We start from the raw sequence: 57,671 nt of genomic DNA, 5'->3' as shown, positions 1-57,671 counted from the left end.
GCTAACAAAGATGCATTCACGCTAGACGAAGTCATCACCATGACAGGGTCGGTCGATACGGATGGCTCTGAAGAACTGTTTGTTCGTATCAGCAATATTACAGAAGGCGCAGTGCTTTACTTTGTGGGTACAACCACGGTAGTTCCTATTGTCAGTGGTACCAATTACCACGAAATAGCGTATTCCGATTTGGCTAACGTTGAGGTGGTTCCAACTAAACACAGCAATGTGGATTTCACTTTTGATGTTACAGGTGTAGTGAAGGACACTGCAAACCTGTCAACCAACCCACAACAAGTCGATGTAGAAATACTCGGTACTAAAACGGTTAACGTTGAAGTGAAAGGAGTTGCTGACACACCTTATGGTGGGACGAATGGTACCGATTGGACCGCAATTACAGATGGTAGTGCAAGCGGTGTTCAAACGACGATTCAAGAGAGTCAAAACGGCGACAGCTTTGCTCTGCTTGACTTCACGGTATTGTCGGGTGAGAGAAAGCCTGACACTGGCACTACACCATTACCGGATGATGGTTCCGAATCAATAACGGTCATCTTATCGGGTATTCCTGATGGCGTTATAATTGAGGATGGTGACGGTACGGTTATTGATCTTAACTTTGTGGGTTACGAAACCGGACCGGGTGGTAGCCCTGATTTATCAAAACCTATCTACGAAGCTAATATTACGGAGGCGGGTACAACGTCAGGTATTCGTATTCGACCTGTCGACTCTTCGACCGAGAATATCCACATTCAAGGCAAAGTGATCGTAACGGAAAACGACGGTCACACACTTTCTTTTGATCAAGAAATTCGAGTGTTGGTTGAGCCTATCATCGATACCTCAACAACCTACAACAACGTCACAAACGGGAACGAAGATACGGCTATCAACATCGATTGGCATCCTGAAGGCGTTGACTATATCGACTCAGATGAGCATTTCACTTCAATTAAGATTTTCGGTATTCCACCGGGTGTCACACCCACCGTAAATGGTGATGTGACTGTTGTGAATGATGGTGCGGGTACGTTAACGATTACCCCTAAAGACGCGAATCAGACGCCGGAACAATTTACCCAAATTGCACTAGCGAATAACTTTATTCAAATGACTCCGCCAACGGACTCTAGCGTTGATTTCACATTGACGACAGAGGTAGACGTTGAGGAGCGTGATCACGAATATGTGGACTCTTCTAACCCAGGTGAGGGTATTGCGACTGCGACGGTTAAAGGTACGATCAATGTTATCGTAAGACCCGTTGTTGAGACTCATGATGGCATCGATAATCAGCTTATCGTCGACGACGTGGCTGGAACTGGTTCTTTGGGTACGGTGAGCGCCGATCCTTTGACTGGTGTACTCAAGTTTACAACCAACAGCGACAATCCGTCCGCCACGGATGAATTTGTTATTCGATATCAAGAAACCGATGCATCATCTGCTATTGAGGAAGTCGACCAACTGGTTATTCAATTAACGAATAATGACCCGAATAAGACTCCATTATCAGATGACGTATTGAATCAATTACTCGTTATTGGCGCGGCTTATGAAGGCGATGGTCGTTGGGTTGTGACGAATGAGGACTTGTTTAGTATCAGTGCTCCTAATGGTCTTGGTTTCCCTCCTATTTCTAATCTTCCAGACGTATTCAATGACATCAAGATGACTATCTTTAGTACGGTGGTTGATCGCGGTGATGGTGTTGAGGTTGAGTCATCTCCTGCCGTTATTCGGGAAGGCGAAGTGACATTATCATTTCCAGAAGTACTTGTTGGGGGAGGCGAGGTTGCAGCTAACATTACAATGGATGCTAATAGTGTTGTCGACGCTATCGAAGACACGCAACTTGATTTAGGTGCAGCACTAAATGGTGTGATCACTTTCTCTGGAGAAGATGCTTCGGTAGACCAAGTGACCATTATCATTGATGACTCCGTGACCATTAACCCAGGAGGCACTTTCCCAATTAGTTTAGCGGGAAGCAGTGAAGTCGATTTTGTTAATGGAAAATATGTATTCGAAACAACCGTTGAACAGGGCGTTCCAACTGATTTCTCAGGGCTGTTACTTAACTTGCCGGCAGACTACTCTGGTGACTTTAGATTACCACTAACCATAGTGACCAAAGATACGCTCTCTGGTGATGAGAAAACGTTAGTTACCGACGTCGTCATCAAAGTCGCGCCAGATGCAGAGACGGACCCTACGATTGAGGTGAATGTCGTCGGTTCGCTTGATGATGCCTTTAATCCTGTTGATAACGACGGTCAGGCTGGACAAGATCCGGTGGGTTACGAAGACACCTACATTCAACTCGACTTCAATTCGACTATTTCGGATCAGGTATCAGGCGTCGAAGGGGGGCAAGAGGCGTTTGCATCCATTACTTTGACGTTGGATGACCCTTCAATAGGGGCATTCTATGACAATACGGGTACCTCACTTGGTACCTCAGTCACGTTTAATCAAGCTGAAATCGCGGCGGGGGCGCTCGATAATGTCCTCTTTAGGGCGATAGAAAACTACCCAACTGGAAATGATATTAACCAAGTGCAGATTAATGTAAGTGGTACAGTTACAGATACCGCAACCTACAATGATTCTGCTTTTCCGGTAGGCACTGCAACCGACTCCGATACCTTCAATACAAGTGTTCGTTTTGATGTTGTTCCGGTTGTTGATGATGTACATGTCTCTGGACCGGGTAGTGATCCTGATGTAATCGAGATTACCGGCAACGAAGACCAGCTTATTTCCTTGTCAGGTACAGGACCTGTATCGATTGCACTGACTGACCTTGATGGATCAGAACAGTTTGTATCGATTAAGTTCACCGATGTCCCTGATGGCTTCCAGATGCGTGTAGATGCTGGTTCTGCTTACACTGTGAAAAACAACGGTGGCGGTGAGTGGAGTGTTCAATTGCCTCAAGCTTCTGGACTTTCATTCGACTTAAGTGAAATTTCGATTTTACCGCCTAAAAACTTCAGTGGTACTGCTGAGTTTGGTGTTGAAGTGTTCACTCAAGAGTCGCTACTTGGCGTACCGACTGCGGCTGCAAACTTACCAAGCTTCAAACTGCATGTGGTGCCTGTTGGTGACGATGTTGATACCAATCCTACGGACTCTGTAACAGGCAACGAAGGGCAGAATATTGATATCGAAATCAATGCGACTATTTTAGATAAAGAGTTGTCGGCCACAGGAAGCGGAACGTATACCGAAAATGCACCCGAAACCCTTCGAGTCGAAGTGGCAGGTGTTCCTCAAGATGCTTCTATCTACTACCCTGACGGAACCACTATAGGTAGCTATGATCCAGCGACGCAACTCTGGACACTAAACGTTCCAGCTCAGTCGTTAGATAAGATCGTATTTAACTCTGGCGAACATAATAGTGATACAGGTAATGCTTTGGGTATTAATGGTCCACTGCAGATTACCGTTCGTTCTGTGGATACAGATGCTGATAACACGGAGCATTTAGGCACACCAACGAGTTTCAATGTTGATTTAGTGATTGATCCTATCAACAATCAACCGACCTTTGTCAATGTGACTAACCTTGAAACGACAGAAGACTCTACTGGTGTGGCAATCAACAACTTTAGTATCTACGATATCGACGCAAACTTTGATAATCCAGATGCACCGTATGTACTGACGCTAAAAGTTGACCAAACACTGCCGGGTGCACAGGGCGAGTTTGTACTCCCAAGCACTCAATCCAATGGTGTGACATTTGTATTGCAGGCTGATGGCTCACTTGTCATGACAGGTAAAGAAGCTGACATCAATGCAGCGCTAACTAATGGCGAGGTTACGTTCAAACCGGACCCGGATCAGAACTATCTCAATCAGGGTGGGTTAGTGACCATTAATGCTACGATCGATGACGGTGGTAATAACGGTTTGATTGATGCGGGTGATCCGAATACCGCTCAAACGAATCAAACTACCTTCACTATTAAAGTGACGGAATATAATGATGCTCCGATAGCGGCCAATGTTGATTTGGGCTCGATTCCGGAAGATGGCCAAATCGTGATTGTTGAGGGTGACTTGATTACGGCAAGCTCTGATATCGAAAATCATAACCTTACCGTAACAGATATCAGCCTTACTCAAAATCAAGGTCAAGGTCAGCTTCAGAGGTTTGAGAACATTGCTGGGGCGGATGACAATTCGATTAATGGTCCATACTGGGTGTTCACGGCAGCTGATGATTATAATGGAGACGTCAAATTCAATTACTCCATTATCGATGATGGTACAACCGACGGTTCGCCGGACTTCAAAGTGGGCAGTGCGGAAATCAGCCTTGTAGTTACAGAAGTTAATGACCAACCAGTGGCAACCGATATTGATTTGGGCACCATGCTTGAAGAAGGTCAGCTAATCATCAAAGCTGAAGACCTGGTTACAGCGACGACAGACCCTGAGGGGCATGCCATTACGGTAACTAAGGTCGAAATCGATCAAGGTCAGGGGCAAATTCAGAAGTTTGAGAACGTTGGTGGGGCGGATGACAATTCGATTAATGGCCCATACTGGGTATTCACGGCAGCTGATGATTACAATGGCGATGTTACATTCACCTATACCGTAGAAGATAACGGTACAACCAATGGCTCAAATGATTTCTTAACGGATACCGCGGAAATCAGCGTTGTGGTACAAGGTGTTAACGATACACCTGTTGTTAATGGTGACAATGTCACTGATTTTGTTGATGAAGAATCGGGTCAGCTGCTGAGTGGCATCAATGTCAGTGATCCTGATTATATTGATTCATTTTCTAATGACTTGATGACGGTCACTTTGACGGTGGATTACGGAACGTTAAATGTGTCGCTGCCTGCCGTGACAACTGTGATGGTGAATGGCAACAACACAGGTTCGGTCATCTTAGTAGGTACCTTGAGCGACCTAAATGCATTGATTGACACACCGACTAGCCCTGCGGGTGTTTATCTGGATGCGAGCTTGTCTCCAACCAATAGCATTGGCTTGGAAGTCATCGCGAAAGATAGCGGAAACCCTTCTGGTATCGTCATTGAAACCACGCCTGTTATCTATGATATCGCAGTAACTCCTGTGGCGAATGCGCCGACCTTGTCGATTGATACTGCGTCTAACTACGTCAGAAATATCACCGCCAACCAGTCTGTAAGCGCTAGTGGCGTTCCTTTGGTTGGTATTATTGCAGCCTTGACCGATATTACGGAAGAGCTAACGCTACGTATCAGTGATGTGCCTGCTGGTGCTCAAATTACGAGTGATGTGGGTTCAGTGACTGATGTCGGTGGTGGTATTTGGATTGCTACGGCGGATGCGATTGACACTGTGAAAGTGGTCGGGCTTTCTGATACGCCGGGAAGCTACACACTCAAAGTGGAGGCGGTTTCAGAAGAGCTAGATAACAGCGATACCGCAACATCGGCTTCGATAGACCTCAATTTGAACATTGTGTCTAACGGTGTTGATATCGATTTAGCGACAGAAACCGACGATGTTCAGTTATTGGCAGGGGCTGGCAATATCGACCTGACAGCAGGTTCTGGAAATGATCGTCTGGAAGGAGGTTCGGGTGACGATACGTTAGTTGGCGGTGATGGTAACGACACTCTCATCGGTGGAGACGGTTCCGATATTCTGACTGGTGGCGACGGTATGGATTCGTTTGTATGGTTCAACATCGAAGATGGTGTCGAAGATACGATTACCGACTTTAGCCTATCTGAAGGAGACCAACTCGATCTAAGAGAAGTGTTACCTGAGCTGAAAAGTGCCTCACCAGATATAACAACACTGCTGCAACACATTGATGCGAAGGTCGACGGGGATGATATTGAGCTTACGATTAACCCTGATGGCTTAGGCACGACAGAACAAGTGATTGTGGTTGAAGATCTTGCGCCTCAGCTGACGTTAAATGGCACCATGCCTTCTGATATTCTGGATGCGCTAGTACAGCAGAATGTTATGACTCACGGTTAACGCTCAATTGATAAGCGCTAGTGATTAGAAGTGAATAACTAAACCATAACGAAATAGGCCAGCAATGCTGGCCTATTTGTTATTAAATCTTGCTAAATGAGCCCCGATAAACCAATAGCCTCGATAAAACAACAAAAAGCCCATGCTGTCGGGGGAAAGCATGGGCATTATTTTATGTGTTATATCAGCTAAGCGAATAGTGTTCTTTCTCTATACTATTTGAGAATCGCTCCATCATTTAGCTTTTTTGCAGGGTTTTTGGCCGCATTAACCAGTAGGATACCAACGGTTAGTACCATCGAACCACATAGTAGGAACAACAAGCGTCCTGTTGGTTCGTTTGGAATCAGAGCCATTGCTAGGATACCGAAACCTGCTGTGCTGATAAGCTTACCAAGCATTGAACGCTGTTTAGTATCTAGGTTTTGTTGCTCTTCACCTTCCGCTACTAATGGTGTGTTCCAGTTAGTGAATAGTTGGTCAACTTCTTTCTCACGTTCAGGCGATAGGCCTTTGTAGAAGCGAGAAGTTAGCATGAAGTAACCACCAGTAAACACTACGTGAGCAGCTAAGCTAAGACCTACTTTCAAGTCGCTCCATTCACGGCCAGTAAGCGCTGTTTCCATACCGAATAGGTGCTCGATGTCTTCTGCTTGAAGCGAGATACCGAAGATGTAAGAAACGAAACCACCAACCACGAGAGTAGACCAACCAGCCCAGTCAGGCGTCTTACGAATCCACATACCAAGTAGTACAGGGATAAGCATTGGGAAGCCAATTAACGCACCTACGTTCATTACGATATCGAACAAGCTCAAGTGACGTAGAGAGTTAATGAACAAGCCAATCGCGATGATGATAACACCCATCATAATAGTCGTTAGCTTACTTACAATAACCAGCTCTTTCTGAGTCGCATTTTGACGAAGAATCGGGCTGTAGAAGTTCATTACAAAGATACCAGCGTTACGGTTCAAACCTGAATCCATAGAAGACATCGTTGCAGCGAACATTGCTGACATAAGAAGACCAACCATACCTGCTGGCATTACGTTCTGTACGAATGCTAGGTAAGCAGCATCACCCGCTTTATCACCCATTGAAGCGTACTCTAATGCGAACTCAGGCATGAATGCACTTACGTACCATGGTGGTAGGAACCAAATTAGTGGACCAACAACCATAAGGATACATGCTAGGCCTGCCGCTTTACGTGCGTTTTCACTGTCTTTTGCACATAGGTAACGGTAAGCGTTGATGCTGTTGTTCATTACACCGAATTGCTTCACGAAGATGAACACAACCCAAAGGATGAAGATGCTCATGTAGTTTAGGTTGTTACCTAACATGAAGTCGCCGTCGAAGTTAGCAACGATGTTAGTTAAGCCACCACCGTGGAAGTAAGCCGCAACCGCACAAGTGATTGTCACGGCCATGATTACAAGCATTTGCATGAAGTCAGAAGCAACAACCGCCCAAGAGCCGCCTGTTACTGCCATCAATACTAGAACCATACCCGTTACCACAATGGTTGCTTCCATTGGGATGTTGAATACAGCAGCTACGAAGATAGCGAGACCGTTTAGCCAGATACCTGCAGAGATAAGACTGTCAGGCATACCTGCCCATGTGAAGAACTGTTCAGACGTTTTACCAAAGCGTTGACGAATGGCTTCGATCGCCGTTACCACACGAAGTTGGCGGAACTTTGGAGCGAAGTACATATAGTTCATGAAGTAGCCAAAAGCATTGGCTAAGAATAGGATTACAATAACGAAACCGTCATTGAACGCGCGTCCTGCGGCACCTGTAAACGTCCATGCTGAAAACTGTGTCATGAAGGCGGTTGCACCAACCATCCACCACAACATTTTGCCGCCCCCTCTGAAGTAATCACTTGTAGAGGTGGTGAACTTACGGAACATCCAACCAATCGCGATTAAAAAGAAGAAGTAGGCGAGAACAACAAAAGTATCAATAGTCATCTTTTCAGCCTTTTAAGTTTCATAATTAACTGACACCTAGATTACTCCTTTCGTATGTTTATTTGTACTACAATATGTCTTTAGCGTGATCTGGGGCGCATGTTTATTTCATCATAGATGGCACTTAAAGCCGTTTAAGAGCTTAATTTTTTGCAATTATTTCAAACTTCATCGTTGTCGTCGGATAAATGCTTGAAAGTAAGCATTTAAAATAATAATACAAATGTCCATGTGGTTATAGGGGTTAGTTGAGCGAGCGTGTTGATTTAGAAGTGACAAAACTCTAATAAGTATGGTTAAAAATAAAATAGGTGTGTCCACTTTATATCACGTAATAAAAAAGCGAGCACAGAGCTCGCTTTCGTCGTTGAACAAGTGTCAGCCGGTTAACGCGAACCTATCTATTGACTAGCTCGACAGCGTCACGAACAAGCTTGCCTAGTTCGTCCCACTTACCTTCGTCGATAAGGTTAGTTGGAACCATCCAAGTACCGCCACACGCAAGAACAGAAGGGATCGATAGGTATTCATCTACATTCTTCAAGCTTACGCCACCAGTAGGCATAAATTTAACAGGGTAAACTGCTGTTAGTGCTTTAAGCATACCTGTACCGCCAGAAGGCTCAGCAGGAAAGAACTTCAACGTGCGAAGGCCCATTTCCATTGCTTGTTCAACTAGGCTTGGGTTGTTAACACCCGGTACAATTGCGACACCTTTATCGATACAGTATTGAACTGTACGAGGGTTAAAACCTGGGCTTACGATGAAATCAACGCCAGCTTCGATAGATGCGTCAACTTGCTCGTTAGTCAGTACAGTACCTGAACCGATTAGCATGTCTGGGAATTCTTTACGCATGATGCGAATCGCTTCGATTGCACATTCTGTACGCAGTGTGATTTCTGCACATGGCATGCCGTTTTCAACCAGTGCCTTGCCTAGGGGGATGGCATCTTCAGCACGGTTGATAGCGATTACAGGGATTACTTTTAGGTTTGCTAGTTGTTCATTTAATGTAGTCATGAATTCTTTCTCACGTTAATAATGGGTCTGCTTTCAACTAAGCAAACCCTTGATTAATAGTTAAAGTGCGCAATTATAGAGACAAATCAGGGGTCGCTTCTAGAGGAATGATAGCACCTGGATGCTGAATCACAGTCCCTGCCACAATGTGACCTGCTAATGCTGCATCACGCGCATTGCCACCGCTCAAGCGTTTAGCCAAGAAGCCTGCACTGAACGAATCGCCAGCCGCTGTTGTATCAACGATGCTGTCTACTGGGTTTGGTGCAACGTACTGAGCACTTTGGCTTTCAACCACTAGGCAGTCTTTCGCGCCACGCTTAATGATGATCTCTTTCACACCAGACTCAGACGTACGTGCAATACACTGTTCAATGCTTTCGTCACCGTACAGCTCTTGCTCGTCATCGAACGTCAGTAGCGCTGTGTCGGTGTACTTAAGCATCTTCAAGTACCAAGAAATCGCTTCTTGTTGGCTTTCCCAAAGTTTTGGACGAAAGTTATTGTCGAAGAATACTTGGCCGCCTTGAGCTTTGAATTTGTCTAAGAAGCTGAATAGCTGTGCGCGTCCGTTCTCTGTCAAGATAGCAAGCGTAATACCACTTAGGTAAACCGCGTCAAAAGAAAATAGCTTATCAAGTAGAGCAGGCGTGTCTTGCTGGTCAAACATGAATTTTGCTGCAGCATCATTACGCCAGTAGTGGAAACTGCGTTCACCAGTTTCATCGGTCTCGATGTAGTAAAGCCCTGGTTGTTTGTGATCAAGCTGAGCAATTAAGCTAGTGTCGATACCTTCCGCTTGCCACTTTTCTAACATGTCGGTACTGAATGGGTCAGTGCCTAGTGCTGTTACGTAGCTCGTGTTGATATCTTGCTCTTTTGTTAAGCGAGACAAGTAAAGTGCTGTATTCAGTGTATCGCCACCAAAACTCTGCTGAAGCCCGTCTTGTTTCTGTTGTAGCTCAACCATGCACTCGCCAATGACCGCGATGTTTAATGATTTCATATGCTTACCTTAGCAACTGAGGTTGCGCTAGTTATTATTTTAGGAAATCTTCACGCGCAGGATTGAAGATATCAAGAAGGATGCTGTCTTGCTCTAGAGCAACGGCGCCGTGCATCATGTGTTTACGCGCGAAGTAAGCATCGCCTTCTTTAAGCACTTTCTTTTCACCTTCGATTTCAGCTTCGAAGCTACCACGAACAACATAACCGATTTGGTCGTGAATTTCGTGAGTATGAGGATGGCCAATTGCGCCCTTATCAAAACATAGGTGTACAGCCATAAGATCGTCAGTGTACGCGACGATTTTACGCTTGATACCACCGCCCAATTCTTCCCATGGGTTTTCATCTAGAATAAAGAAAGAGTTCATTGTGTATCTCCTAATCTGTTTAAATCTTTTAAGTGTTACTTAACTGTGTTCATCATAAGGGAATGAGGTTAATTGTAATACAATATATCTAGCGTTGTGTGATATTGATCAAGCGATACTTTATATAGCGCAAATAAATCAACAACTTAACAAATGCCTGATGTTTAGTGTTATCTATTCATATCAATAGCTTATGCGGGTTTATGTGATTCTGCTCATCATTTTGCGACGAATAGGTACAATTAAAGCTAATATTGTATTACTTTATATGGAGTTTGAAAATTTAATCAAAGTTTAAACCGATAAACTCTTTATTGAGGGTGACAAAGAATATGACGACTAAACCAGTATTGTTGACTGAAGCAGAAATAGAGCAACTTCACCTTGAAGTGGGCCGTTCTAGCTTAATGGGCAAAACCATTGCAGCGAACGCGAAAGACCTAGAAGCGTTCATGTGCTTACCTATTGATGTTCCTGGTCACGGAGAAGCGGGTGGTTACGAGCATAACCGCCATAAGCAAAACTACACGTACATGAACTTAGCTGGTCGCATGTTCTTGATCACTAAAGAGCAAAAGTACGCTGACTTTGTTACAGAACTACTAGAAGAGTACGCGGACAAATATCTAACGTTTGATTACCACGTACAGAAAAACACTAACCCTACAGGTCGTTTGTTCCACCAAATCTTGAACGAACACTGCTGGTTAATGTTCTCAAGCTTGGCTTACTCTTGTGTTGCTTCAACACTGACACAAGAGCAGCGTGACAACATTGAATCGCGCATTTTCGAACCAATGCTAGAAATGTTTACGGTTAAATACGCACACGACTTCGACCGCATTCACAACCACGGTATTTGGGCAGTAGCCGCTGTGGGTATCTGTGGTCTTGCTCTAGGCAAGCGCGAGTACCTTGAAATGTCAGTGTACGGCATCGACCGTAACGATACTGGCGGCTTTCTAGCTCAAATCTCTCAACTGTTTGCACCTTCTGGTTATTACATGGAAGGTCCTTACTACCACCGTTACGCGATTCGCCCAACGTGTGTGTTCGCTGAAGTGATTCACCGTCATATGCCTGAAGTTGATATCTACAACTACAAAGGCGGCGTGATTGGTAACACAGTACAAGCAATGCTGGCGACAGCGTACCCGAACGGTGAATTCCCGGCTCTGAACGATGCATCTCGCACAATGGGCATCACAGACATGGGTGTTCAAGTTGCCGTCAGTGTTTACAGCAAACATTACTCTTCAGAAAACGGCGTAGATCAAAACATTCTTGGTATGGCGAAGATTCAAGACGCAGTATGGATGCACCCATGTGGTCTTGAGTTATCTAAAGCATACGAAGCGGCTTCTGTTGAAAAAGAAATCGGCATGCCTTTCTGGCCAAGTGTTGAATTGAACGAAGGCCCTGAAGGTCACAACGGCGCGCAAGGTTTTATCCGCATGCAGGATAAGAAAGGCGACGTTTCTCAGTTAGTGATGAACTACGGCCAACACGGCATGGGTCACGGCAACTTCGATACGCTGGGTATTTCTTTCTTCAACCGAGGTCAAGAAGTGCTACGTGAATACGGCTTCTGCCGTTGGGTGAACGTTGAGCCAAAATTCGGCGGTCGTTACCTAGATGAAAACAAATCTTACGCACGTCAAACGATTGCTCATAATGCAGTAACCATTGATGAAAAATGTCAGAATAACTTTGACGTTGAGCGTGCAGACTCAGTACACGGCTTGCCTCACTTCTTTAAAGTAGAAGACGAGAAAATCAACGGCATGAGTGCATTTGCTAACGATCACTACCAAGGTTTTGACATGCAACGCAGCGTGTTCATGTTAAACCTTGAAGAGCTTGAATCTCCGCTATTGTTAGACCTTTACCGCTTAGACTCTACAAAAGGCGGCGAAGGCGAGCACCAATACGACTACTCACACCAATATGCAGGTCAGATTGTTCGCACTAACTTTGAATACCAAGCAAACAAAGAGTTAAACACGCTAGGCAGCGATTTCGGTTATCAACACTTATGGAACGTCGCAAGTGGTGAAGTCAAGGGCACAGCACTTGTGAGCTGGCTACAAAACAACACGTACTACACTTGGCTAGGCGCAACGTCTAACGACAATGCTGAAGTTGTCTTTACTCGCACTGGTGCTAACGATCCAAGCTTCAACCTACGTTCAGAGCCTGCATTCATTTTACGTAGCAAAGGCGAAACAACACTGTTCGCTTCTGTTCTAGAAACGCACGGTTACTTTAACGAAGAGTTCGAACAATCAGTAAATGCTCGCGGCGTTGTGAAAGACATCAAGGTTGTAGCGCATACAAACGTCGGTTCAGTCGTCGAAATCACCACAGAGAAGTCAAATGTGACAGTGATGATCAGCAACCAACTTGGTGCGACTGAGAGCACTGAACACAAAGTAGAACTGAACGGTAAAGTATACAGCTGGACAGGCTTCTACTCAGTAGAAACAATTTTAAACCCAGAATTAGCAAGCACAGCAGAGCAGGGGAAATAATAATGAGCTATCAACCACTTTTACTTAACTTTGAGGAAGCAGCAGAGCTTCGTAAAGAACTTGGCAAGGATAGCCTTTTAGGTAACGCACTGACTCGCGATATTAAACAAACTGACGCTTACATGGCGGAAGTTGGCATTGAAGTTCCAGGTCACGGTGAAGGCGGCGGCTACGAACATAACCGTCATAAACAAAACTACATCCACATGGATCTAGCGGGTCGTTTGTTCCTTATCACTGAGGAAACAAAGTACCGTGATTACATCGTTGATATGTTAACTGCGTACGCGACGGTGTACCCAACACTTGAAAGTAACGTAAGCCGTGACTCTAACCCTCCGGGTAAGCTGTTCCACCAAACGTTGAACGAAAACATGTGGATGCTTTACGCTTCTTGTGCGTACAGCTGCATCTACCACACCATTTCTGAAGAACAAAAGCGTCTGATTGAAGACGATCTTCTTAAGCAAATGATCGAAATGTTTGTTGTTACTTACGCACACGACTTCGATATCGTACACAACCACGGTTTATGGGCAGTGGCTGCAGTCGGTATCTGTGGTTACGCAATCAACGATCAAGAGTCAGTAGACAAAGCGCTTTACGGCCTGAAACTCGACAAAGTAAGCGGCGGTTTCTTAGCGCAACTTGACCAACTGTTTTCGCCAGACGGCTACTACATGGAAGGTCCTTACTACCACCGTTTCTCACTACGTCCAATCTACTTGTTCGCAGAAGCGATTGAACGTCGTCAGCCAGATCTTGGTATTTACGAATTCAACGACTCAGTGATCAAGACAACGTCTTACGCGGTATTCAAAACGGCATTCCCAGACGGTACATTGCCAGCTCTGAACGATTCATCGAAGACGATTTCTATTAACGATGAAGGCGTTATTATGGCAACGTCTGTGTGTTACCACCGCTATGAGCAGACTGAAACTTTACTTGGTATGGCTAATCACCAACAAGATGTTTGGGTCCATGCTTCAGGTAAAACGCTATCTGACGCTGTCAATGCAGCAGACGACATCAAAGCATTCAACTGGGGTAGCCTGTTTGTAACGGACGGCCCTGAAGGCGAAAAAGGCGGCGTAAGCATTCTTCGTCACCGTGACGAACAAGACGACGACACAATGGCGTTGATCTGGTTTGGTCAGCACGGCAGCGACCACCAGTACCACTCTGCGCTAGACCACGGTCACTACGATGGCTTGCACCTAAGCGTATTCAACCGTGGCCACGAAGTGCTGCACGATTACGGCTTCGGTCGTTGGGTAAACGTTGAGCCTAAGTTTGGTGGTCGTTACATCCCAGAGAACAAGTCTTACTGTAAGCAGACGGTTGCTCACAACACAGTAACGGTTGATCAGAAAACGCAGAACAATTTCAACACAGCACTGGCTGAGTCTAAGTTTGGTCAGAAGCATTTCTTCGTAGCAGACGACCAGTCTCTACAAGGCATGAGCGGCACTATTTCTGAGTACTACACTGGCGTAGACATGCAACGCAGCGTGATTCTTGCTGAACTTCCTGAGTTCGAAAAACCGCTAGTGATTGATGTATACCGCATCGAAGCTGACGCTGAACACCAGTACGACCTACCCGTTCACCACTCGGGTCAAATCATCCGTACTGACTTCGACTACAACATCGAAAGCACGCTGAAGCCGCTAGGTGAAGACAACGGTTACCAGCACTTATGGAACGTTGCTTCAGGCAAAGTGAACCAAGAGGGCTCTCTGGTGAGCTGGCTACATGACAGCAGCTACTACAGCCTAGTAACCAGCGCGAATGCGGGCAGTGAAGTAATCTTTGCTCGCACTGGTGCTAACGATCCAGACTTTAACCTTAAGAGTGAGCCTGCGCTTATCTTACGTCAGTCTGGTCAAAACCACGTGTTTGCTTCTGTACTAGAAACGCATGGTTACTTTAACGAGTCTATCGAAGCCTCTGTAGGCGCTCGTGGTCTAGTTAAATCAGTATCTGTTGTGGGCCATAACAGTGTCGGGACTGTTGTTCGCATTCAGACTACTTCTGGTAACACTTACCACTACGGTATCTCAAACCAAGCTGAAGACACGCAGCAAGCAACTCACACTGTTGAGTTCGCGGGTGAGACATACTCGTGGGAAGGATCATTTGCTCAACTGTAAATGATTGACACGCAAGTTATTTAACGATGGCTTGTGTTGATGTGGTGCTTTGCGGGAACGAAGCATCACATTGAATTCAGTCGTGATTGCAAAATCGTTCGTTGATACCAACAACGACTGAATACATCGGGAATAAGTCAAACCGAGTAACTCACACGAGTTGCTCGGTTTTTTTATTCGTGTGGTTTGAGGGTGAGATCGTTTGAATTAATTGGATTCAATTTACATCTGATGTTTAGGGTTGATGACTAGGGGCTGTTGACCGTTCGTGGTTAAGTTTTGTTCGAGATAAAATCGTTTTAGGCGCGGCGAAGAGTATGTAGCCTAGTCATTCTAAGCAAATATTCTTCAACAAAGCATAAAACGATTTTAGCCGAACCCTTCGGGCAGCTCTTGTGGTTCATTTCTACAGCGTTATCGGCTTTTCATGTAGGCCAGCTACACGTCAAAGCCTCTTCCTTGTATAAATTTTCCACAAGATGCTGCAAAACCCAGCTCGAAAGATCAACAGCCCCTAAATTTAGAGAAACGTTTAATGCTGCAGCGGCGCATTGACAACGAAACGATTTAACAAAATGAACGTTGTTATCTGGTTCTGCGAGTATTGTTACGATAACTTCCAATAACTTTTAGTGCTTATAAGTAATACAATTGGTGGTGTTATATTGTTCGAAATTTATTACTTACTGGATAAGGTTGTTGAAAAATGACAGTGTTTTTTCCGCATTATTCTTGACTCGGCAAGTTCTTGTTGTGAGCTACTCTAGTACCTTTAGGGGGCAGGGAAAGGTGTCAGACGCTTTGATTTATTGGGGGGAACTTTAAGAGTGTGCCTGACTCATTTTTCTTTGGTCAGAACGATAGGAATGTACACTAATTAAACCTATCAAGCTTTATCTGTAAGTGATTTACTGATTCGTATCCGGTTAGATATTGTCGGATATGAAGGACGAAAGACTGAGTTGCTATCTGATTTGTCACTTATTAATCACAAGACCTATTCTTTGGGTTTATATGAGGCCAATTCGATAAGTGATGTCAGTATCCGCATTCGAAATTCATGCGCTGGATCACGCACGAAAGTCCTAAAACGGTTGCCTTAGCGGATTCGGCTAGTTATTATAATGAGCATATAATCATACAATAACATATTTGGAGTTGAACATGACTAAACCTGTAATCGGTTTCATTGGCCTAGGTCTTATGGGCGGCAACATGGTTGAAAACCTGCAAACACGCGGTTACCACGTAAACGTAATGGATCTAAGCGAAGAAGCGATGGCTCGTGTTACTGCTCGTGGCAATGCTACAGCTTTCACTTCCGCTAAAGAGCTTGCAGCTGCAAGTGATATTGTTCAGTTTTGCCTTACCACCTCTGCTGTTGTTGAAAAAATCGTTTACGGCGAAGACGGTGTTCTAGCGGGCATCAAAGAAGGTGCAGTACTCGTAGACTTCGGCACGTCTATCCCTGCTTCTACTAAGCAAATCGGCGCAGCTCTTGCTGAAAAAGGCGCGGGTATGATCGACGCACCTCTAGGTCGTACTCCAGCCCATGCTAAAGATGGTCTTCTGAACATCATGGCTGCTGGCGACATGGAAACTTTCAACAAAGTTAAACCTGTTCTTGAAGAGCAAGGCGAAAACGTATTCCACCTTGGCGCTCTAGGTGCTGGTCACGTGACTAAGCTTGTAAACAACTTCATGGGTATGACAACGGTTGCGACTATGTCTCAAGCTTTCGCTGTCGCTCAACGCGCTGGTGTTGATGGTCAGCAATTGTTTGACATTATGTCTGCAGGTCCATCTAACTCTCCGTTCATGCAATTCTGTAAATTCTACGCGGTAGACGGCGAAGAGAAGCTAGGTTTCTCTGTTGCTAACGCAAACAAAGATCTTGGTTACTTCCTTGCTCTTTGCGAAGAGCTAGGTACTGAGTCTCTAATCGCTCAAGGTACCGCAACAAGCCTACAAGCTGCTGTAGATGCTGGCCTTGGTCAAAACGACGTACCAGTAATCTTCGACTACTTCGCTAAACTAGAGAAGTAATCACGTCGTTTAGACACGGTTGGATAAAGAACCTGCTCATTTGAGTGGGTTTTTTTATGCTTGTTTTTAGACATTCTTGGAACGATATCTTTTAAGGAAGTGTACTTAATGAAGAGTGGGAAGAATGAAAACGGGTTTGTAGAGTTGGGTATCTGATTCGCTAATGTGTTGAACATGAACATAAGGATCAACTGGTGATATGAGATTATGAAATTACAAGGCGATTTTTGCCCAATAACTAGTATATAGACACACGTATTGTCAGGTATTGCTCAAAGAGGGCAATAACCCGAACGATAACCCACTCAACGCCATTTGATAATGAGGAATATACGGTGACTAGCAAGGTTACCATTATTGTTTACTAGGACTTAATGCAGCCTTATTCTTTATGGCGTAGCGAAATGTCTAGGCTCTTCGTTTGAGCTATATCGATCTAAATGAGATAAGCCTGAGACTACACAAGCAGTTCAGACATTTTCTCGGGACAGTAACTTTGTTACTTTTTGGTGGCGATCAGTCATACATCAATTCGTTGGCTTTGTTTGAGTCGAACTCTATCAATGACTTGCGAGCAAGATGTCTGAAGGGCAGCGCTTTTACTAACTCTTCAAAGGGCTGAATGGCAAATGCCCAAAAGATAGAGCCGTCTAATCCAAAGATGATCAATGCACACAATGGAATTGAAATTACCCATTGACCAGTAAAGTTGATTTTGAAGACTGCGGTTGTTTTTCCTAGTGCTCTCAATACATTTCCATGGACTGTGTTGTAGCCACGAACAATCGGTAAAAAGATGTAGAGTGGGGCGATAACGGCCAACGCTTGATATGTAGACTCGTCCAAGTTCGGGTAAATGTCACCAATCACCATACTTAAGCCTGCGAACAAGATTGCACACACAAAAGAAATGACTACCGCAATATCAATGCTGGTATCGACGTTTTTGACTAGGTCATCCATCTTTTTAGAGCCAATCGCTTGGCTGATAGTAATTGCGGAAGAGTGAGCCCAAGCGGTAATAAATTGAGAGACTGCCCTGATCCAAGGCATCACCAAAGTAATCGCTACGTAAGCGTTGATGTTAAGTTGCGAATACAGTAATTGATAAATCGTTGCGCCAATCAATAGCATGGTTACATTTGCTGCGACAGGGAATATCTCGATAAAGTGACGGCGGACGTTTGTCATGAACTCTGATTGTTGGGCGTCTAATTTGAGTGAAATTGCTGAGCTCAAATACACGCAAAGAACCAGATACACAAGGCGAAGAGTGATAGCAATAACACTGCCTAGCGCGGCGCCTTGAACACCAATACCTTCGAAATTTGAAAAGCCGTGAATGAGCCCATAAGAAAGTACAGCGTTGACCGGCAATTCAATCAAATACCCTTTAAACGGTATCTTGGTTCTTCCTAATGCATTAAATAGGGCGATAATTACTTGCGTTAATGCTGTGAAAATGACGAGATACTTTGAGATATCAAGGTAGTGGCTGATTTCTAAGTAAAGGGCTTTATCGTCGGTTAAGGCTTGAATTAAAGGCTGTTCCAAAAAGGTAAGTAGAAACCAAAATATTGTCGCGATACCTAAGTTAATGAACAGACCTGCCCAAAACGCTTTGGATAATGAAGCGGTGATGCCAGAACCTACGGCGCGGCTTAATACTAGTTGAGTGCCGTTTGCCAGCGCCATTTGAATACCGAGTACAAAGGCAACCATAGTCGTCGCAATTCCCATGGCAGCCAAAGGTATTTCACCAAGAGGAGAGACCAGCAGCGTATCGATCATCAACATCGACTGCATCAATATACCGTTTAGGGCTAGGGGCCAGGCGAGAGAGAAATTTTTCCTTACATACGATTGTGTAGACACAAACAATACCTTATGTGTGTAACCGTAAGTTTTCTCTGAGAGGACCCGAGTTCAACATTTAAAGATGAAACACTACGGTAATGGATGGTTAAAAATGGGCGCTAAAACTGACTGACTCGTATATTGGGATACACGAGTCAGTCTGGTCAATCTTGGTTATGCGATGGCTAATTCAACCCTAGACAGCTTTTGATTTTCATCATCAAGTAAAGCTTGAGAGGCTATTCGAGCCTGATTCGCATTGCCTGACATAATCGCATCATATATCGCTTTATGCTCTTCTAAACAGAAGCGACCGCCTTCGGCAGAGTGGTCGATAAACTGTTTGAAAATCGTCGACAGAATGTTCGCGAACGGAATGTAAAACTGGTTACCCGTCGACAAGAAAATCGTTTGGTGAAACAGATGATCGTTGGTTGTCCACTCTTCATAATCAAAGCCATTTGCTGCGATGGTCATCTTTTGGAAAAGAATCGAAAGCTCTTTACGTTGCTCTACCGTAGCGTTGGATGCCGCAAGCGCACACGCTTCTGGGTCAATCGCTTTTCTTAAGCCTAAAAATTGAGATAAGAAGGGTTTGGTGTCTTCCAGATCTTGAATCCAATCTAGGAGTTGAGGGTCTAAAAAGTGCCATTGAGTACGTGGCCTGATATGAGTCCCCACTTTAGGTTTTGATTCGATAAGCCCTTTGGCTGAAAGTAGCTTTGTCGATTCGCGAAGTGCAGTTCGACTGACGCCAAAGACTTCACACAACTCCATTTCACTGGGTAATTTCTCTTTTTCTTTGAGCTCTCCCGACAGAATTTTACGCGCAATCTGTCGAGCCACTTGAACATGAATTCGGCGGCTTGAATCTGCCACCAATGAAAATATAGCCATATAAACCACCTCAGGCTGACGTATTAAGTATAAAAACAGCGGATAGATTTAAGTTAGCGCGACTTTAAGCTTGAGGGATAATGCTTGTAGCGGCTATCGAGTCAAACATCTACAGTCACCTACTATTTTTAATAAATCATACAATAACACCTAGTTCAATCAAGTGTACAACGATAGAAATGCGTCGCAGTGAAGGGGAACTCACAAGTTAAGGTGATTTTTGTGATGTTACGCATGCCAAAATTGCGTAAATAGGAACTATTTGTATGTATAAATAAGAAGGTACGACTGGTAGTGATAAGCTTCGAAAAGTTTGTGGGATTTTGATAGAACCATAGAGTATAAGGGAGCTCACGTTATTATCCCCCTCATTTGGTGCATTATACTTTCAGTGCTATAGTACGAGTTAAATAATACATATCTAATAAGTAAGTAGACTCATGGCAGAAACTTTCAAATCTATTTCAGGCTCTAAGCGAAGCCTTCATGTGCAGGTGGCACGTGAAATCGCTCGTGGTATTTTGTCGGGTAATTTACCTCAGGGTTCGATTATCCCTGGTGAGATGGCTCTGTGTGAGCAGTTTGGTATTAGCCGCACGGCGTTGCGAGAGGCGGTGAAACTTCTAACTTCAAAAGGCCTTTTAGAGTCACGCCCTAAAATCGGCACTCGCGTTGTTGATCGTGCATACTGGAACTTTTTAGATCCTCAGCTTATCGAATGGATGGATGGACTAGCTGATACCGATCAGTTTTGTCATCAGTTTTTAGGTTTACGTCGTGCGATTGAACCTGAAGCGTGTGCATTGGCAGCTAAGTTTGCAACTGCAGAGCAACGTATTGAATTATCAGAAATTTTCCAAAAAATGGTAGAAATTTCTAGCGAAGAAACGCTTGATCAAGCTCGCTGGTTAGATATTGATATGAAGTTTCATAGCCTTATCTTCAATGCAACGGGTAATGATTTCTACTTACCGTTTGGCAACATATTGACGACGATGTTTGTTAACTTTATTGTGCACTCTTCAGAAGAAGGCAGCACATGCATTAACGAACATCGCGCAATATACGAAGCCATTATGGCAGGCAATAGTGATAAAGCACGCCAAGTTTCGGCAAGTCATTTGCAAGAATCAAACCACCGATTGCCTGTAACAAGCTAACTGAAAGCACTTGATGTGCCCTTACAAATTTTAAAGCACGCATTTAGCGTGCTTTTTTGTATCTGTATTTTTATGTTTCTGACATTGCACTTCTTATTCTAATCTCTAAAACTTGATCAATTCTGCTATTCAACCTAAAAATCAACTCGCAACTCGATATATTAATTATATAATAATACTAATCAAACAAATGCGAGTATGGTTATGCCCCAGTCTCTACTGCCAAATATTCTTCAATTCATAGGTCAAATCGACCCATTCGATAAGATCCCTAAACAAGCACTTCGCGAACTTGCCTCTAATGTTCAGATCACTTATCTCGGCAAAGGGGATGTGGTTGATCTGTGTGAGTCGGGTAAAGAAAAGTCGCTCTACATCATCCGAACCGGCTCTATGGAACAAAGAAAGTCAGACGGTGTACTTCGTGCTCGTTTAGGCAGTGAAGACTTGTTCGGCTTTACGTTCTTAGATTCTGAAGTTAATGACGAGAAAGGCTACAGAGCGATCGCAATCGAAAATAGCTTACTTTATGTGATTCCACATTCGGCGCTTCAAGCGTTGTTCAAGGCATTCCCAAGCTGCGCAGAACACTTTGCATCACAGGCGCAGGTTCGGTTGAAGTCGGCACTTGATGTTGTGTGGTCAAATAAAGAAAAAGGCTTGTTCATTCGTAAGGTTGAAGAAGTGGCAAGCGGGCAGGTGGCTATCGTTAAGTCTGAACAAACTATTCAGTCGGTCGCGGTTGAAATGCTTCATCAACGCTCGCCATGTGCCGTGATCTATGAGGGTGAAACCATTGTTGGTTTGATTACCGACCGTGACATGACTAAGCGAGTCATCGCTCATGGTGTAAGTACTGATAACCTGATCTCTGAGGTGATGACGCATTCTCCACTGACGGTTAAACCGGATGATTTAGTGCTGCATGCGGCGTCTATCATGATGCAATTCAATATCCGTAACTTGCCCGTTGTGAAAGAGAATAAGGTCGTTGGTCTCCTCACCACGTCTCACTTAGTTCAAAACCACCGTGTCCAAGCGATCTTCTTAATCGAGAAAATCAAATACGCGGGCAGTGTGAAAACCATGTCTTCGTTTACCCCAGAGCGACAAGCTATTTTTGAAGCGCTGGTGGAAGGCAAGGTTGCACCGGAAACCGTCGGTAAGGTAATGACCATGATCATGGATGCCTACACCCGCCGATTGATTCAGATCGCGATTGATAAGTTAGGCCCACCACCTTGTGATTTTTCTTGGATTGTTGCGGGCTCGCACGCTCGTAATGAAGTTCATATGCTGTCGGATCAAGATAGTGCGATTGTACTCTCTGACGATGCGACAGACAGTGACCGTATTTACTTCAAACATTTAGCGATGATGGTGACTAACGGATTAGCGAGTTGTGATTATCCATTGTGTCCGGGTAAATTCATGGCTGCGACACCAAAATGGTGTAAGCCACTCAGCGTTTGGAAGCACTACTACAAGAAGTGGGTGGCTAACCCTGAGTACGAACGCTTACTCAACATCAGTGTGTTCCTAGAAATTCGAACCATCTATGGCAACAGTGAGTTCGAAGGCATTCTTCGTGATGAGTTGCATTCTAACATTCGCAGTAACCGTGAGTTTTTAAGCACACTAGTGAAAGATGCGGTAAACACCAACCCGCCATTGGGTATTTTCAATAGTTTGGTTCTAGAGAAATCGGGTGAGAACAAGAAAACACTCAATGTGAAGAAGTACGCCATTAACTTGATTATTGATCTTGCGCGTATTTACGGATTAGCGGTGGAATGTGATTTGTCAGCAACCGATGAACGTTTCGCAGCTGCCAATGAAAAAGGCATGCTGAGCGACGACGCATTCAAGAACATTCTGGGCTCTTACCAGTTCATTCTCTCTTTCCGATTTGGTCATCAACTTGAAGCGCTGAAGAACGGGGATGTGCCTGACAACAACATCAACCCAGATAGCTTTGGTAGCTTTGAGCGTAAACACTTGAAAGATGCCTTTAGGATCATTGCTGACCTTCAAGAAGCCGCGAAAATCCGTTTCGGAGCACGCTAATGAAATCGTTTTTAAATTACTTTCATCCTCTTGAGAAAATTAAGCGCACACGAAAGCAATATTTGAATACGGTTAAGCTGCCAGAGGCGTTACATGCTCTTGTGGATCAACCTTGCCCAGAGATGACGGACTTGGCCAAAGATAGCGAATATATCGTTTTAGATCTTGAAACTACAGGCTTAGACAGCGAGCAAGACCTTATTCTATCTATGGGTTGGGTCGATGTGGTCAAGGGGCGAATAGACTTAGCGTCCGCCAAGCATATTTATCTGGATAACGATTCGCAGATCAATGCTGAAACTGCAGTTATCAACCACATCACACCACAAATGCTGGAAGAGGGCGCTTCAATTCATGATGCTATGCTGACGTTTTTCGAAGCCGCAAAAGGTAAGATCATCGTCGCGCACGCTTGTGTTGTCGAAGAGAAGTTCATTGGCCAATACCTTCTTCGATGCTACGGTTTAAGAGCGATTCCTCTGCTTTGGCTTGATACCTTGTGTATTGAGAAAAGCATGGAGAAAGCGATCAGCAATCATGAAGAAGTCGATTTAACCTTGGCAGGGACTCGCGAAAGGTACGGGCTTCCTGAGTACAACAGCCACAATGCATTAGCCGATGCCGTTTCGACAGCGGAATTGTTTTTGGCTCAGCAGAAGCGAGTCGTGCCTAATGATGAAGTGACACTTTCCTTTTTATATCGGATCAGCCGTTAGGGTTGTACCTTCCTGTAAGTGAATCATTGTTGAATAACCTGATTTGAAAGAAGAAAAGCCAGCGATTAAGCTGGCTTTTGTTTAGGTCTTAGAAAATTAGGACAGTAATTATCTTAGATTATTTATATAGCTATCGATTAGAAGCTGTAAGTTAGACCAACACGGCTACGCAGTTCACGAGTCGCTTTAGTCGATGAAGTACTCACATCACCAAACTCTACATATGGTGCCCATTGACCCATAATGTGGCGAATACTTGCATTTAACTCGTAGTTTGTATCATCGTTGTCGTAGATGTTGTAATCATCTGCTTTGTAGTAGTTACCTTCAAAACCGAAACGCCAGTTCTCCATTGAGTAGTTGATGTTTGCTGTTAAGCGATGGCGACGTTGGTTTTCATCGTTTTGATAAGTTAAGTAGCCGTTATCTAAGATTGGCTTGCCGTCTGAGTCAGTTGCAATTGATTTTGTGTTCTGTCTCATATCGTAACGGTAACGTGCACTTAGGCTTAAACCGTCAATGCTGTCGACACTGTATGTCGCGCGAACTTGAGGTTTGTATGTGACACCAGACTCGCGACCTTCTATTGGCATACCGTAAGTCATCGTCCAGTTATCGTTAAGCACATGGCGATAATTAAGACCAAGTTCCCAACCATTATTCTTCAAATCTTCCATAAACTCGCCGTCTTCTCCCTTGAATTTCGCTTCGATATCTACAAGGAAGTTGCCAATGCTATCGCCCAGTTTTACACGAGTAGCGTGTTGATCTGTATGACTCTTGTATTCGTGTCTCATATCGAAAGACGCCGCAGATACAGAGCCAGCAGCGAGTACAGATGCCACAGCAATCACGATTTTAGTTTTATTCATGGTATTAATTCCATATTTATAGGTTGAGTATTGGCCTCAAGTTAGAGCCAAATAGGGTAATTCGTTTGATTAATGCAACAGTCTTTTTGAATCTGTTGAATTCGCTGAGTTCTGCTTGCATTAAAATAATACAAATATGCTATAGATAATGTGAAGGTCGATCTGTGAATTAGATCTTGTTGTTATCATAAATCTCATTTACACAGATCGTTACAAATTGATAGGATTAAGTAATCCATTGTTTTAAAAGAATAAATATTAATTTATTTGTTAGAGCTTCTTTCTGTAATGTGCGCTATAGCAAAAATAGTAATGTTTCACTGTAGATTTTATTTGTAATACATTATTATTCTTTGGCGTTCGGGTGGTGGGTGAATAAGATCACTATGATGGCTGAGCGACAAAGCTGATCTTGAATTTGAGATTGGTATGAGGGCAGGTTGTCTAATGCTGTCGGATGAACCATCGACGATGTGAATTTTTGAATGAATTGAAACATGTGGGCTTTATCTGTTTTGGGGACAGTAAGCTAGAGGTGGAGAAGGCTGTCAGTCTTCAGTCTATGTTAAAAAAAATAATTAAGGTGTTTTAGGTAATACCTTAATTATTGCTCCCAACTATTCTAATTATAACTTCTGCTTTCGTTTAGAAAGGTAGGACATGGTAGTGAAGATCTGCCCTTGCGCTCATGTTGATACAGGCAACATGAGCGTTTTTTTGTCTGAAATTTGAGTTGAGGGTTATCTGGGGCATCTATCAAGACGATTAACGATTAAGCTTTTCGGTTGCTCACCGCACGTTCAAGTGAATCCGTTTGACCCACTACTGCAGTTGCACTTTTCAATGTATCAGGTACGAAGAGGTGGGGTTGATAGGTCGGTGAGGTTGATAGATAAGATCAACGTTATTCACGCTGAGATTACCTCTGAAAAGTAGCCTCATGACAATGCAGTCCGTTCTAGTAATATGCGCTCAGGAAGAGCAGTGCTATGGGCCAATTATTCAGGATTTAGGACAGTCTCAGTAAACTAGCCCTTAGCACAAACTTAAACAGGACTAGCTTTCTGTCAGCATCCAAACTTGTTTAGACGTGATTTTGTGGTCTTTAAAGGTCAGTTCTTCAACCTTGTCACCGTTAGTATTCCAGCGAGTGAGTTTCCCGTTTGCTACTTCGCCTTCATCAAATTTCGCTTGGCTAGCCTTATTGCCATTAGGGTAGTAGTTCGTTACTAATCCATTTGTTTTCCCGTGACTGAATTCGGCTGTTAGGCTTTGTTCGCCATTCGGATACCAACGAGAGCCAGCACCCGACAGCTCATTGTCTTTATAGCTGAGCTCAGCTTTTTTCTGACCGTTGGGATACCAGGTTTCAGCCTTGCCTTGCAGTTTACCTTTAACGTAATTCACTTTAGAAGCGACTTGGCCATTCTGATACCAATTTGTTTCTAACCCAAGTTCTAGACCATCGGAAAATTGGGCTTTGGTCGCGATTTGGCCGTTATCGAACTTCTCTTCAAATTGGCCAGTAAATGGCTTTGAATGGTTGACTTGGTAAGCCACGCCTTTTCGCATCTGCAAATAGTCAACAACAACATCATCATTGCTGGTGGCTGCATAGCTCATAGAAGACATCGTACTAAGAGCAATTAAGATTGGGACATATTTCTTCATAATGACACCTTTTTAATGGACGGGGAAAGTGTAATCGGTGTGTTAAAAGCATTTCACTTCCGTGAAAGACTGTCAGCTTATATTAGTGGTTTTCAAGTTTTCATTATTGAGGTGCCAAGTTGCGGAACTTCGGAACGGTTCGGTTTTTTATTTAGTTGTAGCTTATAGTAATCATACAAAATAAACATTTTCACTTTGTTGGTAAGTGGAGTTTCTCTATCCATTTACCTTGTAGATGGCTCGTATATGACGTTAGCTTCTATGTTAGTTATTTGTCCTTTGTATTTATTTTCTTACCTATCAGTATCTTAGTGTTTTATGGTTCTTGTCTTTGATGTTTGAACTGAAAATTAACGTTTGGGATGTGTAAGTTTGATGCATCGTGTTGACTGTTGTTGCAAATTTGAACTCGATCACTTGTATGATTATTTGAGTGCTGGACTGTAAGATCACTGTCACGCATTTAAATTATTGTAGTACAAATATAGTTGCCATCTATCTATAGTGACCTTAACAAAAAAACATAAATAAAAAGGTCTCAAGATGGAACTCAATACCCTGATAGTTGGCATCTACTTCCTATTCTTAATTGCGATAGGGTGGATGTTCCGAACGTTTACAAGTACGACAAGTGATTACTTCCGTGGGGGAGGTAATATGCTGTGGTGGATGGTAGGTGCAACCGCATTTATGACCCAGTTCAGTGCTTGGACATTTACTGGTGCAGCAGGTAAAGCTTTTACCGATGGTTTTGCCGTAGCGATTATCTTCATCGCGAACGCATTCGGTTACCTAATGAACTACCTTTACTTCGCTCCGAAGTTCCGCCAACTGCGCGTTGTGACGGTAATTGAAGCGATTCGTATGCGTTTTGGTAAGGTGAATGAGCAAGTATTTACTTGGTCTGGCATGCCAAACAGCGTTATCTCTGCTGGTATCTGGTTGAACGGCCTTGCGATCATCGCATCGGGTATCTTCGGCTTTGACATGACAACGACGATTGTCCTAACGGGTCTGGTTGTATTGGTGATGTCAGTAACGGGCGGCTCTTGGGCGGTAATCGCATCTGACTTTATGCAGATGGTTATCATTATGGCAGTGACCGTAACGTGTGCTGTAGTAGCGGTCTACCACGGTGGCGGTGTCACGCAAATCATCAATGATTTCCCAACCGATTCATTTATCACGGGTGATAACCTTAACTACCTAAGCATTTTCAGCATTTGGGCGGTGTTCATCTTCTTGAAGCAGTTCAGTATCACCAATAACATGCTGAACTCTTACCGTTACCTTGCAGCGAAAGACTCAAACAACGCACGTAAAGCAGCACTGCTTGCTTGTGTACTAATGACGCTTGGTCCAATCATTTGGTTCATGCCTTCATGGTTCATGGCAGGTCAAGGTGTTGATTTAGCCGCTGCTTACCCAGAAGCTGGCAGCAAAGCCGCTGACTTCGCTTACCTTTACTTTGTTCAAGAGTACATGCCGGTTGGTATGGTTGGCCTTCTGATTGCCGCGATGTTTGCTGCGACTATGTCTTCAATGGACTCTGGTCTAAACCGTAACTCAGGTATTTTTGTTAAGAACTTCTACGAGCCGATTCTTCGTCCTAAAGCGACAGAGAAAGAGCTAATGGTTGTTTCTAAGCTAACGTCTACTTTCTTCGGTATCGCGATCATCTTGGTTGCTCTGTTCATCAACTCTCTTAAAGGTCTGAGCCTTTTCGACACCATGATGTACGTGGGCGCATTGATCGGCTTCCCTATGACAATTCCAGCATTCTGTGGCTTCTTCATCCGTAAAACACCGGATTGGGCAGGTTGGGGTACGCTAGTAGTCGGTGGTGTGGTTTCTTACTTCGTTGGTTTCGTTATCACAGCGGACATGATTCAAAACTGGTTCGGTCTAAACGAACTAACTGGCCGTGAGTGGGCTGACCTGAAAGTGGCTATCGGCCTTATCGGTCACATCGTATTTACTGCTGGCTTCTTCGTTCTTTCAACACTGTTCTACAAGCCATTACCGGAACACCGTGAGAAAGACGTCGACAAGTTCTTCAATAACCTAGCGACACCGTTAGTTGCTGAGAGCAATGAACAGAAGAAACTGGATAACAAGCAACGTCGTATGTTGGGTTCACTTATCGCGGTAGCGGGTGTGGGCGTAATGACTATGTTTGTACTGCCAAACCCAATGTGGGGACGCATGGTATTCGTTCTGTGTGGTTTGATTGTGTTCTCTGTCGGCCTGTTACTTGTTAAAGCGGTCGATGACAAAGTCGAGCAACAAGACGAAGTGACGCCAGCCGAAGGCTAATTCCTTTTAAATCAAAAACTATAACTTTTTACAGCGGCTACCGATTGCGGTAGCCGTTCGTTTGAACTGCCAAAGCTTAATGTGATATGTACGGAGAGCTTTTGAAAATCACTCAATAAGCTTTCTGGCTTTAGCTCATACTGAAATAATTTAAAAAGCCCCAATAGGTAAATGCTTATTGGGGCTTTTTAGTGTTCTGTTTCTAGGCTCTAGGCTCAAGGCTCAAGGCTCAAGGCTCAAGGCGTAACGTTTAAGTCTAGGATTTGTACTTATGCAGCAGATCCCAAGGGATATGGCACAAGTGGTGATCTTCAGGGAAGTGACTTAAGTGATGCTGGTGGATGTCATCACTCGCGACATAGTGAGTTAACGGTAATATCTCGAGTGCGATACGGTCGGCGTCGTCACGAGAGGCAATATAGTGCTTAGCTTCGGTTAAGTGTTCTGCGTTAGTACTGTAAACGCCTGTGCGGTATTTTTCTCCGACATCGACACCTTGTTTATTCACGCTGTAAGGGTCGATAATCTCAAACAAGTGTTTCATCAAAATCATTACAGACGTAACGCTTGGATCAAATTCAATTTGTACGCACTCTGCATAGCCATCGTAATCGCTTTGCTGCGTCGACCCGTTTTCTGTTAGCTGGTGGGTGCTTCCATTGGCACGGCCTGCTTCTGTGCTGATAACACCAGGAACGTACTTAATAAATTCCTGTACGCCCCATAAGCAACCGCCAGCTAAATAAATTTGTTCCATACTTACCTTTTACTTCTCTGTGTTTGTTGATGTTTGTTCGATGTGTGAATCAATACGATGATACCCGCACGTATAAAAAAGCGTCTATAAAAATGAGCGCGCAAATAAAAACAAGCGTTTAGGTATTGTAAACCTGTGCGACTGAACAAACATAAGTTTAATATGATTTGTGATTATATAAGTCAGTATTGCTTTGTCATCAACTCGAATCTCAACATCAAGTGAGCGTTACTCTGAACATGTTTGATCAAATAAAAGACTTCATTAATCCGAGCAAGAACCCAGATCTTACTCAGGCCCATGAATACCAGCGTCAGCATCTGCCAACATTGTGGCTGTTGGGAAAAACGGGGGCGGGCAAGTCATCGTTTATTCAGGCGGTGACTGGCGACTCTTCTGTTGAAGTGGGCAATGGTTTTGCACCTTGTACCATGACGGCGATGTCTTACGAATTCCCACAAGACAAACCCGTGATGCGCTTTCTCGATACCAGAGGACTAAGCGAAGCGAATTATGATGCGAAAGAGGATCTGGAAGAGATTGGTCAGGCAGGTAATGCATTAGTCGTTGTAATGAAAGCCGACGAACCTGAACAATCCTCAGTGCTTGCGGCTCTAAAGCAGATTAAGAAACAGAAGAAAATTAAACACTTGCTGCTTGTTCATACTGCAGTGTTGTCTTCCGGTGAAACAGATCGAGCAAGGCAGGTTCAGTTCAACACCAACCAAGTAGAGAAGGCTTGGGGTAAAGAGTTTGAATCCGTCGCGGTCGATTTCGAAACGGATGACTCGAGCAATAACAGTGGTTCAATTTACAACTATGACATCTTGTTAGAAAAGCTGACCAGTATTCTTCCTGTTATTGGAATGATGGTGCAAGACAAAGAGCACTCCACACAGGAAGAAGCCAACTTTGATCAAGTAGAAAACGAAGTGCTTTGGTATGCGGGAAGTGCGGCAGCGAGCGACCTGATTCCGGGTGTTGGTTTGGTGTCGGTACCTGCGATTCAAGCGAAAATGCTACATAGCTTGGCGAATCAATATGGGGTCGAGTGGAACAAGAGAGTCTTCAGTGAATTGATAGGCACTCTGGGAAGCAGCTTTGCTTTGCAATACGGAATGAAGCTGGGCACTCGACAGTTGATAAAGCTGATTCCAGTTTATGGTCAAACGGTAGGGGCGGTGGCTGCAGCGGCAATGAGTTTCGGCACCTCTTATGGCTTAGGTCGCGCGGCTTGTTTTTACTTCTATCATAAGAACAAAGGTGAAGAAGTGTCTGAACAAGAGATGCAGAAGATCTACAAAGAATCCCTGAAAAAAGGAAAGGCGGCGTCGGGCTATGAAGAAAATTAGAAACCTATTTCGATTACTGGCGGTGCTATCGAGCGGCCGTTGGGGCATTGCCCTGATTTCGGCGATCTTCCCAAGCATTATCATGATGGGCTTTGGTGTGTTCTTGGCGATCAAATACGGTTACCTACTCGAAATGTCGATTGCCATTGCCGTGAGTACCTTGGTATTCACCATTCCCTTGTTCATTTCTAGTCGTTCTTCACGCGATTCTTCAAGCCGCTCTTCAAGTACGGAGCCCTTCTCAAATAAAGAGAGCGACGGCCTTGACGAGGATACTGCTGAAGCTGAATCACAGCATAGCAAAGCTGATATCAAGGATGCATTGGTTAGGGCTTCGACTGATTGGTCTCAAAAAGAACTGTCGATCTGGAATGATTCAAAACACCATGTACGCCAACAATTACTGGTCGACATAGAGTGGGGCAACCTAGACCAAATCGGTTTAGAAGTACTTGAGTTTGTGGCGAAAAAGTTTGATAAGAAATCGCTCGATTTCTCGATTCCTGAAGGACTAAAGCTGTTCGAAGAGGTCAGCCGACGCTACAAACTGGTAGTGCGAGAGCATATACCGGGCATTGAGTATCTCAAGGTTTCTTACATTAAGGCGGGCTACGAAGCCTATGATAAATATGGCGAGCTAGGGCAGAAGATCGTTAAGGCCGCTATTTGGGGGAATCACCTCAAAAACCTCTATTTGAACCCGTTAAAAGTTGTTTCTGATTTAGGGAGAGAGCAAGCGACATCTTCAATGACAAGAGGTGTGGTTGATGACATGCAATACGCCGCTAAACAAGCCTTATTAGATGAAGTTGCGGCGGTGGCGATTGACCTCTATAGCGGACGTTTCAGCATTGAAGATGAAGCATTGAAAGCGTCCGATGTGTCTGAGCTCGACGAACAACGCTTTGCTCCAGAGTTAGAGCCCGTGCGAATCGTGCTGGTGGGGCAAACGAGCTCTGGTAAATCTTCACTGATTAATGCCCTTAAGCAAGAGCTGGTTGCCGAGGTCGATGTTCTACCATCAACCGACACTTCAACCGTATACAACGCGTTTGTCGACGACAATGATGTTCGCGTGGTTGATCTTCAGGGGCTTGATGGCAATCCTAAAAGCGAAGCCTTAATGTTGAAAGAGATGACCCAAGCCGATGTGGTGCTATGGGTGCTTAAAGCCAATCAATCTGCACGTGATTTGGATAAGCAATTGAAAGATAGATTTGATGCTTTCTATGACGATCCTAAGAACATCTCACGCAAGAAGCCGATTGTGGTGTCGGTTGTGAATCAGGTAGACAGATTAAAGCCTGTAGACGATTGGCAACCACCGTATGACTTAGAGAATCCAACATCGACCAAAGCAAAGATCATTGCTCAAGCGCTCGAATACAATCATATATTGCTGCAAACCGATATCGTGTTACCGCTGGCGATTGCGCCAGAAAAGGCGGAATTTGGTTTAGATACTTTAAGGCAGACGTTGATCGAGCGTATCGCTGACGCAAATAACGTTCAGAGAAATCGCCAACGTTTAGAAGCCATGAAAAGAGGGACGTCGGTTAAAGGCCAACTGAATAAAGCGGTCAAGGCGGGTAAGAAGGTTGCCCCCAGTGCATTGAAAGCAGCGACGCCAAAACTGGCTGAAATGGCCATCAAGCAAGTCGTGAAGAAGAAGTAAGTTATTCACTGCGAATACGGTTCTGGTGAGGTTTGAGCCTCATCAGAGCTTATCTTTTTAGCTCACTAGATTCCTAGAAGATAGCTTTTTAGAAAACAGCCACCTTCATCCTATATCGGATAAGCATTGAATTTAAAAATGTCCGTTATTATTAAGTAACTCGCTGAACTAGTTTAATAGTATATAAACGGCTGTGATTCACAGTTTATATAACATGCTATCGTATTTAATCATCATTCTAAATGTTGATCACATTTATACTTTTCTAAGCTGTATTTATAAAACAATTACACTATATTTAAATTTCGGATCATCTTGATTTCAACGTAGGGATATATTGTGAACATGTATCTGAAATGGCAATCAACAACATGGCTAACCTTGTTAGCTTGGTATACCTTAGATCACCAGCTCTCGTTCCGCCTTTCTTCAGAGTAGTACCCTCTAGGCGTCACGCGCCAGCAAAGCAGCGTGCTTTGTTTACCTATCAGCAGCTTTGATAACCTTTGAACGCATGAATGTCGCACTTATTATTTCGTGAAGAATATTCGTTGTTTTGTCGTTCTCGCTAATTATCTCAGCCTCTGTTTAGGTTCGATTAATAACTCATTATTTAACTTGTTTATTTTCATTGTTAATTTCCGTCTATCTTTATTCGGATCTATTAAATTAATGGTGAGGATTCGTGACATCTAAAGAAAATAGATTTCGACCTGATCGGAATGTATAGAAAGGTACTATTATGGAAAACTTCAAACATCTACCAGAACCGTTTCGTATTCGTGTTGTAGAACCAGTAAAAAGAACAACCTCTGCATATCGTGAGCAAGCCATTGTTGAAGCGGGCATGAACCCATTCTTACTGGATAGTGATGATGTGTTTATCGACTTACTGACAGACAGTGGTACCGGTTCTATTACTCAGCGTATGCAAGCCGCGATGTTAATGGGGGATGAAGCTTACAGTGGTAGCCGCAGTTACTATGCATTGTCGAATGCGGTGAAAGATATCTTTGGCTATGAGCTGACTATTCCAACACACCAAGGACGCGGTGCAGAGCAGATCTACATTCCTGTTCTTATCAAGAAGCGTGAAATGGAGAAAGGTCTCGATCGAAGCAAAATGGTCGCCCTGTCTAACTACTTCTTCGATACAACACAAGGTCACACCCAAGTGAATTGCTGTGTGGCAAAGAACGTTTATACCAAAGAAGCGTTCGATACCTCTGTGAATGCGGACTTCAAAGGCAACTTCGATGTGGTGAAGCTGGAAGAAGCGATTTTAGAAGCGGGCGCAGCCAATGTTCCTTATATTGTGAGCACCATTACTTGTAACTCTGCTGGTGGGCAGCCAGTGTCTATCGCCAATCTAAAAGCCGTTTATGAAATCGCACAGAAATACGATATTCCCGTGATCATGGACTCGGCACGTTACGCTGAAAATGCCTATTTCATTCAACAACGTGAATCGGGTTATCAGGATTGGACAATAGAACAGATCACGCGTGAATCCTACAAATACGCGGATGGCTTAGCCATGTCTGCTAAGAAAGATGCCATGGTACAAATGGGCGGCTTGTTGTGCTTTAAAGACGACTCTTTCATGGATGTGTACACAGAGTGTCGAACTTTGTGTGTGGTGCAAGAGGGCTTTCCAACCTATGGCGGCTTAGAAGGTGGCGCAATGGAGCGTCTTGCGGTTGGCCTTTATGACGGCATGCGCCAAGATTGGTTAGAGTACCGCATTGGCCAGGTTCAATACTTAGTTGATGGCTTAGAAGCGATGGGCATCGTGTGCCAGCAAGCAGGCGGTCATGCTGCGTTTGTGGATGCGGGTAAACTGCTTCCTCATATTCCTGCAGGTCAGTTCCCAGCACATGCTTTGGCGTGTGAACTCTATAAAGTCGCGGGTATCAGAGCGGTTGAGATTGGCTCATTGCTGCAAGGTCGCGACCCAGCAACTGGTGAACAACACCCATGTCCTGCTGAGTTATTGCGCCTTACCATTCCTCGCGCGACCTACACACAAACGCACATGGACTTCATCATCGAAGCATTCGAAAAAGTGAAAGAGAATGCTGGGAAAGTGAAAGGGCTCGACTTTACCTACGAGCCTCCGGTGTTAAGACACTTCACTGCGCGCTTGAAAGAGGTAGAGACCAGCGAGAAACAAACAGAAAAAAAGAACGAACAAACGCTCGAAGAAGCATTTTAAAATAAAAACATAAGCGAATAGTCACTAAAACCCTAATCAAAGGCTCCCTCGGGAGCTTTTTCTTTTTTGGATGATAGGGGAGTTATGTCGTTAAGCAGCTAAGCCTTTAAGCTTTTACGCTTTTAAGTACTTAACCCGTTAATCATTTAGGCCTTTAGATGTTGAACTACGCTTGTTTGTTTTTCAGCGTAGACTTTAGCATTTGGAATAGCCATTGATTCAAAGGCGCATCTTTCTGTGAACGACGGCAGCTCATCACATAACCCACATCGATCGTCAGTTTTTCGGGCAAATCAATACTACGACAGCCTTCTGGTACGCTGCCATTGAGGGTGATACCAAAATAGTCGGATTTGAGCACAACATCGTGAATCATCGCAGGGTGGTCGACTTCCACTCTTGGGTTGACGTGAAATCCGATATTTCTAAGACGATCAAGGATCGGGTATTTATTGTCATTCCATCCCGGGGTTTTAAATAGAATGATTGGGTAGTTAGCGAGCGACTCAAAGTCTTTCGCTGGATGATCCTCTCTCACGAAGAACACCACTTTTCCTTTACCGAATTCCATTTGAGAAATTGACTGTGGCAAGGTTTCATCAAAGTAATGAACCGCTATGGATTCTTCGCCGTCGATGAGCCTGTTCCTCACATTGCTTCCCCACCGAACGAATGAGTAGTGAGCATGCGGGGCTTCTTTACTCAGAGCAAAGTAGAGCTTCGAGCCAAAGCGCTCCCAGAACAGGGTATTTGCGTAGATTTTGATATTGCCTTGGTAAGTTTCTGGCGAAAATACTTGGTGCTTTATCGCTTCGATACTGCTGAGTATCTGCTCAAAATTTTCGATGTTGGTTTCAACAAAAGTCGTGGGTTCAAACCCGTTTTTGGTTTGAATGAACAGTGGATCGTCGAGCTGCAACTTTAACTTCGAAAGGTTCTTGCTGATCGCCCCAGAGGTTTTTCCTAGCGACTCCGCCACCAGTCCAACATTGCGAAGTTCATACATACGCTTGATGACGAGGATATTTTGAATATCTAGATTGATGTCCACATTTTCTCCAAATGATTCCTTTTATAGGCAGCAATCTCTGTGCGGTTGGCGTACAGAAATTATGTGACTCTAATATCATAGTGGCAGTGCAAAGCGGATAAGACAGCACAGCGTCAGAACTTCGCTAATCCCTTGATTTTCCATTTGGTAAATCTTGCTTTTCCTCGAATGGTTCGTGTTCGATTGCTAAAGTTACTCCAACAAAAACACAGATACCAAACGAACAAAGAATTAGAAATACAACGAGGTGATGTATGAACAAGTTAATCGCACTTGGATTGATGGCTTTATCTATGAACACGGCTTTCGCGGCTGACGGTACTTATGCGAGTACTCTCGATATGACGAGAAGCGAAGGTAATCAAGTAAAGGCTGAGCGTGTTGAATCTGAGCCAGTGCTTGAAGGAAGAAATGACGCCGCTAATGGCGGAATAAAATTCCACAAGAGCGTTGATCAAGACCAAACGATCCAGCTTACAGGTCGTCGTGATTAACGTTAAAACGTGCTTACCATTGTCATGAGAAATGCTGCGCCCTTGGGTGCAGCATTTTTTGTTTGAGGATTTGGGGTATTTTATAAACTCTAGTGTTCTAGCCTTGGCATGTTGTGTAACGTGTGGCATTTTGTTCTCCTCTAACTTAAGAACGCGACTCGGTGCTGGTTGAGCATGACAAACGAGCAAGCGAACAATTCGAAAAGGACAAGGAATGACTCAAAAAGAAACGGGAATGATTCGTCATATTCTACTGATTAAGTTTAAAGAAAACGCTGAAGCTTCAGAGGTTCAAAAACTAAAGATGCTGTTTGAAGCGATGCCAAACAAGGTTGAAGGGGTCACTTCAGTAGAATGGGGATTAAATGACAGCCCTGAAAACAAGAATCAAGGTTATACCCACTCGGTGTTAATGACGTTCGCCGATGAAGAAGGCCGCCAGAATTACCTTCCGCACCCTGAGCATGAGGCGCTGAAAGATGTGTTTCGTCCGCTTTTAGAAGACATCATTGTGTTTGATTACTCCCTGTAATTAGGTTCTGAGTAGGTCTCTTGTGTTTGACTTACCTTCGATAATGAAGAGTTAGGGCCTAGCGATTAAGCCCTAACTAAATAAGAAACGACTTACTCTGTTGGTGAAATGGTGACTGGTGCAAACGATGCGACAGCATTTCCGCCTGCGCCCGGACGGTCTACATAAGGTGTGTTCTGCATTAAGGTGTAGTACACGTCCACGAAGTCGTCATCATTGACTAATACGCCATCAGGAATCACATCGATAATCTTGCCTGTGATCTGAGGGATGATCGCATAACCTTGAACTTCTGGATCAGGAACCATCTTCAGTATCTCTTCTGCGGCTTGAACTAAGAGTTTTGCTAGCGCTTTGTAGTCTGTGCCATCATCGTGCTCCATTAAGATCATATCAGCAGCGCCCCAGCGGTAGCGAGGCCAGAAGATAACGGTCTGGTTCGGGTAGTACGTCTGTTTGTCGTAGTCCAGATAAGGCATCTCAACGAGGTCGATTTGGGGCTCTAAACGACTTGAATCGACACCCGTCACGATAGCGTAGATTTCCGCTTTACCAGAGATCCAAGGTTCTTGGTCGACGGCTAATCGGATTTTGGTTAATTGTGTGGTATTCAACGGCTCAGGTTCCGACAAGGCCATCGAGCGACGAGCCCTGTTCATCAAAGACGATTTTTGAGGTTTACTCTCGTCGGCATTGGTATCGCTAATGGCATTGATTTGCGTTGTAGTACCCAGCTTTTGCATCTCTGCCTGCATCGCCATTAGGCCTGCTTTGAGCTCTTCAGCACCGTTACTATCAACCACAAACACTGGGACGTCTGGCATTTGGTACACATCTAATTGATGAACCTGTCCGTACACGTCATACGCTTCAATGTATTGCCAATTCGAATCGTCGCCTGATGGTTCAAATGCAAACAGCGGGTTTTCACCATTCTTCCAAGCTTCGATCATCGCTTCATCAGCCATGCGAACCTCTAACACAGAGTCGCTGAAGTCGTTGATCCCTTTCATCTTGCGATAACCAAGATCCGCTTTCTGCATCCGGCTTGAAAATGCAGAGTAGGGCTGAGTAGAGCTCAATTTATCTACAGGCGCGGATAAGTTCTTTTCTGAGATCTGAGCCTTCAATGAAAGCTCAAGATCGGAATAACGCTCGCTGATTTGTAACGCCAGAGATTGCTTTTGCGCAGCGCTACTTTCTGCAATACCTAATGAATCAGTTGTCTCAATATTTTGCGCAAAAGACTGGAAGCCAACCACTGTCGTTGCAAGCACCATACTGATAGGAAAAGATGGTCTCATAAATAATCCTTATTTTAATTTTTATCATTAATAGAGCATTTGCCCTATAAGGATTAACCTATCAGTAACGTGAATGTGTTCAAAAGTTAGTCAGTTATTTTTGTTTCGTTGTGCAGCACAGGATCTCAATTTAAACTGTTTTTATAAAATAATACCTAAGCAACCTTGCTATTTATAAATTAATAAACGTATCAGTAAATAACTTTCAATATTATTAGCTACTACGGTGTGTCATAAAAAAACCTACTCAAAGTGAGTAGGTTTTTATTTCGCGGTTAACCGCTAGTTCTCGATTTACAACTTGTTTGAGAGGCTCGCTCTAACTCAATCTAAACGTAACGTTAGGCCAGAGTAGTTCGAGTATCCGCGCAGTAACACATGGTAGGTTACGCCCGGTTGCGCGCTCACACTGCACTGCTCATTGTTTCCAGCGCGATAAGGGCGACAATCGTAACTCGATGTCGTTGGCTTGCTTCCCGATTTCACATAAAGATCGGCATCACCTGAACCACCAGACATTGAAACCGTCACGCTGGATGCAGAATCAACAGTGAACGTGTAGAAGCTCTCTGAAGATTGGTTCCCGCTTAGGTTCGTAATTGGTGTGCCTTTCGTCAGCACATTGCCAGTTGGTGGCGTTGAACCACAACTCGCATTCACGCCTACGGTATTAAAAGCATCTTCAACATCGGCAACCACATAGCCCATGTCTGCTGCGGCTTTCGCTACGCCACAAGCTCCTGCGTCAAAGGTACTGTTTGCCGTCCAATACAACTGGTTGGCAACCGTGAATATTTCAAAGCCCTTACGTACATTCCAACCCGACTTGTTCGCTAAAAGATAAAAGGCACGGTTATAAACACCGCTAGATAAGTGAACGTTCAAGCCATCGTAGTATTGCGAGGCGTGATCAATCGAGCGGCCATCTTTCGATGGTTGGTCAAAGTAGCGCAAACCACCTTCCGATTTGAATATATCGCTTCCGACCACCCAATCCACACTGCCACGTAAGTAGTATTCAGCCGCTTCGCCCGCAATATCGGAGAAGGCTTCATTGATACCGCCCGACATGTTTTTGTACACAAGGCCGGAGTTTTGCTCGGTGAATCCGTGGCTAACCTCGTGAGCACTCACGTTGATATCGACCAATGGGTAAAAGGTGTTTTTGCCATCCCCAAATGTCATGGATGAGCCATTCCAAAAGGCGTTTTCATAATCGGTACCGTAATGAACGCGCATCGTCAGCTGGAAAGTTAAAGGCGACGTGTTCATCCACTCTTTGTACATATCGAATACGACATTACCAAAATAGTGCGCATCGTTAAGAGGCGAGTAAGCCCCGTTGATGTATTTATGATCGGTGTAGTTAGTTCCGTCGGCACAGTTGTAGCTGTAGGCTGCGCTGCCAGACGTTCCGTTCCTCAAATCGACTGTCTTAACTGAATCATTTTCTAACGTACAAGTCGTGCCTGTTTTGTCGATGGGAAAGCTAGGGAAGTCACTGCCATATTCATATCGAGTGGTTTTGAGGTTGCCACCTGGGCCAGTACCTAGTGCTTTAGCGTGGTTTAGTCCATTCCATTTTTGGAGCACATCGCCAGTCGTAGCATCAATAAAGTAGAAAGGGCGCTCTGGCATTGAGGCCGCGATAAAGAAATCGACCAGATACACCACTTGGGCGACTTGGTTCTCATCCAATCTCACCATCAGTTTCGCGTTTTTATTTTCAATCGACTTTTTGCCGACAGTAAACGTGCGGTGAGAGGAAATAGCGGCTTCAATCGCTTGTTCCTCATTCAGCTTTGGTGCGATGCTGGATAAGTCACCACTGATCCCTTGTGCCATCGAGCCAAACACCTGAGTGGGTTGGTTCTTGGAAAGGGTGGCGACAACGGAGGTATCAAAGACGGGTAAACCTAAGTGAGTTTGTTGGTAGCGGACTTTCGTTGTTCCATTGGGCAGTACCACCCGTTTTACTTCAGAAAAACCTAATTCTAGTGGGGCAACACTCTTCGACTGAGCGACGAGGCTTTGTTGTAGTAATGCATCATTATCGACTCTGACCATTTCTGCAGCGTGTGCATTAAAGCCAAAAGATGTACCTAGAATAGCTGCTATTTTCCAGCTTAGTTGACGTTGTTGGTTCATTATTCGTTCCTGATTTTAATATAAACTCCTTCTTCCCAACGGCTTTATAGGAAGTCTATATGCAACACGTTAATGCCATGTGTTGCGAATCAAGATTGGAAGAGCATTTGGAATTGTGACAAGTTTGTCAGGGAGATTTATTTTTAGAGTATGTAATTCAAGGTTTACAAAAAAGCTTATTGATCAAATTGTTTTTATAAAATCTAATTTTATTATTTATCGTAAACGTATGAAGGGGCGAGAGTTATTAAAACCCGCTTTGTTTTAATTTATAGGATGAATTTCTCTAAGTTAATTTCGATATTTTTCAGTTTTTATCTTAATTATAAATGAGTAAATAAGTAGTTTTTTGGAAGTGGAAATATTGTCTTTATTATCAATAGTAAACTTGTTTTAACAATACTACTAAGCACAGTTCTCAACTTTTCTACATTTGATCTTGTTAGACAGAAAAAGATCTACATTTTCTTGTTCAATCACAAAATTATGAACGATAAGTCATTGTTATGAGTAAGGTGAATCGATTATGATAACTGTATAATGACCAGAAAGGAAAATTCTTGATATAAAAACGGATTTTTTCTTTTTTATATTAAATCAAGCGGATAACTGATGACAAAAGAATTTAGTAAAAGAGGGATATACCCCTCGCCAGAAAAAGCATTTGGTTTTTTTCTGAAACCTATAATTGAAATTAAAGATGAATGCATTTTCGTTCTTGATGCAAATGTATTACTATTACCTTTCACTACTGACGTTAAAAACTTAGAGGCAATTAAATCGGTTTATAAAAATCTAGCTGATAATGATAAATTATTCTTGCCGGCACAAGCTGTACGTGAGTACTTAGATAATAGAGCTAAGAAACTTTCTGATATTAATGAAGCACTATCTAAAAAATCTAATCAAAGTTTTAATTACGTCGGTGCGCATCCTCTACTTAGTGGTCTTGAAAAGTATAAAGAAGTTATAGAGCAAGAAAATGTTTTAAAAAATGCAATTAAAGACTATCAGGTTAAAATTAGAGAAACATTAGAAGCGGTTCAAGCATGGGGGTGGAATGACCCTGTTAGTAAAATGTATCATGAAGTCTTGATTGATAGAGTTTTAAAAGACGATACTTTAAACTTGGAAAAAATATTAGTTGATCTAAAACGTCGAAATGAATTAAATATTCCACCTGGCTATAAAGATAAATCAAAACAAGAAAATGCTGCTGGAGATTTATTAATTTGGCATGAGTTGTTAAATTTAGCTGAAGAAAAAGCAAAGCATGTAATATTTGTCTCAGGTGATGAAAAAGCTGATTGGTGGCATCAAAGTGGTAAAAAACCTCTTTACCCAAGATTTGAACTTGTTGATGAGTTCAGAGAGCGGACAGATGGAAAATCATTCCATATAATAAGTCTCTCGAAGTTGTTAGAATTATTTGAGACCGATGAGGAGGTTGTTAACTCGGTTAAGAAGTCTGAAGAGGAAAGTGACACTACTAAATCGTCGACGAAAATAGTACAACGCTTGCTTAATCATAAGTTACGTAAAGATAAAATATATGAAAGCAATAACACTTGTGATATTTGTGGATTTGCTTGTACAAGTGAAAGAAGTATTCTAGAAATTCACCATATAATACCTTTATCTGAGGGTGGGCAAGACACTATGGAAAATTTACTTTTACTTTGTCCCAACTGTCATCGACTTGAACACAGAAAATAGTCGGATTTTTCTCGTTTATCGCTAATTTAATCCAACTGTTTATTGCCGTTTAGCGAAGCGTTAACTTTTCAGTCAGGGTAGGTAAATATGGATAAAAAGTATCAAGTTTTTGTAAGTTCGACATATGAAGACTTAAAGGAAGAGCGTGAACAAGTTATAAAGGCTGTTCTCGAAATGGGACATATTCCTGTTGGAATGGAAATGTTTAGTGCTGCTGATGAAGATCAATGGAAACTTATTGCTCGGCAAATTGAACAATCAGATTATTATGTAATTCTTGTTGCTCACCGATATGGTTCTGAAACAAAAATGGGTATCAGTTATACCGAAAAAGAGTACGATTTTGCATGTTCGTTAGGTGTGCCAACTCTCGGGTTTATTATATCTGATGACGCATCATGGCCTAATAATCGAGTCGATAAATCGGCCAAAAAGATAAAGAAACTTGAGGCATTTAAAACGAAAGTTAAGTCTAAGTTAGTTCAATTTTGGTCTTCTAAGGAAGACCTACATGGAAAGGTCTCTATCTCGCTTGTAAAAAACATGAATATCAACCCTAGAGTTGGGTGGATAAGAGCGAGTGAAGCACCGTCAATTGAGGCCACCCAAGAGTTACTTCGTTTAAGTGCAGAAAATGCAGAGTTACGTAAAAAGGTTGAAGTTGCAACTACTACTGATCAGCCTGACGAAGAGAAAAAAATCGTACATATTCTCGATGATAATGTTAGAACGTTTAGGGTTAGACGTAAAAATAACTCAAAGTGGAATGAAGCGGATAGTTTTTCAAACACTCTCCTTGAAATCTTCATGATCATAGGCCCGACTATGGTGAACGAGAGCTCAAGTGCAAACATAGCTAAAGAGCTTTCCTTTGAGCATGTCGGCAATAATTGGTTCCGCGGCGGTTGGTCTGTTGGTGACAACAGGGTTAAAGGTTTTGTGACAGACTTAATTGCTCTTGACTTAGTTGAAGCATCGAAAAAGAAGCATTCGGTTAATGACAAAGAAGAATATTGGAGCCTTACAAAAACAGGAAAGGCAATCTTGAAGAAAGCTAGAAGAATACAGTTAGAGGACGGTATTAAGACTGTAGAGGAAAAGTCAGAAGAAGATTGACTTTTTAATTCAAGAGTGGTGAACAATGCTTGACACTCTTACTTAAAGCTAGTTTAGTAATTATGGAACAATGGTCTAGTTAAGGTGTCAGCGTTGTTCACATCTTATTTGGTTGTATGTGCTTTAGAAAAACCAAGAAACAAAAGGTAACTTATGAGTCTTCTAATCAGTATACCGTATAAGTTGAATCTTCTCCTTACATTCGCTACTTGGGTTGCTCATTGGTTGGGGAAGTTCTTAGTTATTGCCATATTTTTGATTGCTAGTTCAGCCTTAATCAATGAAATATGTCTTTCGTTTGGTTTAAAGGTTCTTTCAGAAAACCATTGGTTGTTTGTTCTATCTAATCTTGTATACAACGAGAAAGCGTGGGCTCCTGCTACGGCAGTTGTCGCTACGACCGTTGCAATGGGACACTTTCGTACACTGGAAGTAAATATCGATAAAGAAAACCGGGAGCGAGATTCCGCAAGACCCGAATAACACACATAACAAAAGACTATGGTAACAATAGTTCATCTTAATAGTCATTACCCCCTATATTTAGCGTTTACTTGGCAAATGCTTTAGTTTCACGGAGGAAACATGACAAGCGAGCAACTACTAGAAAAGGCACTTTATAGCAGTGCCAGCATCCATCAACCTCATTCTTTAAAAGCTTATTTGGCTGCGAATTATCTGAATGCTTATTTCGCTAAATCAGACAATGTCTGGCTTAAAACGAGTGAGTTGATAGACCAAACTGAGATTGAAGTTTTAGGTGAGTACTCTGCAACGCTAAAGGCGCCCAAATTTACGGATTTTCGTATTCAAAGGATATTGGATAACGGGGTATACCCAGCGGCGTATGCCGCTTTAATGCAATGGCATGAGAATAAGGGCTTTCAAGATATCTTCTCGTATTACGTTTCGCAGGCTTCTCAAACCAGCGAATACCTTTCCCACAATGTGACTATCTTATTGGCGCTGAATCGTGTTTACCGTGGTTTAGAGCCGTCTCAAATTCCAGCATTCCTTAACCGCTTCACTGAATTTGTCACATCGACCCGTTCTGATGGCGATCAAAGCTCTGACATAAGCGAAGTCGTAGAGCTTAATCGCGTATTACAAGCATGCTTAAAACAGTTTGGTTTCTTTGGGCACAACCTAATTACGCTTACATGGATAATGCGTTGCAAGGAAGAGCTGTCGAAAGAGCAATATGACGCAATGCTTTTTAATCTCTATCGACAGGCCAATAGCCCCTTGGAAGATCCTGACGATGAGATTGATCAAGCTATCTTGGCGCAGTGTCAAAGCTCAGGTAATTCAGATGAGCTCTATGACAATGTCCACCGATTGGTTTTTGGGTATACGTCGAATCTACACCAGATAACGCTAGCGGATGCATTGTGCTTTCTTCACGAACGATTCCCTGCACATACATCGGAGCTAAAGCACATTGCCGAGTATCAGTGTCGTCTGTTAGAAAAGTGAGTTTAATTAGGACGTTGCATTTAACTTATGCAACGTTATCAGTCTAGTTAGCGCAGAAGTACAACTTACACGCGAATCAGATCTCAAATTGAAAAAAAGAGCTACTCGATAATGCAGCTACGCTCTTTACTTCTGAAAGCCAGTCAGGTGTCAAATATGGCTCACATATTACGGATCTCCCACGCAAAGGCGAACGTTTGCCTTTTGTTTCTCGGAATTTAATTACAACAGTAAATGACATACAAACGTAGAGGTAGCGCACAGAATCGAAAAAGGGGATATCGCGATTACGGAATCATTGATCTAGCCGATAGTGAGATAGGGATAAGAGGTCGATAATTCGTTGTCGGACTAAATTAGAACTCTAAATCTAATTTCTAAGTAGTTGTTATCTCAGGAAGAGTTTTGTGCTATGCGCCCCTATATTAAATACATTATCCCTATTTTAATTCCTTTCATTATCCTCGTAATGCCGCTATCAGCGTTTCCATTTGAAGGCCTTACGATTATTCAACAACGCGTTATTGCGATCTTTTTATTAGCGGCATTGTGCTGGGTGTTCGAGCCTATCCCGATTTACGCGACGTCTGTTGTTATTATCGTTCTGCAATTATTGATGTTGTCGGATAAAGGGCTGATCTTTTTAAGGTTTGAGCATGGGCAGGAACATTTTGGTGAGCTGTTAAAATACAGCGACATCATGGCGACATTCGCCAGCCCAATCATCATGCTGTTTTTGGGCGGTTTTTTCTTAGCGATGGCCGCCACTAAGTATCGATTAGACGTAAACTTAGCCCGTGTATTATTGAAGCCATTTGGACAAGACCCAAAGTTTGTGATGCTCGGCTTAATGTTGATCACTGGTATCTTTTCGATGTTTATGTCTAACACGGCAACAACAGCAATGATGCTCTCTATTTTAACGCCGGTACTGGCTGTGTTTGGCCCGAAAGACCCCGGTCGTATAGCGTTTGCGCTTTGTATCCCTGTTGCCGCTAACATCGGTGGCATTGGTACCCCGATCGGTACCCCCCCGAACGCTATCGCACTTAAATATTTAGTTGGTGATAACCTCATTACGTTCGGTGAATGGATGGCATTTGGTGTGCCGTTTGTCGTTATTATGATGGCGTTAGCGTGGTTTTTAATAGGCTTTATGTACAAAGCTGACCAAAAGAAAATCGAGCTAAGCATCAAAGGCAAATTCCTTAAAACGCCCAAAGCCATTGCGGTATACGTCACTTTTGCGCTGACCATCATTCTTTGGTTAATGGGCTCAAGCCATGGCATGAACTCTTATACCGTCGCTCTGATTCCTGTCGCTGTGTTCTCACTCACAGGGATCATCAATAAAGAAGACCTGAAAAAGATTTCTTGGGACGTACTGTGGCTTGTATCAGGTGGTATTGCGCTTGGTTTAGCTCTCGATAAAACTGGCTTAGCAAGGCTTGTGGTACACAGCATTCCGTTTGATGCTTACTCACCATATGTGGTGTTGTTCGGAGCGGCGTTCTTGTGTTTGGTAATGGCAAACTTTATGTCTCATACCGCAACGGCTAACTTGTTAATGCCAATTATGGCTGCATTAGGTTCGTCTATGGCTTCGCTCACGCCACTAGGCGGTGAGTTAACGTTAATTCTGGTTGTGACTTTTGCTGCTTCATTAGGTATGTCGCTGCCAATCAGTACGCCACCGAATGCGTTGGCTCATGCCACGGGTCATGTGCAAAGTAATCAAATGGCCAGAATCGGTATTATTTTGGGTGTGGTTGGTGTGCTACTGAGTTTTGTTATGGTATGGGTGCTACATTCAATTGGTCACATAGGATAACGATACGTGTATCAACAAAAGCTAGAAGCACTTATCGATCGTTATTTTAATCAGACAGAACGTCGGGTGACGTGCCGTGCCGGTAACCCCATTATTGAACAATCAGCGTTAAACACTCGTTTATATTATGTGTTTAGTGGAGAACTGGAAGGGTTTTATTCTGAAGCGAATACACCGCAAGTGCGAGTATTTAGCGCGGGTAGTGGGGCTTTTATAGGCGTTCACAGCTTCTTTTCAGGCAATTGGACAGCATCTTCAACGGTTGTTGCTAAAACCGATGTTGAGTTAGCGTGGATCGATAAAGACACGCCGGCAGAAGATGAACGTAAGTTTGGCCCTCTTACCGCACAGTTCACACCTGTGATTGTCAATGAGTTGTCGCGTCGTCAACGCCGCGCAACACAAGAAGCGATAGCGAAACAAAAAGCGCTAGAGAAGTTACATACTGCTGAGCAAATGACGACCTTGGGTCAATTGGCTGCAGGGATTGCCCATGAGCTTAACAACGCTATTGGTGTAGTAAATAGTAAATCTGGTCGACTTGAAACGGTCATCATGGATCTACTTGAAGAAGTGCATCCAGAAGCCAGCCAGTTTTTCGATTTTGGGTTAATGCATGGTCAGAAAACGTCGTCGTCAGAAGCGCGAACACGTGGGCGACAATTTGAAAGAAAATATGGTTTAGACAAAAACATTGCACGCTCTCTTGCAAAGGCGATTCCAATTGACGCTTCACATGCAACAGACGTTATTTCAAAACATTGGCTGAAAAACCCAGAAGAAGCGATTCGCTTTTGGCAGATGGGCTGTGATTTACATGATTTACGTTTGGCATCTAGACACACCGTTGGCATCGTAAAATCGGTTAAACAACTTGGCAGAGTTGATATTGACACCGAAGAAGCGGTTGATATTAACGACTCCATTAACCATGCCTTATCGTTGTTACAAAGTGAGTTACGTAGAGTCTCTGTGCGATTGAGCCCTGCAGATTTGCCGACTTTTAAAGGCTCGAAAACAGAGCTCGTTCAGATTTGGGTCAACATTGTAAAGAATGCTTGCGATGCAATGTCGAATTCAGACGATGCTGCAATCGAAATTCAAACCAGATTAAGTAAAAAAAGAATATTAGTTACGATTACGAATAACGGCCCTGAGATAGACGAGGCGACTCGTAGAAAGGTATTTCAGCCCAACTTCACCACTAAAAAAGGTGGTTTATCGTTTGGATTGGGCTTGGGTTTATCAATAGTTAAGCGGATTGTGGCGGGTTATAGCGGAAGTATTATTGTGAAAAGTGATGCTTCTAAAACTGTATTTAGAATCAAGTTACCAGTAGAGGGTGAACATGGAGAAGCTTAATTTAATCTGTGTCGATGACCAGAGAGAAGTACTGAGCGCAGTGGTACAAGATTTAGAGCCGCTGGCGAGTTGGCTGAATATTGAAGATTGTGAATCAGCACAAGAAGTGCTTGATCTCATTGATGAGCTTGACGCAGAAGGCGAACACATTACCGTCATCGTGTCTGATCATGTGATGCCGGGAAAAACGGGTGTGGAGTTACTCACTGAAGTGTTCCATGACAGCCGCTTTCCGAATACAAAGAAAATTCTTCTTACGGGGCAGGCCACTCACACCGATACCATCAATGCGATTAATGCAGCAGGTATCGACCGTTACTTTGAAAAGCCTTGGCAAGCAAGCACGTTAGTTGAATGCATTCGTACTCTTGTCACTGAGTACATATTTGATCAAGGGCTTGATTACACGGACTATCAGAATGAGCTCGACCAGCAGGTTGTGTTGAGACGCTTGCGTTAGTCTCTTATGTTAGCGACTTACGCTAGTCACTTATGTCAGTCGCTTGAAATTGTATGCACCGAAGGACGCTTTCTGAAGGATTTTGTCTTTGAAAGATGTAATCTTTCGGTGCATATATTACCTATCTCTTTTAGTCGTTCAGGTTTTAGTACTCAGTTATTAACACACTGGTTGCTGGCTTAAGTCTAAAACTCATGCGCAACGCTAGCGGATGCGTTGTGTTTTCTTCACGAACGATTCCCTGAACATACGGCATGTCTTCACAGTCGGCTATGGATAAGCACTCAGGTGGTGTTGCTAAATACCGTGCTGCAGAAGGTAAAACTGTTTTACTTCCGTTCCGTGGTTCTGTTCACAACACAATTTCTGACATCCTTGGTGGTGTACGTTCAACTTGTACATACGTAGGTGCAGCAAAGCTTAAAGAGCTAACTAAGCGTACTACTTTCATTCGTGTGCAAGAGCAAGAGAACAACGTATTCGGTAAAGAGTAACGTTTAAAACACTTGTTTAAAATTTTAAGAATTGAGCCACTTTAAAGTGGCTCTTTTTTTACCTGAAATTTGGCAAGTGGCGACAAAGTGGCGACAGCCGAACAAAAAATTTTGTGGCGACAGGTTACAGGTTGGAAAGAGGGTTATGGATAATTGCTTCAGATAGATGATCAGGTGCGAAGTGGGCATAGCGCATTGTCATGCTGATATCTGCGTGGCCTAGAATGTCCCTTAGCACTAAAATATTGCCGCCATTCATCATAAAGTGACTTGCGAACGAATGACGCAAAACGTGGGAGGCTTGCCCTGAGGGTAGGGTGATGCCCAGTTTATTCTTCAATATGTAGCAGAAAGGTGTGTAGCATTCTTCAAAGAGCTTCCCTGAGGTTGGTTTGTATATCTCGTTGTAAAGCTCCTCTGAGATGGGTACAGAGCGATTCTTCTTAGTCTTGGTATTGGTGAACGTAACCTTATATTTGCTTAACTGAGCGCCTTTCAGCTGAGCAGCTTCATTCCAGCGAGCTCCAGTGGCTAGGCATAGCTTCACTATTTTCTGCATATCTGTTCGGCTGTGTTTAGACACATGCTCAAGTAACAAAGTAATGTGCTCTTTATGAAGAAAAGACATAGTGCGTTCGTGATCTTTAAATGGCTTCACTTCTTCCAATGGGTTTGGTCCTTTCCACTCCCCAATCTCTTTTAACTTGCCGAACATTGCCTTAAATCGAGCGAGTTCAGAATTTAGCGTTGCGATACTAGGAGCCCCTTTTTGCCAACGCGCATCAACAAAGCTAATTTGCCCACTCATTCGGTGACTTCTAAATTCAGAGTATGTTTTTGCATTGAAAACTGTCGCTATAGGGTTACCCATCGCGTTAGCCATTCTTAGAAACTTACTATGGATGACACTGCCATTAGCAAGGGTTGCACCATAGTGCGAGTACCAAAGCTCAATAAGTTGAGACAGCCTTCGGTGATCCGGCTTGTCACCCATCCAGGGCTTATCGTCAATCTCTTTCATTGTGTGAAGCTCAAAGGCCTTGGCTTCGCCTTTTGTCGCAAACTTCTTACGAACACGCTTCCCCGATCGTCCGTTCGGGTAACATTCGCAAATCCAAGGTTTTTTTGAGCTAGTTTTTAAGTTTCTAACAGCCATAAGTAACATTTAATTGAATATGTTTTTATATACAGTATATCTTGAAGTGTGGCTCGACAATGTTTGATAACCTAAAGCTCAAACAAAAATTCAAATGAAAGGGGGATGTATCTACCAGTTTTTGTAGTTGAATATCAATTTTGGTGCGTATGCCATAAGCTCCTGTTATTATTCGTCGTTATTCGCATTTGTCATTTGTCACTTGGAGTTGTTAGATAATGGTTCAGTTCTTAGAGGTTCCAGAGGGTATAAACTATTGGTTTATTCGTGCGGGTAATAACGGCGGAAAGTATTTTTATCACTTCAAAGATAATAACGTAGTTGGTCTTGGCCACGCAGACGAGGTAGGTTTAACTTTCGAAGACTCATATACTTTAGATGACGAAGACATAGCATCAGTAATCGGCTCAACTCGGAATTACCTCAATAATCAAAGCGAGTCAGCGAGTCAAATAAGTAACAAGACAAATCAGATCAGCCGTTTTCTTACTAGCATGAATATTGGTGACATAGTCATTAGTGTAAATGATGGTTACATGATGGCCGGGAGAGTCAGTTCTGATGCTTATTACGGATCCGTTGAGCTAGCATTGTCGACGGAACGTGATGGACCCATACCTACATATTGTGGTTTTGAATTACGACGAGATATAACCTGGGGAAGACCAAAACCACGGGGTTTAATGCCAATAGAGTTAGAAAAAGCCTTTAGATACACGGGTTCTATCATGCAGTTGAATTCAGATGAGCAGGTTAAAGCTATAAATCATTGGCTTTATCCAGTGCATTTTCAGGGTGATGAAGTTAGATGTACACTTCGAATTAGTTCCCCAGAAGCTCTATCGAATCGACAGCTCACTAAATTGTCGAGTTTTTTAGACGAAGTAGAGCTAATGACATCCTATGTGGAAAACTCTCTCTCATCGGGGCAAGAAGTAGACATTCAGGCTCTGCGTCAGTTTATGGATGATAATGAGGAGTCTTTTGACTACGCTCTAAAAGCCCAACACTTATTTATGTCTCCTGGGCATCAATATATTCAGCTTGAAGGTGGTCGGCTTAAACGATTCATTTATGCCACACTATTGGTAGGTTTGTTGAGTTCCGAAGCTGTTGCTATTGAAGATGTACCTCCTGAGCTGGCACTTTTGAACGGTCCGCAAATTCAACTGTTGTTAGCAGAGTATCGCAATAATATGAATGTAGAATCACTCCAAGGTGCTTTAGCTGTCAATTTATCTACCCCCTCATTGCAAGATGATGTCGATGCAACTGTCGAAAGTGAAGAGGATGCAGGGTGGGAAGTTAGTGATAGTGATAACTCGGCATTGTAATGTGTTTGAATTATTTTATTGGAATTGTAGTCATATATGAGTTGGATTAGATCTATTTTAACCTCTTTATGCAGACCTATAGTGTTTGTATTTGGTAGAGCTGAAAAGTTTCATTATCTTGCATTAACACTCGCTATCGTCGTCGGTGGTGGTTGGACTATGTATACATTTGAAGCTTTGAAAATGAGGGAGAATGCAGAGAACGATTTAGTTTCAACACAAGGAGATCTAGAAAAAGCAAAATTAGATCTGAAAGAGCTTCAAGACAAGATCGATGGTACTGACTCTAGTTACATCCAAATTCAAACTGAACAATTTAATTACGCTGTATTTGATAAAAACTCTCAGCAAGAGGTAGATAAGCTCGGGTTAATTATAAATGTCTTGGTACAAAATACGGGTACCAACGATGTCGATATGTCTTGGGAAAACTCGCCACTTAGGGTCTACAAAGTTGAAAGCCGAAATGGAGATGAAGAAAGACTCTATGATTCTTTAATTCCTCGTATATACGATGGACACGACTCAAGCGGAAAAAAAACAGCTTTAAAGAAGCTATACCTCTTCGTAGGGGCAAAGAAAGAGCTTTCTTTTTTTGTTGAATTAAATGAACCAGGCCTTTACTACATTATGTTTAAGGCTGATACAAATGGTTCTCTTGATAAGAAAATGACCAAGATGGGTAAAAATGGTGTTTGGTTCTCATCCAAATATGTATATGTTAAGAAAGATGAGAAACCTCGATATGAAACTTACATTAGAGCGAACGCGGTGTTTGGTAAGTGATTTAAAATATTGATTTTAATAGCTTTTTTATAAAGATAAAGGCGTCGAATGTAATATCTGACGAATTGTTTTAGTTGGAGTTATGGCCGGCCTTATTTTATTTTAGCTTTAAATATTTCCGAGGTGAGCTCAAAGTGTTTATCAATAGGCCCGTTCAATGGGTAGAATTTAGCCGTCCCCGTTTTTTTGTTCAAATCGTAAACTCGGTATACCCAATACTGACTCCCAAGTTCGCGAGAAACTTCAACTTCATTTCTTGATATGAAAAAAGCCGTTCCTATCGTTTTTTCGGTTGTTTTGACTTCAATGAACTTCTCGGTACCATTTTCGTCAAATGACTTTACATCGTAGCCTGCGTAATCCGTTTTTTTAGCTACATGAACAATCTTTTCAGCAAGGTCTGTCAGCCCTTTTTTTATAAGGAATTGTTTTTCATGCGCAATCACGAGCTCTTCTCCAGCAAGTCCAAGATTACGATTTTTCTCATCAATATCAGCCCAGTTGTTAGCTTTATTCGTTGTGTTCCTGGTCCCTTTTTTTGCCGACTGTTTCATTAATTCCCAGCAATAAGGCCTCTATCTCTGATTTAGATTGATGATTGAATGCACTTTTTAACTCCAATAATTCAATGTTTGTATCGCTTACTATAGTGTCGATTTTTTCGAGGTTAGCTACTTTTACCTCTGCCAATGACTTTTTTAGTTCAAGTATTTCAGTTCGATAAGCTGTATTTGTCTTTGTTAAGCTTGATATTTGTCCAACAACCTCTTTTAGGGCGTACGTAGATGAGTAGACTAGAGTAGCATCAACGTTTTCTGCAAATAATACAGCTGATTGATAAAGCTGTCCTTTTAGCACTTCGCTATCAGGTGAAGACAAGTGATTTTTGAAAGGAAGGTTAAGCTCTTTGGGGTAGATAACTATTTTGGTTATTTTGTTTGGTAATTCAGACAACAAATTGAATATACCACTGTTGGTAACCACTCCAGTTTTGAGTGTTTTTGCCATTGTGGTGTCAACAATGTTAATTATTGACTTTAGTTCGGCAAGTGGAGTGTCTTCTAGAGCGTCGTCAAAATTGATTAATCTGGTAATTTTTTCAAGTTCTGAGTAGCTCTTTCTTAAAGCATTCAGATTATCTGTAAGAGTTAATTTTCCCATCACTTCTTCTCCATCACTAACGCCACTCTACCCACAACCCTTACTTCATCTTCTTCGACTGTTAGAGTCGAGCCGTTAAAGCTGATCGCTAGTTTCTTACCTGGTAGGCGCTGAATATCGTTGAGCGAGAGTAAGCCATCCATATCCACTAAGTATGTGCCACTTACTGCTTGGTGAACTTCTTTATCGACAATGAATGTAGTCCCATCGTGCTCGATGCCCATTACATTCAGAACCCCAAGTTTGTCTAAGTAGCTCTTATCAAAAGCTAGCGTTTCATTTCCCACAAGTTTTCCATTTGTCAGAGTGAAGTAATCGACATCAAAAAGTGTCTTAGCTTCATTTTTTTTAGGCGTGTGCTCTTGGACTACTTGATCAGGGAAAGCTTCGCCTTCTCCTAAAGCCAGATATTTGATTGATGCGCCAGTCTTCAAATGAAGTCTCAAAATCACTTCGAAGGGAGTTAACTCTCGCTGGTGCCACGTAGATATCGTCCCTTTTGAAATGCCAAGTACGTCTCCAAGAGACTTGAAGTCTCTCATTTTCGTGACTTCCTTCATCCTTTCTGTAACTTCTCGGCCGCCAATGTATTCAAAAGGTGGTATTTGTTCTTGTAATTCACTCATAAGAAGGCTATATTTTCACTCAAATGATGACTGGACAGTGCGGGGTGCGACACTATTGTCCAAAATGAAACACTCAATAACATAACAGGATATCACTATGCTCTCATATCAAGTAGTCCTAAATACGCCTTTCATGACGTACGACCAATACTCTCAATTCTCTGGTATGCCAAAGCGCACCATCATAGATTGGGTTAAAGATGGTCGCTTACCTATTAAAAAGAAAGCAAAAGCTAAAGAAACACCATTAATCAATATGATCGCACTACACGAAATGGCAACTCGTGAAACGATGGAGAGAATGGGTTAGTCGCCCATGCGTTTATCTTCCCTTATTTCGACCAAAGAGCGTTGCCCGGTTGGGCTTCGTTTTGTTCCACTTTTCTTCAATTGAGTATTTGTTATGAATGACATTGACTTGATAAGCGAATTTTATCGCACAAAGCAATTAGCCTTTGATGAAGCGTGCTGTGTCTTTGCAACCTCAGAGAATATAAGTAGCTTGGCTGCTGGAATAGGGATGACCCCGACTATTCTACGCAATAAGCTCAATCCTGCTCAGCCTCATGTTCTGAGTTGTGTAGACGCGCTTACTCTCGCAAAAGTAAGCGGTAATCACACCATCGTAAACAGCTTGCTTCTTGGGTTGGGCGTGGTCACCGCTCATATAACATCTGAGAGCACGGATGACACCTTTGTCCAAAGCGTATTAGAGAACTCGGTCCATTCGGGTGAATTGTCTCGAATGGCGTTGGATTATGCAGGAGAGCATCGTCTTACAAGGACTCAAAAACATAAGATTATTCATAACGCACACGCCAGTATCAGCGTTCAGGTAAAACTCATCAGGAGCCTAGAAAAACTGAATCAAGGTGGTTGTCTGCATAAAGCCATAGAGGATGAGGCGGCCACTAATGGTTTTTCTGCTTCACAGATCAATTCGGAGGAGTGATGTCTGTTACTCCGTGCCATAAGTCATGCCCAGAAACGTCTGGTCATGGATTGACGGAGGAAGATAAGCGTAGAGGCCTTAGGTATATCAGGATCATTCGACGCGAGTTATGCGATCGTCAACTTTCTTCCTTATGGGTTGAGCAGGCGAGGTTAATGACCCAATTAAGGCGTTCGAATCATGTGTTTGAACAAATGCGACTGCGAATTCGTTTATTCGGCCTTGAGAAGCGAATACAAAGAATCAGACAACGTTGGCTTTGACGCATTTTCCTCTTCCAGAGTTGCGTTATCGATTTCTCCGAAGGGGAGCGTTTTTTAGCCGAGGTTACTTTATGAGTCATCATGTGTTTGCGGTCGTACAGGGTAAGGTCATTCAAAGCAGTCTTGAAGCTGTCTTCAATTTAGTTTTAGAAAGTAAAGAAGAGTGGTGTGATGCAGTCAGTTGTCATCCTAAAAGGGGTGCAATAAAAATTGACATCCGTGCCGACTCCGAAAGCTTGAAAGGAGCGACTTTAACCGACTCTCGAACCTTATTAGAGAGAGTTAAGAGTACTGACTCAGTAACGACGCTCAACGCTCAAGACAATCTCTCTTGCTTTGCTTTTTCTTTAAGGGGGAGGCGATGACGGCTCATTCTGAATACGCTGCGTCTTCATCCATTTCGTGTTTGAGTAGGCTACTTGAGGAAGCGCCTTATTTGTCGAGGTGCAGTGACAATAAAACCGCGATGCTTATCAGACCTCGAAACTACGCGGTCAGATGGCCGTATATGCAGGTTAATCGTAAAGAGATGCAGGCGTGGATGGTGTTTGACATCGATCATGACCATCGCTCTGTCCCCAACCCCTATATTTGGCAAGATGAAGGCTTGCCACCCCCTAATCTAATCGTTCGAAACCGCACCAGTAATAAAGCCCACCTTTTTTACGCTATTGTGCCGGTTTGCACCAGCGATCAAGCCCGATCCAAACCCATTCAGTACCTCAAAGCCATTTATCGCGCCTTAGCCTTACGACTTGAGGCGGACTTAAGTTATTCAGGACCTGTTGCCAAAACGCCCTTTCATCCTTGGTGGCAGACAACTGAACTCCACCGCAGTGTCTATGAACTCAATGAGTTAGCGGATTCTCTTGAGCTGGAGACAACGCGGCCATGGCTTCGTCAAGATATTGATGTCTCTTATTCTCGAAACTGTACTTTATTCGAACACACTCGTCGATACGCATATGACATCGTCGACGAAGAAAGAGAAAAGGGCAGTTATACGAACTTTAAACGCCGTGTAGAGAGTTTCGCTCATTACAAAAATACCGAGACTGCGGATAAGCCGCCTTTGAAGTGCAGTGAGGTGTTGGCGGTGGTGAAAAGCGTTTCTCGTTGGACCTGGGATAAATATTGTGCACGGTCAGACTGCCAGCGAGGTGTGATGAGATTGGATAGTGGATTAAGTTTACAGGAAAGGCAGCGTAGAGCGGCCAGAAGAACCCATAACCTTCGTCGGACGAAGACCACTCGTCGAATTATCCGCGCATGTCAGATTCTGTTACGCAAAAATCAGGAGCTCACGATTGGTTTGGTGGCACGTAATGCGGACCTGTGTCGCCAGACCGTCAGTCGTTACGTCTATTTGTTTGAATGGGTCAAGTCTGCTTTATCCGAAAGTAGGCAAAATGGGCCAGAGCATCGTGGTAATTATGCTGTTCATCAGATATCTGCCACTATAACGTTATACTGGGTGGAGTATGAAGTAGGGAAAAAGAAGGCGGTACTTGAGTCAGCTTTTCCTTGAGTTGAATAATAATGAGTAACTATCGAGTCAAAATAAGCTCTCTTGGTAAATTCAATAATGAGTTTGAGTCGACATAACCCATTTTATGCGATTAATGTCTCAATTCGCGCAAATATGGATTTACACACCTTATTTTGCTGTATATTTATACAGTAAAATAGGAGGGGGAGTTATGTCTTTTAAAGATACAGAGACACTGTCGACAGGAATTGAATTCATTGTTGAAGCCGTGGCGGTGAAGACAAATGGCCAAGATCATTCAGCGTTAGGTTTATACCTGATCAGCTTACTGCTCGAAGATCAAAAGATTTCCCTTGATTGTGATGATAGAAGGAAAAGGGTGGTAGTACCACTTGGTAAATCGCGTCAAACACATCTTGATATGGGTTGGAAGTGCCCTGCTTTTTAGATTTGGTTGTGTTAGCTAATTGGGTGAACTTGATAGTGATAGTTCTTCAACTCTTCACTTGCTTGGCACAATTCAAATGTGAAATAAGGCTGGGTGACTAAACACTGAGTGAACCTGTCTAATTCATTCGTATGTATAAACAACGAAATGGGTGCAATCTGACGGTTTTCATTATCGAAGCAGTTATCAATATGTGCTCTGTCGATATAAACAACGTCCATTTCCTGTTTAGGGGTCTCTTCAATCAGTTTTGTTTCTAATCCGCTCTTCTCAAAGCGTTCTAACAAGGCATAAAGCTTATCAACGTCGTTTTGACTTTCTATCGCTGAATATTGAGATAAAACGCTTTCTAAGTGTTTTTCGATTGAGCCAAACTTATTCTTCATCAAACAAACCGTTTTAAGCTTTTTCTTGATAAGCTATATCGAGCTTGTTTGATTTTTGGCTTCAAGAAGTCAATGATGATCTTGTTTCGTTGCTCTTCTTTAACAAAGTGACTGGCAACGTTTACTTTGAAGTAAAGGTGAAGAAGAGTGTTTTCGAAGGTCGACTTAAGAAGTTGGTGGTATGAAGGTTCTGACATTGTTCACATGGGCTATTTATTGGTGAGGGTATCTTATCATGAAAATAGCAAGGCTCTAAGGCTGAAAGCAAAATGACGTAACTTGCTAGTTGTTCGTTGTTATGCTTAAACCGGCTTTGTTGCGTAATTCAGTGGAACTAAATCCAGAACCTACGATCTGATCAGCTACATTCACTCTCTCGTAGCCCTATTCCTAAACCT

Annotated in this window: 42 protein-coding genes and 2 pseudogenes (1 of these 44 running past the window's edge); 27 read left to right on the top strand and 17 right to left on the bottom strand. The window is 43.1% G+C overall.

Annotated elements, in window-relative coordinates; genetic code table 11:
- Positions 1-6,015, top strand: part of the annotated coding region (locus tag ACED53_RS11855) for a cadherin-like domain-containing protein (protein ID WP_371715264.1) (this coding region is incomplete at its 5' end). Its footprint begins 3,347 nt before the window's first position; 6,015 of its 9,362 annotated nt are in view.
- Positions 6,016-6,230: 215 nt separating this feature from the next.
- On the opposite strand, the gene ACED53_RS11850 is transcribed toward ACED53_RS11855, so the two are convergent.
- The 4 genes from ACED53_RS11850 to ACED53_RS11835 all read right to left on the bottom strand — a co-directional run bounded on the left by ACED53_RS11850 (position 6,231) and on the right by ACED53_RS11835 (position 10,400).
- A complete protein-coding gene (locus tag ACED53_RS11850; RefSeq protein ID WP_009846515.1) occupies positions 6,231-8,000 on the bottom strand; it encodes a sodium:solute symporter family protein in 1,770 nt (589 codons plus the stop codon).
- Positions 8,001-8,397: 397 nt separating this feature from the next.
- A complete protein-coding gene (locus ACED53_RS11845) occupies positions 8,398-9,024 on the bottom strand; it encodes a bifunctional 4-hydroxy-2-oxoglutarate aldolase/2-dehydro-3-deoxy-phosphogluconate aldolase (protein ID WP_009846516.1) in 627 nt (208 codons plus the stop codon).
- Between the two features lie 73 nt (positions 9,025-9,097).
- Positions 9,098-10,030, bottom strand: a complete 933-nt coding sequence (locus ACED53_RS11840; RefSeq protein ID WP_009846517.1) for a sugar kinase — start codon at positions 10,028-10,030, stop codon at positions 9,098-9,100.
- Positions 10,031-10,064: 34 nt separating this feature from the next.
- Positions 10,065-10,400 carry a cupin domain-containing protein gene (locus ACED53_RS11835; RefSeq protein ID WP_009846518.1) on the bottom strand — a complete coding sequence of 112 codons (336 nt, stop codon included), beginning with the start codon at positions 10,398-10,400 and terminating at the stop codon, positions 10,065-10,067.
- A gap of 332 nt (positions 10,401-10,732) precedes the next feature.
- Between ACED53_RS11835 and ACED53_RS11830 the strand changes: the two genes are divergently transcribed.
- From ACED53_RS11830 to ACED53_RS11820, 3 genes are all read left to right on the top strand, one after another.
- Positions 10,733-12,931, top strand: a complete 2,199-nt coding sequence (locus ACED53_RS11830) for a heparinase II/III family protein (RefSeq protein ID WP_029225577.1) — start codon at positions 10,733-10,735, stop codon at positions 12,929-12,931.
- Positions 12,932-12,933: 2 nt separating this feature from the next.
- Positions 12,934-15,087, top strand: coding sequence for a heparinase II/III family protein (locus tag ACED53_RS11825; protein WP_017101678.1), 2,154 nt, complete (start codon positions 12,934-12,936; stop codon positions 15,085-15,087).
- 1,164 nt (positions 15,088-16,251) lie between these two features.
- Positions 16,252-17,133 (top strand): NAD(P)-dependent oxidoreductase, encoded by an 882-nt coding sequence (locus ACED53_RS11820; protein ID WP_012603741.1) that lies wholly within the window; start codon positions 16,252-16,254, stop codon positions 17,131-17,133.
- Between the two features lie 516 nt (positions 17,134-17,649).
- Here ACED53_RS11820 and ACED53_RS11815 read toward each other — a convergent pair.
- Together ACED53_RS11815 and ACED53_RS11810 are read right to left on the bottom strand one after the other, a co-directional pair.
- Positions 17,650-18,939, bottom strand: coding sequence for an MATE family efflux transporter (locus ACED53_RS11815; protein WP_029225578.1), 1,290 nt, complete (start codon positions 18,937-18,939; stop codon positions 17,650-17,652).
- Positions 18,940-19,164: 225 nt separating this feature from the next.
- On the bottom strand, positions 19,165-19,887 hold the full coding sequence (locus ACED53_RS11810; RefSeq protein ID WP_029222931.1) for a FadR/GntR family transcriptional regulator: 723 nt from the start codon (positions 19,885-19,887) through the stop codon (positions 19,165-19,167).
- A gap of 440 nt (positions 19,888-20,327) precedes the next feature.
- Between ACED53_RS11810 and ACED53_RS11805 the strand changes: the two genes are divergently transcribed.
- The 3 genes from ACED53_RS11805 (at position 20,328) to ACED53_RS11795 (ending at position 23,830) form a co-directional block, all read left to right on the top strand.
- On the top strand, positions 20,328-21,047 hold the full coding sequence (locus ACED53_RS11805; protein WP_009846525.1) for a FadR/GntR family transcriptional regulator: 720 nt from the start codon (positions 20,328-20,330) through the stop codon (positions 21,045-21,047).
- Positions 21,048-21,251: 204 nt separating this feature from the next.
- Positions 21,252-23,114 carry a DUF294 nucleotidyltransferase-like domain-containing protein gene (locus tag ACED53_RS11800; protein WP_017101680.1) on the top strand — a complete coding sequence of 621 codons (1,863 nt, stop codon included), beginning with the start codon at positions 21,252-21,254 and terminating at the stop codon, positions 23,112-23,114.
- Positions 23,114-23,830: a 3'-5' exonuclease gene (locus ACED53_RS11795; RefSeq protein ID WP_017101681.1), complete on the top strand. Its 717-nt coding sequence runs from the start codon at positions 23,114-23,116 to the stop codon at positions 23,828-23,830. The genes ACED53_RS11800 and ACED53_RS11795 overlap by 1 nt, the downstream gene beginning before the upstream one ends.
- 137 nt (positions 23,831-23,967) lie before the next feature.
- Here the strand turns inward: ACED53_RS11795 and ACED53_RS11790 are convergent, their stop codons facing one another.
- Together ACED53_RS11790 and ACED53_RS11785 are read right to left on the bottom strand one after the other, a co-directional pair.
- On the bottom strand, positions 23,968-24,702 hold the full coding sequence (locus tag ACED53_RS11790; protein ID WP_009846528.1) for an oligogalacturonate-specific porin KdgM family protein: 735 nt from the start codon (positions 24,700-24,702) through the stop codon (positions 23,968-23,970).
- A gap of 1,056 nt (positions 24,703-25,758) precedes the next feature.
- Positions 25,759-26,373, bottom strand: coding sequence for a toxin-antitoxin system YwqK family antitoxin (locus ACED53_RS11785; RefSeq protein WP_017099066.1), 615 nt, complete (start codon positions 26,371-26,373; stop codon positions 25,759-25,761).
- 543 nt (positions 26,374-26,916) lie between these two features.
- Here ACED53_RS11785 and ACED53_RS11780 point away from each other — a divergent pair.
- Entirely contained in the window at positions 26,917-28,689 is a 1,773-nt protein-coding gene (locus ACED53_RS11780; protein ID WP_017092962.1) for a transporter, read from the top strand.
- A gap of 256 nt (positions 28,690-28,945) precedes the next feature.
- Here ACED53_RS11780 and ACED53_RS11775 read toward each other — a convergent pair whose 3' ends face one another.
- The gene (locus tag ACED53_RS11775; RefSeq protein WP_029225579.1) at positions 28,946-29,446 is read right to left on the bottom strand and encodes a peptide-methionine (S)-S-oxide reductase; all 501 of its coding nucleotides are present in this window, start codon (positions 29,444-29,446) and stop codon (positions 28,946-28,948) included.
- Between the two features lie 239 nt (positions 29,447-29,685).
- On the opposite strand from ACED53_RS11775, the gene ACED53_RS11770 reads away from it, so the two are divergent.
- The 3 genes from ACED53_RS11770 to tnaA all read left to right on the top strand — a co-directional run bounded on the left by ACED53_RS11770 (position 29,686) and on the right by tnaA (position 34,688).
- Entirely contained in the window at positions 29,686-30,798 is a 1,113-nt protein-coding gene (locus ACED53_RS11770; protein ID WP_029225580.1) for a YcjF family protein, read from the top strand.
- Positions 30,785-32,473, top strand: coding sequence for a GTPase family protein (locus tag ACED53_RS11765; protein ID WP_017101682.1), 1,689 nt, complete (start codon positions 30,785-30,787; stop codon positions 32,471-32,473). Before ACED53_RS11770 ends, ACED53_RS11765 begins: the two co-directional genes overlap by 14 nt.
- Before the next feature lie 742 nt (positions 32,474-33,215).
- Entirely contained in the window at positions 33,216-34,688 is a 1,473-nt protein-coding gene (gene tnaA / locus ACED53_RS11760; protein WP_017101683.1) for a tryptophanase, read from the top strand.
- A gap of 166 nt (positions 34,689-34,854) precedes the next feature.
- On the opposite strand, the gene ACED53_RS11755 is transcribed toward tnaA, so the two are convergent.
- The gene (locus tag ACED53_RS11755) at positions 34,855-35,739 is read right to left on the bottom strand and encodes a LysR family transcriptional regulator (RefSeq protein WP_017101684.1); all 885 of its coding nucleotides are present in this window, start codon (positions 35,737-35,739) and stop codon (positions 34,855-34,857) included.
- A 254-nt stretch (positions 35,740-35,993) separates the two neighbouring features.
- On the opposite strand from ACED53_RS11755, the gene ACED53_RS11750 reads away from it, so the two are divergent.
- Both ACED53_RS11750 and ACED53_RS11745 read left to right on the top strand, forming a co-directional pair.
- Entirely contained in the window at positions 35,994-36,233 is a 240-nt protein-coding gene (locus ACED53_RS11750) for a hypothetical protein (RefSeq protein ID WP_017101685.1), read from the top strand.
- 214 nt (positions 36,234-36,447) lie between these two features.
- On the top strand, positions 36,448-36,765 hold the full coding sequence (locus ACED53_RS11745; RefSeq protein ID WP_102579953.1) for a Dabb family protein: 318 nt from the start codon (positions 36,448-36,450) through the stop codon (positions 36,763-36,765).
- A gap of 92 nt (positions 36,766-36,857) precedes the next feature.
- On the opposite strand, the gene ACED53_RS11740 is transcribed toward ACED53_RS11745, so the two are convergent.
- Together ACED53_RS11740 and ACED53_RS11735 are read right to left on the bottom strand one after the other, a co-directional pair.
- Complete coding sequence (locus ACED53_RS11740) at positions 36,858-38,069, bottom strand: DUF3103 domain-containing protein (RefSeq protein ID WP_017101686.1); 1,212 nt, start codon at positions 38,067-38,069, stop codon at positions 36,858-36,860.
- 324 nt (positions 38,070-38,393) lie between these two features.
- Positions 38,394-40,217 (bottom strand): M4 family metallopeptidase, encoded by a 1,824-nt coding sequence (locus ACED53_RS11735; RefSeq protein WP_017101687.1) that lies wholly within the window; start codon positions 40,215-40,217, stop codon positions 38,394-38,396.
- 612 nt (positions 40,218-40,829) lie between these two features.
- Here ACED53_RS11735 and ACED53_RS11730 point away from each other — a divergent pair.
- The 8 genes and pseudogenes from ACED53_RS11730 to ACED53_RS11695 all read left to right on the top strand — a co-directional run.
- Positions 40,830-41,933, top strand: a complete 1,104-nt coding sequence (locus ACED53_RS11730) for a PIN domain-containing protein (protein ID WP_017102001.1) — start codon at positions 40,830-40,832, stop codon at positions 41,931-41,933.
- Between the two features lie 87 nt (positions 41,934-42,020).
- Positions 42,021-43,049, top strand: coding sequence for a DUF4062 domain-containing protein (locus ACED53_RS11725; protein WP_017102000.1), 1,029 nt, complete (start codon positions 42,021-42,023; stop codon positions 43,047-43,049).
- Positions 43,050-43,202: 153 nt separating this feature from the next.
- The gene (locus tag ACED53_RS11720) at positions 43,203-43,532 is read left to right on the top strand and encodes a hypothetical protein (protein ID WP_017101999.1); all 330 of its coding nucleotides are present in this window, start codon (positions 43,203-43,205) and stop codon (positions 43,530-43,532) included.
- A gap of 102 nt (positions 43,533-43,634) precedes the next feature.
- Positions 43,635-44,525, top strand: coding sequence for a hypothetical protein (locus ACED53_RS11715; RefSeq protein ID WP_017101998.1), 891 nt, complete (start codon positions 43,635-43,637; stop codon positions 44,523-44,525).
- 412 nt (positions 44,526-44,937) lie between these two features.
- A complete protein-coding gene (locus ACED53_RS11710; RefSeq protein WP_004733551.1) occupies positions 44,938-46,356 on the top strand; it encodes a DASS family sodium-coupled anion symporter in 1,419 nt (472 codons plus the stop codon).
- A gap of 6 nt (positions 46,357-46,362) precedes the next feature.
- Positions 46,363-47,718, top strand: coding sequence for an ATP-binding protein (locus ACED53_RS11705; RefSeq protein WP_017101997.1), 1,356 nt, complete (start codon positions 46,363-46,365; stop codon positions 47,716-47,718).
- Entirely contained in the window at positions 47,705-48,178 is a 474-nt protein-coding gene (locus tag ACED53_RS11700) for a response regulator (protein WP_017062404.1), read from the top strand. The genes ACED53_RS11705 and ACED53_RS11700 overlap by 14 nt, the downstream gene beginning before the upstream one ends.
- A gap of 248 nt (positions 48,179-48,426) precedes the next feature.
- Positions 48,427-48,672 (top strand): annotated as a pseudogene (locus ACED53_RS11695) (IMP dehydrogenase); the annotation flags it as partial.
- Positions 48,673-48,796: 124 nt separating this feature from the next.
- Here ACED53_RS11695 and ACED53_RS11690 read toward each other — a convergent pair.
- The gene (locus ACED53_RS11690; protein WP_371715263.1) at positions 48,797-49,828 is read right to left on the bottom strand and encodes a tyrosine-type recombinase/integrase; all 1,032 of its coding nucleotides are present in this window, start codon (positions 49,826-49,828) and stop codon (positions 48,797-48,799) included.
- Between the two features lie 218 nt (positions 49,829-50,046).
- Between ACED53_RS11690 and ACED53_RS11685 the strand changes: the two genes are divergently transcribed.
- Together ACED53_RS11685 and ACED53_RS11680 are read left to right on the top strand one after the other, a co-directional pair.
- A complete protein-coding gene (locus ACED53_RS11685; protein WP_371715262.1) occupies positions 50,047-51,162 on the top strand; it encodes a hypothetical protein in 1,116 nt (371 codons plus the stop codon).
- Positions 51,163-51,198: 36 nt separating this feature from the next.
- The gene (locus ACED53_RS11680) at positions 51,199-51,948 is read left to right on the top strand and encodes a hypothetical protein (protein WP_371715261.1); all 750 of its coding nucleotides are present in this window, start codon (positions 51,199-51,201) and stop codon (positions 51,946-51,948) included.
- Between the two features lie 92 nt (positions 51,949-52,040).
- Here the strand turns inward: ACED53_RS11680 and ACED53_RS11675 are convergent, their stop codons facing one another.
- The 3 genes from ACED53_RS11675 to ACED53_RS11665 are packed head-to-tail and all read right to left on the bottom strand — an operon-like array spanning position 52,041 to position 53,735.
- Positions 52,041-52,502, bottom strand: a complete 462-nt coding sequence (locus ACED53_RS11675) for a DUF3883 domain-containing protein (protein WP_371715260.1) — start codon at positions 52,500-52,502, stop codon at positions 52,041-52,043.
- Positions 52,459-53,109, bottom strand: coding sequence for a hypothetical protein (locus ACED53_RS11670; RefSeq protein ID WP_371715259.1), 651 nt, complete (start codon positions 53,107-53,109; stop codon positions 52,459-52,461). Before ACED53_RS11670 ends, ACED53_RS11675 begins: the two co-directional genes overlap by 44 nt.
- Positions 53,109-53,735, bottom strand: coding sequence for a phage repressor protein CI (locus ACED53_RS11665; protein WP_029222900.1), 627 nt, complete (start codon positions 53,733-53,735; stop codon positions 53,109-53,111). The genes ACED53_RS11670 and ACED53_RS11665 overlap by 1 nt, the downstream gene beginning before the upstream one ends.
- Positions 53,736-53,832: 97 nt before the next feature.
- On the opposite strand from ACED53_RS11665, the gene ACED53_RS11660 reads away from it, so the two are divergent.
- From ACED53_RS11660 to ACED53_RS11645, 4 genes are all read left to right on the top strand, one after another.
- Positions 53,833-54,045 (top strand): hypothetical protein, encoded by a 213-nt coding sequence (locus ACED53_RS11660; protein ID WP_017100065.1) that lies wholly within the window; start codon positions 53,833-53,835, stop codon positions 54,043-54,045.
- Positions 54,046-54,138: 93 nt separating this feature from the next.
- On the top strand, positions 54,139-54,687 hold the full coding sequence (locus ACED53_RS11655; protein WP_017100066.1) for a phage regulatory CII family protein: 549 nt from the start codon (positions 54,139-54,141) through the stop codon (positions 54,685-54,687).
- Positions 54,688-55,311: 624 nt separating this feature from the next.
- On the top strand, positions 55,312-56,478 hold the full coding sequence (locus ACED53_RS11650) for a replication initiation protein (RefSeq protein WP_017100247.1): 1,167 nt from the start codon (positions 55,312-55,314) through the stop codon (positions 56,476-56,478).
- 172 nt (positions 56,479-56,650) lie between these two features.
- On the top strand, positions 56,651-56,887 hold the full coding sequence (locus ACED53_RS11645; protein WP_017100246.1) for a hypothetical protein: 237 nt from the start codon (positions 56,651-56,653) through the stop codon (positions 56,885-56,887).
- 11 nt (positions 56,888-56,898) lie between these two features.
- On the opposite strand, the pseudogene ACED53_RS11640 reads toward ACED53_RS11645, so the two are convergent.
- A pseudogene (locus tag ACED53_RS11640) lies at positions 56,899-57,470 on the bottom strand (DUF2913 family protein).
- Positions 57,471-57,671: the final 201 nt, after the last annotated feature.

It is taken from the genome of Vibrio sp. 1F169, assembly GCF_041439605.1.
GTDB classification, from domain to species: domain Bacteria; phylum Pseudomonadota; class Gammaproteobacteria; order Enterobacterales; family Vibrionaceae; genus Vibrio; species Vibrio tasmaniensis_A.
The sequence above is the reverse complement of the archived record's forward strand: the minus strand, read 5'-3'. Positions and strand labels throughout refer to the sequence as shown.

What these genes read in the sequence shown, in the direction of transcription:
- ACED53_RS11780 (WP_017092962.1), top strand. Translation starts at nt 26,917, where the DNA reads ATGGAACTCAATACCCTGATAGTTGGCATCTACTTCCTATTCTTAATT.
- tnaA (WP_017101683.1), top strand. Translation starts at nt 33,216, where the DNA reads ATGGAAAACTTCAAACATCTACCAGAACCGTTTCGTATTCGTGTTGTA.
- ACED53_RS11850 (WP_009846515.1), bottom strand. Translation starts at nt 8,000, where the DNA reads ATGACTATTGATACTTTTGTTGTTCTCGCCTACTTCTTCTTTTTAATC.
- ACED53_RS11730 (WP_017102001.1), top strand. Translation starts at nt 40,830, where the DNA reads ATGACAAAAGAATTTAGTAAAAGAGGGATATACCCCTCGCCAGAAAAA.
- ACED53_RS11660 (WP_017100065.1), top strand. Translation starts at nt 53,833, where the DNA reads ATGCTCTCATATCAAGTAGTCCTAAATACGCCTTTCATGACGTACGAC.
- ACED53_RS11825 (WP_017101678.1), top strand. Translation starts at nt 12,934, where the DNA reads ATGAGCTATCAACCACTTTTACTTAACTTTGAGGAAGCAGCAGAGCTT.
- ACED53_RS11645 (WP_017100246.1), top strand. Translation starts at nt 56,651, where the DNA reads ATGTCTTTTAAAGATACAGAGACACTGTCGACAGGAATTGAATTCATT.
- ACED53_RS11750 (WP_017101685.1), top strand. Translation starts at nt 35,994, where the DNA reads ATGAACAAGTTAATCGCACTTGGATTGATGGCTTTATCTATGAACACG.
- ACED53_RS11815 (WP_029225578.1), bottom strand. Translation starts at nt 18,939, where the DNA reads ATGCAGTCGATGTTGATGATCGATACGCTGCTGGTCTCTCCTCTTGGT.
- ACED53_RS11690 (WP_371715263.1), bottom strand. Translation starts at nt 49,828, where the DNA reads ATGGCTGTTAGAAACTTAAAAACTAGCTCAAAAAAACCTTGGATTTGC.
- ACED53_RS11675 (WP_371715260.1), bottom strand. Translation starts at nt 52,502, where the DNA reads ATGAAACAGTCGGCAAAAAAAGGGACCAGGAACACAACGAATAAAGCT.
- ACED53_RS11735 (WP_017101687.1), bottom strand. Translation starts at nt 40,217, where the DNA reads ATGAACCAACAACGTCAACTAAGCTGGAAAATAGCAGCTATTCTAGGT.
- ACED53_RS11685 (WP_371715262.1), top strand. Translation starts at nt 50,047, where the DNA reads ATGGTTCAGTTCTTAGAGGTTCCAGAGGGTATAAACTATTGGTTTATT.
- ACED53_RS11700 (WP_017062404.1), top strand. Translation starts at nt 47,705, where the DNA reads ATGGAGAAGCTTAATTTAATCTGTGTCGATGACCAGAGAGAAGTACTG.
- ACED53_RS11715 (WP_017101998.1), top strand. Translation starts at nt 43,635, where the DNA reads ATGACAAGCGAGCAACTACTAGAAAAGGCACTTTATAGCAGTGCCAGC.
- ACED53_RS11845 (WP_009846516.1), bottom strand. Translation starts at nt 9,024, where the DNA reads ATGACTACATTAAATGAACAACTAGCAAACCTAAAAGTAATCCCTGTA.
- ACED53_RS11840 (WP_009846517.1), bottom strand. Translation starts at nt 10,030, where the DNA reads ATGAAATCATTAAACATCGCGGTCATTGGCGAGTGCATGGTTGAGCTA.
- ACED53_RS11830 (WP_029225577.1), top strand. Translation starts at nt 10,733, where the DNA reads ATGACGACTAAACCAGTATTGTTGACTGAAGCAGAAATAGAGCAACTT.
- ACED53_RS11790 (WP_009846528.1), bottom strand. Translation starts at nt 24,702, where the DNA reads ATGAATAAAACTAAAATCGTGATTGCTGTGGCATCTGTACTCGCTGCT.
- ACED53_RS11745 (WP_102579953.1), top strand. Translation starts at nt 36,448, where the DNA reads ATGACTCAAAAAGAAACGGGAATGATTCGTCATATTCTACTGATTAAG.
- ACED53_RS11835 (WP_009846518.1), bottom strand. Translation starts at nt 10,400, where the DNA reads ATGAACTCTTTCTTTATTCTAGATGAAAACCCATGGGAAGAATTGGGC.
- ACED53_RS11775 (WP_029225579.1), bottom strand. Translation starts at nt 29,446, where the DNA reads ATGGAACAAATTTATTTAGCTGGCGGTTGCTTATGGGGCGTACAGGAA.
- ACED53_RS11770 (WP_029225580.1), top strand. Translation starts at nt 29,686, where the DNA reads ATGTTTGATCAAATAAAAGACTTCATTAATCCGAGCAAGAACCCAGAT.
- ACED53_RS11720 (WP_017101999.1), top strand. Translation starts at nt 43,203, where the DNA reads ATGAGTCTTCTAATCAGTATACCGTATAAGTTGAATCTTCTCCTTACA.
- ACED53_RS11670 (WP_371715259.1), bottom strand. Translation starts at nt 53,109, where the DNA reads ATGGGAAAATTAACTCTTACAGATAATCTGAATGCTTTAAGAAAGAGC.
- ACED53_RS11800 (WP_017101680.1), top strand. Translation starts at nt 21,252, where the DNA reads ATGCCCCAGTCTCTACTGCCAAATATTCTTCAATTCATAGGTCAAATC.
- ACED53_RS11765 (WP_017101682.1), top strand. Translation starts at nt 30,785, where the DNA reads ATGAAGAAAATTAGAAACCTATTTCGATTACTGGCGGTGCTATCGAGC.
- ACED53_RS11740 (WP_017101686.1), bottom strand. Translation starts at nt 38,069, where the DNA reads ATGAGACCATCTTTTCCTATCAGTATGGTGCTTGCAACGACAGTGGTT.
- ACED53_RS11725 (WP_017102000.1), top strand. Translation starts at nt 42,021, where the DNA reads ATGGATAAAAAGTATCAAGTTTTTGTAAGTTCGACATATGAAGACTTA.
- ACED53_RS11710 (WP_004733551.1), top strand. Translation starts at nt 44,938, where the DNA reads ATGCGCCCCTATATTAAATACATTATCCCTATTTTAATTCCTTTCATT.
- ACED53_RS11680 (WP_371715261.1), top strand. Translation starts at nt 51,199, where the DNA reads ATGAGTTGGATTAGATCTATTTTAACCTCTTTATGCAGACCTATAGTG.
- ACED53_RS11810 (WP_029222931.1), bottom strand. Translation starts at nt 19,887, where the DNA reads ATGGCTATATTTTCATTGGTGGCAGATTCAAGCCGCCGAATTCATGTT.
- ACED53_RS11805 (WP_009846525.1), top strand. Translation starts at nt 20,328, where the DNA reads ATGGCAGAAACTTTCAAATCTATTTCAGGCTCTAAGCGAAGCCTTCAT.
- ACED53_RS11665 (WP_029222900.1), bottom strand. Translation starts at nt 53,735, where the DNA reads ATGAGTGAATTACAAGAACAAATACCACCTTTTGAATACATTGGCGGC.
- ACED53_RS11650 (WP_017100247.1), top strand. Translation starts at nt 55,312, where the DNA reads ATGACGGCTCATTCTGAATACGCTGCGTCTTCATCCATTTCGTGTTTG.
- ACED53_RS11795 (WP_017101681.1), top strand. Translation starts at nt 23,114, where the DNA reads ATGAAATCGTTTTTAAATTACTTTCATCCTCTTGAGAAAATTAAGCGC.
- ACED53_RS11785 (WP_017099066.1), bottom strand. Translation starts at nt 26,373, where the DNA reads ATGAAGAAATATGTCCCAATCTTAATTGCTCTTAGTACGATGTCTTCT.
- ACED53_RS11655 (WP_017100066.1), top strand. Translation starts at nt 54,139, where the DNA reads ATGAATGACATTGACTTGATAAGCGAATTTTATCGCACAAAGCAATTA.
- ACED53_RS11820 (WP_012603741.1), top strand. Translation starts at nt 16,252, where the DNA reads ATGACTAAACCTGTAATCGGTTTCATTGGCCTAGGTCTTATGGGCGGC.